The organism is Streptomyces sp. NBC_00503, from assembly GCF_036346895.1.
In the GTDB taxonomy this organism is placed as follows: Bacteria; Actinomycetota; Actinomycetes; order Streptomycetales; family Streptomycetaceae; genus Streptomyces.
On the sequence record NZ_CP107856.1, the window covers coordinates 57,672 to 115,342 of the forward strand.

Genomic DNA, 57,671 nt, shown 5'->3' on the forward strand with positions numbered 1-57,671 from the left:
CAACTGCTCCTTGACCGCCTGCAACGCCCGGCTCAGGTCCACACCCGGGCCCGCGTCCAGGCGGACCGGGAACATGCTGGTGAACCAGCCCACCGTCCGGGAAACGTCCACCCCGTCGACCACGGCCTCACGGCCGTGGCCCTCCAGATCCACCAGGACCTCGGTGGACGGGCCCTCACGCCAGGCGGAGACCGCCAGCGCAAAACCGGTCAGCAGGACGTCATTGACCGTGGCCCGGTACTTCGCCGCCACCTCGGTCAGCAGCGGAGCCGTCACCTCGGACGGAAGCGACAACGACAGGTGGCGGACGGTCTCGGCGGTGTCGGTGGCCGGGTCGAGGGAACGGGCGCCCAGCTGGGGCGTGGTGCCGGCCAACTGTCGCTGCCAGATCGGGAGTTCGGCGGATCGGTCGAGGGCGGTCAGCTGCTCCGCCCACCGACGGAACGACGTACCGACGGGCTCCGGATCGGAGCCGGCGTAAGCCTGGGCCAGATCGGGCAGCAGCACACGCCACGAGACACCGTCCACGACGAGGTGGTGGCCCATCAGCAGCAGCCGGCCCGCCTCCTTGAACCAGACGGCCTGCACCATCACACCCGCGTCGGGAGCAAGCCGCAGCCGGGCCGCACGCGCCTCCACGGCGGTCTCCCCCTCGGCCACGCGCAGGATGTCCGCGGCCCGGACCGCACCCGGCTCGGGCACCTCCAGGTTCCACGACGACCCACCCCGCACCAGACGCGCCCGCAGCACGTCGTGGTGGTCCAACAGGGTCTGAAGGGCAGCCTCCAGCCTCTCAAAGGACGCGTCCGCAGGGGTCTGCACCAGCATCGCCTGGTTGAACCCGTCCACCGGGCCGCCCAGCTCACGCAGCCACCCCACGATCGGAGTCTGCGCCACCGTGCCCAGACCCGCCTTCGGATCCTCCACCCGCGCACCCGACACCGACTGCGCCACCGCAGCCAACGCCTCCGGCGTACGGTGCTGGAACACCTCACGCGCCGAGAACACCAGACCCGCCTTCCGCGCCCGGCTCACCAACTGGATCGACACGATGCTGTCGCCACCCAGCTCGAAGAAACTGTCCTCCACCGAGACGGTGTCGAGACCCAGCAACTCGGCGTAGATGCCGCAGAGGATCTCCTCACGCTCGGTACGGGGCTCGCGGCCCTGACCGGCCCCGGCGTAGTCGGGCGCCGGGAGCCGCTTGCGGTCCAGCTTGCCGTTGACCGTCAGCGGCAGCGCCTCCAGCTCGACGAATGCGGCCGGGACCATGTAGTCCGGGAGTGCCGCGCCGATGTGGGCGCGCAGGGCTTCCGCGTTGAGGGTGGTGCCTTCGGCCGGGACCACGTAGGCGGCGAGGCGCTTGATGCCGGGGGTGTCCTCGCGGACGATCACGGCGTTCTGCGCGACCGAGGCGTGCGTGGCCAGGACCGTCTCGATCTCGCCGAGCTCGATGCGGAAGCCGCGCACCTTGACCTGGTCGTCGGACCGCCCGAGGTAGTCGAGCTGCCCGTCCCGGGTCCAGCGGGCCACGTCACCCGTGCGGTACATCCGGGTGCCGGCGGGCCCGTACGGGTCGGCGACGAACCGCTCGGCCGTCAGATCCGGTCGGCCCAGGTAGCCGCGCGCCAGACCGGCACCCGCGAGATAGAGCTCTCCCGCGACACCGGGGACGACGGGGCGCAGGGCCGCGTCGAGGACGTACGTACGGGTTCCCGGGATCGGCGTACCCATCGAGGGCACCCCGGTGTCGGCGGTGAGGGGGGCCGATGTGGTCGCGACGACGGTGGACTCGGTGGGGCCGTAGGCGTTGACCATGCGACGGCCGGGAGCCCAGCGGTCGACCAGCTCCGCGGAGGTGGCGTCACCACCCACGATCAGGGACCGGAAGTGGGGGAACTCGGCAGCCGGAACACTGGCCAGCGCGGCCGGCGGGATCAGCGCGTGGGTGACCCGCTCGGCCGTCAGGACCTCGGCCAGCACCTCGCCGGCCAGCGGACCCGCCGGCGGCACCACCAGCGTGGCGCCCGCCGCGAAGGTCATGACCAGCTCCAGCACCGAAGCGTCGAAACTCGGCGACGCGAACTGCAGCACACGGCTCTCGGCATCCACGGCGAACCGCTCGACCTCCGCCGCGGCAAAACTCGCCACACCCGCATGCGACACCACCACACCCTTGGGGTGGCCCGTCGAACCCGACGTGTAGATCACATACGCCGGACTCGCCGGCATCACGGAGATCCCGGGGCGGGGGACGGACTCCTCCCCCGGAGCGGGCAGTTCTCGCAGGACCAGCGCCGGGCGGGCGTCGTCGAGCATGTACGCGATCCGGTCCGCCGGGTACTCCGGGTCCACCGGGAGGTACGCGGCGCCCGACTTCAGCACCGCCAGCTGCGCGATGACGATGTCCACCGAACGCGGCATGACCAGTGCCACCACCCGCTCCGGACCCACGCCCTGACCGGTGAGCCAGTGCGCCAGGCGGTTGGCACGGGACTCCACCTCCGCGTACGACAGCACCAGGTCACCCGAGACCACCGCCGGCGCGTCCGGCGTCGCATCCACCGCGGCCTCGAACAGCCCGTGGAAGGTGACCGGAGCCGAGCTGTCACCTGAACCGGCCCACTCCCCCAGCACCTGCGCACGCTCCGCGTCGCTGAGCACGTCGACCGCCCCGACCCGGACCTCCGGATCGGCCGCGACCGCATCCAGCACCGCCACCAGACGCCCCGCCAACTCCTCCGCCGTCACCCGGTCGAACAGATCGACCGCGTACTCGACACTGCCCTCCAGACCCGACCCGGCCTCCGCCAGGGTGAAGGAGAGGTCGAACTTGGCGGTGTCCAGCCGGACCGGCTGGCGGCCCACCTCGACGCCGGGCAGGGCCAGCTGGTCGGAGGGGATGTTCTGGAGCTGGAAGGAGACCTGGAAGAGGGGGTGGCGGGCCATGGACCGCTCGGGGTTGAGGACCTCCACCAGCCGCTCGAAGGGCACGTCCTGGTTCGCGTACGCCGCCAGATCCGTCTCCCGGACCCGGTCCAGCAGCTCACGGAAGGTGGGGTCGCCGGCAAGGTCGGTCCGCAGGACCAGGGTGTTGATGAAGAAGCCCACGAGGTCGTCGAGGGACTCGTCGGTACGGCCCGCGATCGGCGAGCCGAGGGGAATGTCGGTACCGGCGCCGAGACGGTGCAGCAGGGTCGCCAGGGCCGCCTGAACCACCATGAACAGGCTCGTGCCCGTGGTACGGGCCAGCTCGTCCAGACGGGCGCGGAGCGCGGCCGGGACGGTGAAGCCGATGGTGTCGCCGCGGTAGCTCAGCTCGGCCGGGCGCGGGCGGTCCGTGGGGAGCACCAGCTCCTCCGGGAGACCGGCGAGCGCGCCGCTCCAGTACGCCACCTGGCGGGACAGCTCGCTCGCCGGGTCGTCCTCGTCGCCGAGGATCTCGCGCTGCCACAGCGTGTAGTCGGCGTACTGGACCGGCAGCGGGGTGAACTCCGGGGCGGCGCCGCCCAGTCGGGCGGCGTAGGCGCTGCCCAGGTCGCGGGCGAGCGGGGCCAGGGACCAGCCGTCGCCGGCGATGTGGTGGACGACGACGAGGAGGACGTGGTCGTCGTCGGCGAGGGTGAGCAGGTGCGCCCGGACCGGGATCTCGCGGGTGACGTCGAAGCCTTCGGCGGCGGCCCGGGCGAGTGCCTCGTCCAGGGTTTCGGGGGTGACGGCGCCGCGGTGCAGCAGCGGCCGGGAGGCGGGTTCGGCCGGGTCCAGGACGAGCTGGCGCGGGCGGCCGTCGGTGTCGGGGAAGACCGTGCGCAGCGCCTCGTGGCGGTCGGTGACGTCGGCCAGTGCCGCGTCGAGGGCGGCCGCGTCGACTCGGCCGCGCAGGCGCAGCGACAGGCCCAGGTTGTAGGTGCCGCTGGGGCCGTCGAAGTGGCCCAGGAACCACAGTCGGCGCTGGGCGTACGAGAGCGGGATCTCCTCTGGTCGGACCTGGGGCAGGAGGGCCTGGCGGGCGTCGGCGGCGCCGTCGAGGGCAGCGGCGAGCGCGGCGACGGTGGGGGTCTCGAAGAGGGCGCGGACGGTGAGTTCGGCGCCGAGCAGGGTGCGGATGCGGCTGATGACGCGGGTGGCGAGGAGGGAGTGACCGCCGAGGTCGAAGAAGCTGTCGTCGATCGAGACGGTGTCGAGTTCGAGGACCTCGGCGAACACTCCGGCGAGAAGGGTCTCGCGGGCGGTGCGGGGCGCACGGCCGGCGGACAGGCCCGCGAAGTCGGGGGCGGGCAGGGCGCGCCGGTCCAGCTTGCCGTTGGCGGTGACGGGGAAGGCCTCGAGGACCAGGACGGCGGCGGGGACCATGTGGTCGGGCAGGGCGGCTGCAACGTGGGCGCGCAGCCCGGCCGGGTCGGTGTCGGCCGCGGTGTCGGCGAGGACGACGTAGCCGACCAGCCGCTTGTCGCCGGGGCGGTCCTCGCGGACGAGTACGGCGCTCTGCGCCACGGTCGGGTGGGCCAGCAGGGCCGCCTCGATCTCGCCGGGCTCGATCCGGAAGCCGCGGATCTTGACCTGGTCGTCAGCGCGGCCGAGGTAGTCGAGTTCACCGTCGGCGGTCCAGCGCACGAGGTCGCCCGTGCGGTACATGCGGGCGCCGGGCGCGCCGTACGGATCGGCCACGAAGCGCTCGGCGGTCAGGGCGGGGCGGCCGTGGTAGCCGCGGGCCAGGCCGGAGCCGGTGAGGTAGAGCTCGCCGGGGACACCGGCCGGGACGGGGTTCAGATGCGCGTCGAGGACGTAGACACGGGTGTTGGTGATCGGGCGACCGATGGTGGGGGCACCGGCGCCCGGGCTGAGGGGGCTGGACATGGTGGCGCAGACGGTGGACTCGGTCGGGCCGTAGGCGTTGACCATGCGCCGGCCGTCGGCCCAGCGGGCGACGAGCTCGGCGGAACAGGCCTCGCCGGCGGTGACCAGGGTCATGCCCTCGGGCAGCCGGGCTTCGCCCATGGCGGCGAGCACCACCGGCGGGAGCGTGGCGTGGGTGACGCGCTGCTCGGCCAGGAGCGCGGCGAGCGGCTCACCCGCGGCCAGCCGCTCGGCGGGCGCGAGGACCAGCGCCGATCCGGTGGACAGGGTGGTGAGCATCTCCCAGACGGAGGCGTCGAAGCTGGGCGAGGAGAACTGCAGCACCCGGTGTCCGGGGCCGCCGCCGAACCACGCGAGGTGGGCGGCGGCCATGGAGGCGACACCGGTGTGGGTGACGACCACTCCCTTGGGACGGCCGGTGGAGCCGGAGGTGTAGATGACGTACGCCGCGTCCTGCGGGGTGGTCTCGGCGTCGGCGAGGGTCCCGGCGGGCAGCTCGGCGGTGTCGAGGAGCAGCCGCGGGGTGCCGTCGGCGGGCAGGGAGCCCTGGAGGGCGGTGGTGGTGACGACGAGGGCGGGGCGGGCGTCGTCCAGGATGTACGCGATGCGCTCGGCCGGGTAGGCCGGGTCGACGGGCACGTAGGCGGCGCCGGTCCTCATCGCGGCGAGCAGGCTGACGACGGTGTCGGTGCTGCGGCCCAGCGCCACCGCGACGGAGCGGCCGCGGCCGGCCCCGTACCGGGCGAACAGGGCGGCCAGGCGGCCGGAGCGGTCCTGGAGTTCGCGGTAGGTGAGGGTGGTGTCCTCGAAGACGAGGGCGGGCGCGTCGGGGGTACGGGCGGCCTGTGCGGCGACGAGCTCGGGCGTGGTCGCGTACGGGACGTCGACGGCGGTGTCGTTCCACTCGGTCAGCAGCCGGGTGCGCTCGGCCGCGTCGAGCAGGTCGAGGGAGCCGACGCGGGCCGTGGGGTCGGCGGTGGCGGCCTCGACCAGGCGCAGGAAGCGGTCGCCGAGGTCACGGACGGTGGCGTCGTCGAAGAGGTCGCGGGCGAACTCGATGCTGCCTTCGACCCCGGCGGGGCGGCCGTCGGCGTCGAAGCGCTCGCCGAGCCGGAAGGACAGGTCGAACTTGGCCGTATCGGTCTGGAGGTGGCGGACCGTCGCGGTCAGGCCGGGCAGTTCCAGGAGGGGCGCCGCGTTGTCGTCCAGGGCGAGGGTGACCTGGGCCAGCGGGTGGCGGGCCAGGGAGCGGACCGGGTTGAGGATCTCCACGAGCCGCTCGAAGGGCACGTCCTGGTTGGCGTACGCGGTGAGGTCGTACTCGCGGACCCGCTCGACCAGTTCGCGGAAGGTGGGGTCGCCGGAGACGTCGGTGCGCAGGACCAGGGTGTTGACGAAGAAGCCGACCAGGTCGCCGAGGGCCTCGTCGGTGCGGCCTGCGATGACGGTGCCGACGGGGATGTCCTCGCCTGCGCCGACGCGGTGCAGCAGGGCGGCCAGCGCGGCCTGCGCCACCATGAAGACGCTGGCCCCGGTGTCCTGGGCGAGGGCGAGGAGGCGTTGGTGGACCTCGCCTTCGAGGTGGAAGCCGATCCGGCCGCCTCGGTGGCCGGCCACGGCCGGGCGGGGGCGGTCGGTGGGCAGCGCGAGTTCCTCGGGCAGCGCCGCGAGGGTGTCCTTCCAGTGGGCGATCTGCCGGGCGTGGAGGCTGCCGGGGTCGTTCTCGTCGCCGAGCAGTTCCTGCTGCCACAGGGTGTAGTCGGCGTACTGGACGGGCAGCGGCTCGTACTGCGGCGCGGCGCCGCGCATGCGGGCGGCGTACGCGCGGCTGAGGTCGCGGGTGAAGGGGGCCACCGACCAGCCGTCGCCGGCGATGTGGTGCACGACGAGCAGCAGGACGTGGCGTTCGGCGGTGAGGGTGAACAGGTGGGCGCGGACCGGGATCTCGGTGGCGAGGTCGAAGCCGCGGGCGGCGGCGCGGGTGAGTCGCTCCTCCAGCTCGCGCTCGTCGGCGACCTCGGTGACGAGGAGTTCGGGGCGGGCGTCGGCGGCGGCGAGGACGTGCTGGTGGGGGGCGCCATCGGTGACCGGGAAGACGGTGCGCAGGCTCTCGTGGCGGGCGACGACGTCGGCGAGCGCGGCGCGCAGGGCGTCGGTGTCGGGGCGGCCGGACAGCTCGGCCGTGAGGCCGTCGTTGTAGGCGGCCTTTCCGCTGTCGTTCTCCATCTGGTTGAGGAACCACAGGCGGTTCTGGGCGGCCGAGAGCGGCATCCGGGCGGGGCGCGGGCGCGTCGTCAGGGCCTGGCGGGCGTCGGTGCCGGCGGCGAGGCCGAGGGCCTGGGCGAGGGTGGCGACGGTGGCGTTCTCGAAGACCGTACGGAGCGTCAGCTCGGCGCCCAGCTCCTTGCGGATGCGTCCGACCAGGCGGGTGACCTGGAGGGAGCTGCCGCCGAGGAGGAAGAAGTTGTCGTCCACGGAGACGACCTGCTCGCCGAGCACCTCGGTGAACAGCCGGCACAGGGCCTCTTCCGCGGCGGTGCGCGGGGCGCGGGAGGAGGCCGGGGCGGCGGTTGGCGCGGTGGTGGCCGCGGTGCGGGCGGCGGCGGTGCGGGCGTGCTCGGGCAGGCCGGAGGTGTCCAGTTCGAGGGAGTCGACGCTGTCGTCGAGCGAGGCGCTGCCCAGGCGGCGCAGGAAGTCGAGGAAGGCGAGCAGGTAGGCGCGCAGGTCCTCGTCGGCGTACAGGTCGGGGTTGGCGTCGAAGTCGATCTGGAGCCCGGAGGAGGTGCCGCGGTCGTAGACGATGAAGGAGATGTCGTCGGCCGGGCCGATGGAGAGGTTGTGGGGGCGTGCGGTGTGGCCGGCGAACCGCAGGTCGTAGTCGAACATCATGATGTTGACGTGCGGGCCGACCAGGCGGCGGTCGTCCGCGAGCATGCCGAGGTCGCGGCGCAGGTCCTCGAACTGGTAGCGCTGGTGCTTCATCGCTGCGCGCATCTCGGCGGAGACCTGGTGGAGCAGTTCTTCGACGGTGGTGCCCGGCTTGATGGCCACGCGCAGCGGCAGCACGTTGGAGACCATGCCGGGCACGCTGCGGGCGTTCTTGCCGAGCCGGGTGGATACGGGCAGGCCCAGGACCACCTCGGGGGCACCGGACAGGCGCTGGAGCCACAGGGCGATGGCGGCGACCAGCGTGGGCGGCCAGGTGACGGCGGCGTCGGAGCCCAGGGTGCGCAACCGCTCGGTCTGGGTGCGGCCCACGCGTGCGGTGCGGCGGGCCAGGGAGCGGGCCAGGCTCGGCTGTTCGCCGGAGAGGCTGATCGGCTCGGGGCACTCCTTGAGCCGGTCGATCCAGTAGGCGCGGTCGGTGCCGAAGCGCTCGGAGTCGCGGTAGGCGGCCTTCTCGTCAAGGAGCTGGGCGAGGGGGGCGAAGGGGGTGGCGGGTACGGGTTCGCCGGCAACGAGCGCGGAGTACACGGCGGCGGTGCGCTGGGCGACCATGTTGACGGTGAAGCCGTCGACCAGCAGGTGGTGGTAGCGGTGCAGCCACAGGTGGCGGTTCTCGGAGACCTTGAAGAGGGCGAAGAGGAAGAGCTCGTCGTGCTCGGTGTCCAGGGGCCGGGCGAAGTCCTCGGCCATCCAGGCGCGGGCCGCCACAAACGGGTTGGGGGTGTCGCTGACGTCGACCACGTGCAGGGACCAGTCGAGCTCTTCCGTGGGCACGATCCGGGCGACGGGGCCGCTGTCGCCCTCGTGGAAGCGCAGGCGCAACGTCTCGGCCTCCGCGACGACCTGGCGCAGGGCCTGCTGGAGGAGCGGCGCGTCCACCGGTCCTTCGATTTCCAGGAATTCACCGGTGTTGAAGATCGTGTTCTGTGGATTCAGCTGCTGCGCATACCAGACGCCCGACTGGGCGGCGGTCAGCGGCAGCAGGACACCCCGAAGGTCGGACACGGCCACTCACCCTCAATACGTTGGCGGAAATCGCGGATCAGATCCCCTGTTTAACAGCGGACTTTCGGCCGGGACAACGGCGGTTGCAGAAAGCTGCCAAGCCCTGGGGAGAAGTCGGCCGCATGCTAGCGTCGACGCATGAGCGAGAAGAAGGATGCGGAACGTACGATCGTCGACCGCTACATGCCCGAATGGCATTTTCGGGAGCGGCATTGGATAGCCGTGAAGGCTCCGCGCGAAGAGGTGATGCGGGCGGCCCGCGAGATGACCTGGCGGGAGGCGCCGGTGGCCCGGTTCCTGTTCCGGTTCACCAAGAGCAGGCTGGCGGCGGACGGCCGGGTGCTGGACGACTTCGCCAAGGACGGTGACACCGTACTGGAGTTGTCCGACGATGAGTTGGTGTACGGGGGCATCGGTTCGCAGGCCGGCCCGGTGACGCCGGACCGGCCGATGGCCGAGGTGTTCACGCAGTACGCGGAGCCGGGCTGCACGAAGGCCGTCTTCACGATGCGGTACGCGGACGGAATTCTGTCCACGGAGACCAGGATCCTGGCCACGGACGAGGCGACCCGGCGCAGCTTCGGGCGGTACTGGAAAGTGATCCGGATTCCAAGTGGAATCGTCCGTCTCTCTTTTCTGTCCGCCGTCAAGCGCCGGGTCGACATTCCCGCGTCGCGGTAACGGATTTACCGCTGGGCATCCCGTACCAGTTCGATGAACCGGCCTGCCGTCGAGTTGCGGTAGAAGTCCTGGGTGGTGACCTTCGGCAGACCGTGGTCACGCATTTCCCGGAGTACCCGGATGACCAGCAGGGAATTGCCGCCGAGTTCGAAGAAGTTGTCATCCGGGGTGACGTCGTAATTCAGTGCGTGGCCCCAGAGCTTGAGGATCTGCTCGGTCAGCGGGTCGTGCTCCGGGCCCGTCCCCGGCGCCGCTTCGGCCGGAAGGTCGAGGTGTGCGACGGCGGCCGGGGCCGGCAGCGCGGCCGTGTCGACCTTGCCGTTGATGGTCAGCGGGATCGCGGCCACCTCGGTCAGGGACGCGGGGACCATGTAGAGGGGCAGCACCCCGCGAGCGTGCGCGAGGATCTCGGCGGTGGCCGCCGGGTTGCGCAGGGCGACGTATGCGTCGATGCGGGCGGTGGCCGCGTCTCCCGGGGTGTCGTGGTTGAGGACGGTGGCGGCGCCGGCGACGTCGGGGTGGCTGAGCAGCACGTTGCGGATCTCGTCCAGCTCGATGCGGTGGCCGCGCACCTTGACCTGGCTGTCGAGCCGCCCGAGGTGCTCCAGGCTGCCGTCGGGGCGCAGCCGGCCCCGGTCTCCGCTGCGGTAGATCCGCCCGCTCCCGTAGGGGTCGGTGACGAAGCGCTCGGCGGTCAGTTCCGGCTGTCCCAGGTACCGGTCGGCGACGCCGGCGCCGCCGACGCAGATCTCGCCCGCCGCGCCGGGCGGCAGCAACCGGCCCCGCGGGTCGCGCACCGACAGGGTCCAGCCGGGCAGCGCGGGGCCGACCTTGCGGCCGGCGGCGAGGACGTCGGCCGGGGTGACGGTGTGGGCGGTGACGTGCACGGTGGTCTCGGTGATGCCGAACATGTTCACCAGCCGGCACGCGGTGTGGGAGTGCCGGGCGAACCAGGGGGCGAGCATCCGGACGTCGAGCGGCTCGCCGCCGAAGACCACCAGGCGTACGGCGAGCGCGTCGGCGGGGGCCTGCCGGTCGGACTCGACCACCTGGGCGAAGGCCGAGGGGGTCTGGTTGAGGACGGTGACGCCTTCGCGGACCAGCAGGGTGTGGAAGAGCTCGGTGTCGCGGGTGGTCCAGTAGTCGACCACGACCAGGCGGCCACCGGTCAGCAGGCAACCCCAGATCTCCCAGACGGAGAAGTCGAAGGCGCTGGAGTGGAAGAGGGTCCACACGTCGTCGGCGCCGAGCCGGAAGTCCTCGCGGGTCGCCTCGATCAGGGCGGCGACGTTGTGGTGCGGGACGACGACACCCTTGGGGCGGCCGGTGGAGCCGGACGTGTAGATGACGTAGGCGGGCGACGAGCCGTCCTCGGCGCGGGCTTCCAGGACCGTCCCGTCGGCCAGGGCGCGCAGCGCGTCCGGGGTGACGACGCGTACGCCGGCCTGCTCGGGGAAGCCGTCGGCCGTGCCGACGACCACGGTGACGCCGGCGTTCTCGACGGTGTAGCGCAGCCGCTCGGCCGGGTAGCGCAGGTCCATGGGGACGTAGGCGCAGCCCGCCTTGAGGACGCCCAGCAGGGTGACCACGAGGTCGGCGTCGCGCTCCAGGGCGACGCCGACCATGGCGCCGGGGGCCACGCCCAGGGCGCGCAGGCCCGTGGCCGTGCGCTCGGCGCGGACGTCGAGTTCGGCGTAGCTGAGGCTGGTGTTTCCGGCAGTCAGGGCGATGGCGTCGGGTCGGGCGCGTACGACGTCGGCGAAGAGGCCGTCGATGGTCCGGGCGGCGGCCTCGGGGCTGCCGGTGGTGGGGGTGACCCCAAGGGCCATCACATGGGCGGTCTCGTCGGCGGTGAGCAGCTCGACGGAGCTCAGCGGGCGCCCGGGCGCGGCCGTCAACTGGGCTGCGACATGGGCGACATGGGCGGCGAACCGCTCGGCGACAGCCGGGTCGAGGTCGCCGAGGTCATGGCGCAGGACACCGGAGGCGGTGCCGTCGGGGTGCCGGGTCAGGTGCAGGACGCCGGGCAGGACGGGGGCGAGGGACGGCAGGCGGCGCAGGCCCGGCCGGTACTCCTCGACCAGGACACCGATCCCCGCGAGGTCGAGCAGGCTGCCGTCGTACGAAGCCCAGCGGGCCGTGAACGCGGCCGCGTCCTGGGTCTCGTCCACCGCCTCCCACGCGCCGTAGCGGGCCAGTACCAGGGCGGTGGCGGCGGCGAGCAGCGCCGGGTCGCCGGGCAGCACGTCGGGGACGGCCGCCTCGGCGGTGCGTCCGGCCCGCGCCGGGTCGCCCAGGCCCCACTCCAGGGTCGGCCGCCGGCCGGCCGGGGGCGCGGCGGGGGCGGGCGTGACGGCCAGGGTGGCGGCGTCGAGGGAGAGCGTACGGCGGGCGACGAGGACGAGGTCGGCGTCGCCGTCGCGGTAGCTCAGCAGGACCGCGCGCAGCGGCCGGCCCGTGGTGCGCAGCGGGCGTTCGGCCTCCCGCCGCAGGCGCTCGGTGGCGGCCGGATCGGCGGCGGCGTACGGCAGCCGCTCCTGCCACAGGCGCAGTTCTCCGGGGGCGCTCCAGACGACGGCCGCGCCGGCGCGCAGGCGCCGTTCGAGCTCCCCGGCATCGACAGGGCCCGGCATCCGGACCACCAGGCTGTGGCAGGACTCGGCCTGACTTCTCGACATGGTCGGACTCCTGTACGTACGGGAAGGGGAAGGCGGGACGGGGGTCAGCGGGCGCTGAAGCCCCCGTCGACGGTGAGCGTGGTCCCGGTGACCTGGCGCGAGTCGTCACCGGCCAGCCAGAGGGCGGCGCCGGCGATGTCCTGCGGCTCGATGAGGGCGTTCATCGGCTGGGACTGGACGAAGATCTCCTCGTGCTCGGCGACGTCGACGTCGAGGGAGCGGGCGATCTCGGCGAGCATGCGGCCCTCGTGCAGCGGGTCGTCGCGCACCGAGCCGGGACACAGGGCATTGACCCGGACCCGGAAGGGCGCGTAGTCGAGGGCCGCGGCCTTGGTGAGGCCGATGAGGCCGTGCTTGGCGGCGACGTAGCCGGCGAAGTGCCGGTAGCCGACGAGGCCGGCGGTGGAGGCGACGTTGATGACGCTGCCGGAGCGCTGCTCGACCATGGCGGGGACGACGGCCTTCATCATGCGCCAGGCGCCGGTGAGGTCGGTGCCGACCATCAGCTCCCACTCGTCCTCGGCGATCTCGTGCACGGCCTTGCCGGAGGGGGCGGCGATCCCGGCGTTGTTGAGCAGGACGTCGATCGTGCCGAAGCGGTCCAGTGCCTGGTCGGCGACGGCCCCGACGGCGTCGGGGTCGCGGACGTCGGCGGCGGCGGTGTGCACGTGGACGCCGTATGCCCGGCAGAGCTGGGCGGTGTGTTCCAGCTGGCTCCGCGAGCCCAGCGGGTAGGGCACCCCTGCCACGTCGCCCGCCACGTCGACGAGGACGAGGTCGGCGCCCTCGGCGGCGAAGCGGACGGCGCAGGAACGGCCGAGGCCCCTGGCTGCTCCGGTGACGACGGCGGTCTTGCCCGTGAGCCGGCCGGCGGCGGTGGCCGCGTGCGCGGTGGGGGCGGTGGCCGCGGTCATGAGGCGGGCACCGAGGCGATCGCGTCGATCAGCGGCAGCGGCGACTCGGTGAGGTACATGTGACCGCCGGCCGGCTCCACCAGGCGGAAGGCCCCGGTGGTGGCCTGCCGCCACTCCTCGGCCTCGGCACGCGTCACCAGGGCGTCCTCGGTGCCGCGCAGCGAGGTGATCGGGGTGTGCAACGGCTCGTCGGAGTCGGGACGGTAGGTCTCGTGCATCTCGACGTCCGCCCGCAGGATCGGCAGCAGTAGTTCCCGCATGTCGGGGTCGGCCAGCGCGTCGTGCTCGTACCCGGCGAATTCCCGCACTCGGGCGAGGAACGCGTCGTCGTCCAGGCCCGTCGCCCGCCGGGAGCGGCCGGTCCAGGGGCCGGGCGAGCCGCTCACGTACAGGTGGGTGAAGTCCACGGCCGGGTTCCGCTCCAGGCGGCGGGCGACCTCGTAGGCGAGGACCGCGCCCAGGCTGTGCCCGAAGAGCGCCACGGGCTCGCTCCCGGCGCGTTCGGCGACGCGCCGGGCGAGGACCTCGGCGGCCGCGATCGCGTCGCGGAACGGTTCGTCGAGGAAGAGCTCCTCACGGCCGGGCAGCTGGATCGGGACGATCCGCGGGGCGTGGGCGGGCAGGTCTTTCCAGGCGCGGTAGAAACCGGCGCCGCCCCCCGCGAACGGAAGGCACATCAGGGAGTGGGTCATGAGCGGCATCGCTTTCTGGGAAGCTGCGTGAGCGCCACGCTGTCATCGGCTCCGGACGTGGGCAACGGGCGTTGCAGATTGCTGCCAACGCCCGCTGCCAGACCGCCCGGCGGGGGATGTCAGGCGGCGTCCATGGCGTCGGCCAGCGACTTCGGCCGCATGTCCGTCCAGTTCTCGTTGATGTGGTCCAGGGAGGCCTGGCGGCTGTCCTCACCGCGGGCGACGGTCCAGCCGGCCGGGACCTCGGCGAAGGCGGGCCAGAGGGAGTGCTGGTTCTCCTCGTTGACGAGGACCAGGTAGCGGGCGTCGTCGTTCTCGAACGGGTTGGTGGTCATGGCCGGTTCTTCCTCCGGTGCGATTGCGCGAATGGGTACGGACGGGGTACGGGTACGGACGGGGTACGGGTACGCGGTCAGGCGGCCCGTGAGGACAGCTGCTCGACGAAGGCGGGGAGCCGGTCGACCCCCCAGTACTTGTCGAAGCCGCTGATGAAGAAGGGAACGCCGAACACCCCGTCGCGATGCAGGGAGTTGAGTGCATTGAGCCCCAACTCGCGGATCTCGGGGTCCTCGTGGGCCCCGGCGAGCACCGCGGGGTCCAGGCCCAGGCTCTCGCCGATCTTGCGCATGGTGTCGGGGTCGGAGATGTTCTCGCCGAGCTCCCAGCGGGCGCGGTAGGTCTCGGCGATGAACTCCGGGCCCGCGCCGAGCCGCGCGGCGGCCAGGTACGCCAGGTGGGAGACCTCCCAGTGGGGGGCGGGGTCCACCGGCCACACCATGTCCAGGCCGCGGGCCCGGGCCAGGCGCCGGACGTCCTGGAGGATGTACAGGTGCTTCTCCTTGGACATGGGGACGTAGGGCAGCGTGATGTTGCTGCGCTCCAGCTCGTCCAGGGCCGGCTCGTCCGGCTCCCAGAAGGGGAGCCATTCGATCGCCGCGGCCACGTTCGCGTGGTGGTCCACCAGGTCCCGGTAGGCCATCCATGAGTAGGGACTGCGGAAGGAGAAGTACCAGCGTGGTCCGCGTCGTGCCATCGCCGCCTCCAGCGGTTCGTCTGCGGGTCGTACGGGGGTTCAGATGGTGATGCCGCCGTCGATCTGCAGCACGGCACCGGTGATGTAGGCGGCCTTCTCCGAGACCAGGTAGGCGACCAGGTCGGCGACCTCCTCCGCGGTGCCCATGCGGCGCAGCGGGATGGACGAGAGCGCGTCCTTGCGGGCCTTGTCGTTCATCTCGGCGACCATGTCGGTCTCGATGAAGCCGGGGGCGACGGCGTTGACGCGGATGCCGGCGCGGCCGGTCTCCTTGGCCAGGGCGCGGGTGAAGCCGATGATCCCGGCCTTGGAGGCCGAGTAGTTGGTCTGGGTGCCGTTGCCGTAGACCCCGGCGACCGAGGAGATGTTGACGATGGCGCCTCCGCGGCGCTTCATCATGCCGAAGACCACCGCGCGGCAGGCGTGGTAGACGCCGTTCAGGTTGGTGTCGATCACCTGGCGCCACTGCTCGTCCTCCATGAGGACCAGCGGGTTGTCGCGGGTGATGCCGGCGGCGGTGACGGCCGCGTCGATCGGGCCCAGCTGCTCCTCGGTGGCCTCGATCCAGGCCCGCACCGCGGCTCCGTCCGCGACGTCGACCCGGGTGCCGACGATCCGGACGCCGTGTTCCTGGCCCGTCTTCTCCAGGGTGCGCGCCGCGTCGTCGTCCGAGCGGTAGCAGAAGGCGACGTCGAATCCGTCGCGGGCCAGCGCCCGGACCGTGGCCCGGCCGATGCCCCGGGATCCGCCGGTGACCAGGGCGACCCGGCTCGTGCTGTCTGACATGGTCTTCTTCTCCTCGGGCGGGCGGGTCAGGCGGTTGCGGGCGCCGGGCGCAGGGCCGCGGCGGGGCGGAAGGCCATGACGATGCGGCCGACGGTCATCACCGTCTCGCCGGCGGAGCGGGTCTCGCCCTCGAACAGCAGGGTGTCGTCGACCTTGCGGTCCAGGCGGACCCGGTGCTCCAGGACCTCGCCGGGCAGCACCGGGCGGTGGAACTCGACGCCGGTCATGCCGCCGAAGAGCATCACCTGCCCGTCGAGCACGTCCGGGTTGGGGTCGTCCCAGGTGGCGAGGACCCCGGCGGACTGGCACCAGGACTCCACGAGCAGCGCCGCCGGGTAGGCGAAGTCCTCCTCCCGCGTGTCCGGGCCGAGCTTCTCGTACCAGGGCTCGTTGCAGGTGACCGCCTTGAGCGCGATGAGGCGCTCGCCGGGGACCACGTCGACGAGGCGGTCGACGAGCAGCATCGGGAAGCGATGCGGCAGCCGGGCCCTGATGTCGCGCTGGCCGGTCATGCGGCGGCCGCCTCGCCGGCCGGGTGGGCGAAGCGCAGCCGGACGCTGGCCGCGGGGCCGCGCCGGGTGCTGAGCTTGGCCCGGCACTGCCAGTCGCCGGCCGGGGTCCGCTTCCACACCAGGTCGATGTCGACCTGGTCGCCGGGGAAGACCGGCCCGGTGAACCGGGTGGACTCCACGGCGGCCAGAGCGGCGCCCTTGGCCTCGCCGGGCAGGGTGGCCTCGGCGCTCAGCCGGGCGCACTCCACCAGGCAGACGCCGGGGAAGATGGGGAAGCCCGGGTAGTGGCCGGGCAGCACGGTCTCGGTGTCCGCGACGGTGAACCGGGCCGCGCCCGTCAGTTCGCCGTCGGCGGGCAGGATCTCGACCGCGCCGCTCAATGGGCTGGCGCCGGCCATCATGCCGCCTGCGCCGTGGCGAGCCTTGTGACGAGCAGGTCGTAGGCGCTCTGCAGGGTGACGATCTGCTTGAGTTCGGACTCCGGCAGCTTCACGCCGTACTTCTTCTCCAGGACGACGACGATCTCCAGCGCCATGAGCGAGTCGACCTCGAGGTCGTCGACGAACCGCACGTCGTCGGTCACCTCGTCGACGTCGACATCGAGCACCTGGGCCACGACGGCGCGCAGTTCTTCCTTCTCCAGCACGGTTCTTCGGTCCTTTCGGTCGGGGCGGGGGATCAGCGCAGGGCCAGCAGGGCGCAGCCGACGGTTCCGGTGCGGTCCACGGAGGTGATCACGCCGATCCGGCCGGCCGCCTCGGCGGGCCGGTCCTCGGCGTACGAGAGCAGGGCGGCGGCCTGGAAGGCGGCCGCGGCGGCCCCGGTGTCGCCGATCAGGTGGGTCGGCGTGAGGTCGGCGTACTCGGCCGTCCCGAACACCTCCCGTACCGCCTCGGCCTCGCCCAGGCCCTCGCGGCCGGGTGCGCCGCAGCGGGCGACGGCGGCCACCTGGGCGGGGTCGACTCCGGCCCGGCGCAGCGCCGAGCGCAGTGTGGAGACCAGAGCGGGGCGGGGGTCCGCGTCGAGCACGACGCCGAGCTCCACGGCGAGGAGTTCGGCGAGCACGGGCTGGCCGGGGTCCTCGGGGTCGTGCGGTTCCACGAGGAGCATCGCGCAGCCCTCGCCGAGGGCCGGGGCCGGGTCGGCGCCCTGGTCTCCGCTGTGGTGCTCCAGCCAGGCGCGGGCCTGGCTGAACTCCTCGGCGGCCCCGCACAGCACGGTGCGGGCGCGGCCCGCGCCGAGCAGGCGGCGGGAGTAGTTCAGGGCGTGCAGGCCGGCGGTACGGCCGCCCGCGATGGTGGCGTTGGGGCCCTTGAGCTGGTACCAGATGGCGCTCTGGCCGGCCGCGCAGTTCATGACGGTGTTGGGGAACCGCGCCGGGTCGACGAAGAACGGCTGCTCCCCGGTGAGGGAGTCGCGGGTGAAGTCCATCATCGACTGGGCGCTGCCGGTGGTGGTGCCGAGCGCGAACGCCGCGCCCTCGCCGGTGCCGACCGCGCGGTTGCGCTCCCCGTCGTCGAGCAGGGAGCCGACGGCGGTGACGGCGAGGCCGGTGACCCGGTCCATGGAGCGGGTGCCCTTCTTGCCGAGCACCTCGCGCACGGAGAAGCCGGGCACGACGTGGCCGACGCCGCCGGGGGTGGTGCCGTGCTCGGGGCCGAGTTCGGTGACGGTGTAGCGCCGTTCCCGCAGCCCCTCGGTGAACGCCGCCCTGCCGATGCCGTACGGCGACACGGCAGACCAGGCGGTGATCACCGGGCGTCCGGCGCCCGTGGTGAGGGTGGTCATGACCGTCACGTGTTCCTTCCGTTCGGGGTGGTCACAGGAAGAGGACCATCCGGTAGTCGCTCCAGCGCTCGGCCGTCTCGCCCGCGCGGACCAGGGCGATGCCCTCGATCAGCGGGTGCGTGGAGTGCAGCGCCGCGATGTCGGGTTCCTCCACGAAGACGCGGACTCCCACGCCGAGCAGGGTGCGCAGTCCCTTGTGGGGGTCGGTGAGGGTGTCCACCGTCCGGGTACCTATGCGCAGGGCGGGCGCGGGGCCCGCGTCCAGGGCGTACGGCACGGCGGAGCCGCGCAGCAGGATGTCGAGGCCGCCGAGCTGCCGGTGCAGCTCGGTGGCCAGGTAGAGCTCGTCGAAGAACTGCTTCTCCAGCGCGCCCCGGTAGCCTCGTTCGATGACGGCCAGCACCCGACGGTCCATCAGATCCCCCCCAGGTGCAGGGTCTTGTCGGCGGCCGCGACGTTGGCGGCGTACCCGGCGGGCGGGCGGAGCACCACCTGGGGCAGGTGGTCCACCGCCCCTCGGTCGTCGCTGCAGAACCGGCAGCCGTACCAGTGGAGCCGGCCCTCGTAGGTCGTCAGCAGGTCCTCGATCAGGGCCGACGTGGAGGGGTACTCCTGGTTCCAGTCGGCCAGGTTGCGCGGCTTCTGGGGGCCGAGCGAACGCTGGGTGAGCAAGGTGGCGTACCCGCAGGTCCACACCTGCACGGTGGCGCCGCGGTCCAGCAGGGCCTGGGTCAGCCGCAGTGCGGTGGTGACCTGGTCAGACGTGTGAGGGGAGCCCATGAGGGTGATGAGCACGTCCGTGTGGGGGATCTGCCTGGCCACTTAGTGCCACACCACCCTGACGGCTGGATCGAGGATCCAGCCGGCCACCACGTCCATGCCGACGACGCACAGTTCGGGCCGCAGGGCGGCTGTGTCCAGGCCTCGCTGGGCGAGAGAGAAGCTGTCTGCGGCGAGCACCCCGCCCTCCTTCTGGAACCGGTCCAGGTCGCTGTCGCTGCCGGGGACGGCGAGCACGACGCCGTCCTGGACCAGGAAGAGAAGCGCCGACTGCCCGGTGAGCACCTGGGTGACCGCGTCGCGCCGGAAGCCGGCGTCCTGCGCGATGCGGCCCTGGCTCTCGATGAGCAGCAGGCGTGGGGTGCCGCTCTCCCAGATCTCGCTCACGCCGCCGGTGCTCCGTTGATCGCGTCGAGCACGTGCTGGTCGAAGTTGACCAGGCTCCAGTCGCGGCGGTTCTCGATGACGGCGTAGCCGTGCACGATGCGGCCGGTGGCGGTCTTGACGAGGTTGCCGTCGCGCAGCACGTAGAAGTCCATGCGCGAGGTGTAGGTGAAGTCCTTGAAGACCTCCTCGACGGTGTAGACCGTGTAGAGGTCCTCCTCCATCAGCGCCTCGTCGAGGATGCGGATGTCGGAGCGGGGCACGACCGGGATCCAGCGGCGGTCGTCGAGCAGGGTCTTGATGGAGATGCCGCGGTCGGCGACGAAGCGGTCCTTGCCCTCCTCCATCAGGCGCAGGTAGCCCGACATCTGGATGCGCTCGGTGAAGTGGCAGTACGGGTACGGGATGTTCCACTTCCAGGCGTAGGCGTTCTGCCCGGCGGTCAGGGAGGCGAGGATCTCCTCCTCCGCGGGGGTGCCCGGCTCGCGCTGGAGGTCGTCGCCGAGGGTGGCGACGGCGAAGCGGGCAAGCTGCTCCGGTACCTCGCCGGCCGCCTCCAGGTAGGTGTCGATGCGCAGGGAGACGCGGACCTTGGAGGTGACCGCCTTGTGGATCTCGCCGTTGCGCTCGAACTGGATGGTGACCTTGAAGCCGATGGTCCCGTCGTCGTCCTTCGTCCAGGGCACGACCTCGGCATCGGCGGTGTCGTCCATGTGGAAGGCGTGCAGGATGCGGCTGTCGATGGAGACCAGGTCCAGGCCCAGCCCGTGCTCCTCGTAGAGCGCGCGGGCGGGCAGTCCGGCCTGGCGGAAGTGGTCCAGTACGGCTTCCTCGACCAGGTAGTTGACGTGCTTGAAGCCGATCCACGTGCAGATGTTGGACCCCTCGTAGCGGGGGCGCACCGTGGTGGTGGTGGCGGTGGTCAGCAGCGCCTTGACGGCGGTGTCCGTGACGAGGGTCATCGCTGGAGCTCCAGGGCGTCGGTGAGGGCCTTCGCGCGCTGCGCGGCCGGGCCCAGTGTGATGTGGACGAACTCGCTCACCGCGGCGGCGAAGACGTCCGCCGCGTCGAGCATGGGGAAGTGGCCGGTGCCGGGCAGGACGCGGGCGACCGCGTTCGGGAGGGCTTCGGCGAGGGCGGTGCTCTCCTCCGGGCGGGCGGCGAAGTCGGTCTCGCCGCCGAGTACCAGGGTCGGAACGGTGATCCGCCCGGTGTCCAGGGAAGGCGTGCGCAGGTACAGGTCGAAGAAGCGGAACCAGCCGTAGGGGCCGACCCGGTCGCGGACCCGCTCCCCCATGGCGTGCTGGATGTCGGCGGGCACCCGGCCGCCCGAATGGGCCCGGATCCCCTCTTCCATGATCAGGTGGAAGTCGTTGAGGTAGTACGAGATGGTGTCCCAGTCGAACTGCTCGGTGCGGGCCCGGTAGAAGGGTGACACCAGGACCAGGGCCCGGATGCCGAACTGACGCAGCCCGTCGGACCCGCCGCGGTTCTTCTGGTCGAGCAGGTCGAGCAGCACGTTGGCCGCCATGGAGTGGGCGACGACCACCTCCGCCCCGCCCGGGACCGCCTCCAGCGCCTTGGCCAGCCAGCCGCGCAGGTTGGGCTGCTCGCTCCAGTCGGCGATGGTCTCGGTCCTCCAGGGCAGCCGGGCGGTCCACAGCTGGTAGTCCGTGGGCAGCTCGGGCAGCACGCGCTCCCAGACGCTGTCGTTGGCGGCCAGGCCGTGCAGCAACAGGACGCGCGGCCCGCCCCGGCCCTCGGTGCGCCGCTCGACGGCGACCGGGCGCAGGTCCACATGGGTGTTCACCACGGCTGTCTCCTCCTTCGTCGTGGCGCTCACGCTGCTCGCGGGGCGAGCAACAGGAGATCCGCGCGGGCGTCGCCGGCCCTGCTGCCGGTCACCGCCTGTACGGGGCCCGGTTCGCCGGCGTCGAAGAGGCCGACCGCGGCGGCGACCTGGAGCAGGCCGTGCGCGCCGGAGGCCGTGCCGAGGTGCTCGGGCAGCTCCCAGCGGCGGCCGCCCTCGACGCTCTCACCGGCGCCCCTGCGATAGGCGCCGAGCACGGCGCGTACGGTCGCCGAGCGGTCGTCGGCCGCGGCGCCGGACTCCAGTACCAGGGCAGCGCCCCCGTCGACGGCGTGTCCGCCGCCCAGCAGCCGGCGTACGACCTCGTTGTCCGGCTCCACACCGAGGACCAGGACCCGCTCGGTGCGGCCGGCCGCGATCATCGTGGCGGCCCAGTGGACGGCGTCCAGGCCCGAGGTCTCACCGTTGCAGACCATCAGGTTGGGGCCGCGCAGCCCGTAGCGGATGGCCGCCGAGGAGGCGATGACGTTGCTGGAGGCATTGGGCAGGTCCATCGGGGAGGTGGCCGTGACGGTCTCCTCCCGGATGGTGTCCAGGGCCCGGGTGACGGTGTCGAGGTTGCCGAAGTTGGAGCTGGCGACCACGCCGACGCTGGTGGCGGGCACGCTGAGGCCGTCCTTCTCGTCCGCGCCGAGCAGGCCGGCGTCGCGCAGGGCGGCGGCGGTCAGGGCGTAGCCGAGCTGGGTGGCGCGGTCCTTGTAGCGCAGCCCCTTCTTGCCGACGTGGGCGGCCGGTTCGACGGGGGCGCCGCCGACGGCCGGGCCCTCGGCCAGGGCGCGTACGGTGTCGGCGCCCGGCAGCAGGACGGCGGCGCCGGTGACCACCACGGTGGTGTCGAGGCTCTGGGCGGTCATCGGATCCCCTCCACAATGGCGACGGCGTTGATGCCGCCGAATCCGAAGGCGTTGAGCTGCGCCACCTTCAGCTGCCGGTCCACGGCCGGCTGCCCGGTGACGAAGCGGAACGGTGCGGCCTCCTCGACCGGCTCGTCCAGGCCCACGGTCGGCGGTACCCGCCCCTCGTTCAGGGCCTTGACGCCCACGATCAGGTTGATGAGGCCGGACGCGCCGGAGGTGTGCCCGGTCATGGACTTCACGGCGGTCATCAGCGGCACCGAGGCGTCGCCGCCGAGTACGTCGGCCAGCGCGGTGGCCTCGGCCTCGTCGTTGAGCAGGGTGCCGGTGCCGTGCAGCATCACCAGGTCCACGTCGGACGGCTTGACGCCGGCCAGCTTGTGGGCGGTGCGCATGGCCTCGGCGATGCCCTCCGGGGAGGGCGCGGTGACGTGGTACGCGTCGCAGTTGACGGCGACTGCGCGCAAGTGGCCGTAGACCCGGGGGGCGCCCGCGTCGGTGCGGCGCAGCACGATCGCGGCGGCGCCGTCGCCCATGAGGACGCCGGTGCGGTTGCGGTCGAAGGGCCGCACACGGTCCGGCGGGGTCGGGTGGACGCGCTCCAGGAGCCCGTACATGGATTCGGTGAGGACGTCCACGCCGGCCACGATGACGGTGTCGGGGGCGTCCTCGCCCTCCTGGCTGAGCAGGTCGCTGCCGAGCGCGAGGGCGTAGAGGGATGCCGAGCAGGCGTTGGAGAAGGTGTGGGTGACATCGGCGTTGAACCGCTCGCGCAGCCCTGTGCCGAAGTGCAGCCCGGAGTCGGCGAAGGGCGACCCGTCACGCCACCACAGCTCCAGCGAGCGCAGTTCGCGCAGGCCGGTGCCGACCAGGATCGGGATGCCGGAGAGGTCCTCTCCGAGGCCCGCGTCGGCGGCGGCCTGGGCGATGGCCTCGTGCAGCAGGCGGCTCGCGCGGCCGGGTATGTCCTCGCCGACGGCTGGTCGGTCGTCGACCTCGTAGGCGTGCTGCGCCCGGAACCTGGTGCGATCGAAGCCGCGCAGCTCGGCGCGGCCGCTGACGCCCGCGCACAGGTTCTCGAAGAGTTCACCGACACCGGAGCCGGTGGCGGCCACGGCGCCCATCCCGATGATGGGGCGGCTCGTCATGACGCCTCCTTGATCGCGTCGTACCGGCCCAGCAGTACCGCCGCGTTGTTGCCGCCGAACGCCAGACCGTTGTTCTGGACGATCCGCAGGTCGGCCTCGACCGCCTGGTTCGGTACGCAGTCGACGTCGCACTCGGGGTCGGTGGTGACATGGTTGATGGTGGGGGGGATGAAACGGTTCTGGATGGCCAGGGCGCAGCCGATCGCGCCGAGGGCACTGGCGGCGCCCATGCTGTGGCCGAGCATCGACTTCATGGAGACGGTGCGGGGAGGCGTGTCTCCGAAGACCTGGCGGATGGCGCCCGCCTCGGTGATGTCGTTGGCCTTGGTGCCGGTGCCGTGCGCCGAGATGAGGTCCACCTCGTGCGGCTTGACGCCGGCGTTGTCCAGCGCGAGGCGCATCAGTTCGGCGACGCTGTCCCGGTCAGGGGCGACCTGGTGGTGGGCGTCGCAGTTGAGCCCGTAGCCGAGCACCTCGGCGTAGATGGTCGCGCCGCGTGCCAGGGCGGAGTCCAGGCGCTCCAGGACCAGCACGCCCGCGCCCTCGCCGGTGAGGATGCCCTTGCGGTCGACGTCGAAGGGCTGGCAGCGGTCCGGGGCGATGGTGCCCAGGCGGTAGAAGCCCGTGAAGGTCTTGCGGCACATCGCGTCCGCCCCGCCGCAGAAGGCGAACTCCGCCTCACCGGAGCTGACGGCGTCGAAGCCGTAGCCGATGGCGTAGTTGCCCGCCGAGCAGGCGGTCGGGATGGTCAGTGCCTCCACGTCGGTCAGGCCGAGTTCCTGTGCGATGGCGACCGACAGTCGCCCGGCCGGTATGCGCCGGGCGGCCGCGGGGTCGAAGGCTCCCGTGCCGTCGGCCAGTTCGCTCTCCACCAGCTGGTCGAGGTCGTAGCTCTCGCCATCCGTGGTGCCGATGGAGATCAGCCCGCGGCGGGTGCGCAGTTGCGCCAGATCGAGTCCCGAGTCCTCCAGGGCCATCCGGGCAGCCGCGGCCGAGAACTGCGCGGCCCTGCCGAGCTGTTCCACGTCCAGCGTGCTGATCCAGTCCTGCGGGTCGAAATCCGCGATCTCGCACCCGTTCGCGTGGGCGAAACCCTCCGTGTCGAACACCGAGATGGGCCGGGCACCACTGCGGCCTTCACGCAGTCCCTGAAGGAACTCCTTCGCGCCGAGTCCGATGCTCGACACCACTCCTAGTCCGGTGAGAACCACCCGGTGCCGCTCCGGCCGGGTATGGCCGGTGCCGCGCTCTGCCGCCGTCATGGCAACCTTCCCATCCTCCGCAGCGGGATCGACTACCAGTTGGCCGGCTCCGACACAACCTCGTAGACACCCTTGAGGTTCACCATCCGGGGCAGCTCGCTCTGGTTGATGACGACGCGGAATTCCTTCTCGAGGGCCGCGAGAATCTCGATGGCGCGGAGCGAGTCGGCATTGTGGTCCTCCTTGAAAAGGCTGACCTCGCTGACCTCGTCCTCCTCGATCTCGAGAATGTCGCAGACGATTTCCTTGATGGTTTCGAGACGCTCGTCGCGCGTAGCAGTCGTCACTCTTTTTTCCTCTTTTCGGATTCGCCGCTCAAATCGCGGCAGAGTTACTCGCACTGGAAAGGATGCTGTCGTGGCCGATTCCTCACAACGACGGCTGCAACAACCTGCCACCGTCGCCGGTCCATTCAGCTTCCGACCCGGCCTGCCGGGGAAAGCTCTCCGGTACCTCGCAGCAATGCGTCATTCAAGGACGCGGCGGCGTCCGCAGCAGCGCGGCTCAGTTGCCGGTCGGGGGCCTCGGGCATCCGGGCACCCGAGCCGGTCAGCACCAAGGCCTCGGCCACGGCGCCGGACGCGGCGCGCACCGGTACGGCGTAGGAGACGGCGCGGGGCGCGATCGGATCGGGTCCGTACGCCCAGCACCGGCGACGTACGACGGCCAGTTGGGCCGGCGTGAACCGGGCGTGCCGCAGCCCCTCGTACAGTTCCTCGGGCTCCGCCCAGGCGTAGAGCACCTGGGCACCGGGCCCCGCCGAGGCCGGGCGGGCGGTGCCGACGGCGGCCGGGTCGCAGCCCGCGGCATCGATGCCGTCGAAGGCGTCGACGGAGGAGCCGACGCAGATCTGCAGGGCTCTGCGCCGGCGGTAGAGCCGCGCGGCCAGGCCGGTACGGGCGGCCAGCTCGGCCAGGACGGGGCCGGCCACCTCGGCGAGGCGGTCGTGCCGGACCTCGACGGCCAGCATGCCGAGACGGGGGCCGAGCATGAAGCGGCCCTGGACATCGCGGGTGAGCAGGCCGAGCCGCTCCATGGCGACGGCGATCCGGTGGGTGGTGGGGCGGGACATCCCGCTGTACGCGACCAGCTCTACCAGGCTGGCCGGGCCGCTCTCGAGGATCTCCAAGAGGACCGCCGCCTTGTCCAGGACGCCCACGCCGCACCTCGGCCGCGGCCGCACGGTGGTGGTACTCACCGCTGCGCGGCCAGCCGTGCGCGGATGTCCCCGACAAGTTCGGCCTGCCGGTCCAGGAGGTAGAAGTGGCCGCCGGGCAGGACCCGCAGTGCGAAGCCGCGGGGGGCGAGTTGCGCCCAGGCGGCGACAGCGGGCACGGCGACGTCGGGGTCGCTGTCGCCGACGTACCCGACGACCGGGCAGGGCAGCGGGACGCCGGGGCGCGCCGTGTAGGTGGAGACGGCGGCGAAGTCGGCTCGGAGCGCGGGGAGCACCAGCTCGCGCAGGTCCTCGTCGTCGAGCAGCGCGGAGTCGGTACCGCCGAGCCGCTTGACCTCCTCGACGAGGTCGGCCTCGCTGCCGAAGGCGGCGGTCCGGGGGGTGAGCAGGTGCGGGGGCTTGCGGCCGGAGAGCATCAGCAGCGCGGGAGCCGTGCCGTGCCGCTCCGCCAGGCGCAGGGCGATCTCGTAGCCGATGCTGGCTCCCATGCTGTGGCCGAAGACGGCCAGGGGAACGTCCAGGTACGGCTCGAGCTCGCCGGTGATGGCGGCGGCGAGGTCCTCCAGCACGGTCAGGGGCTCCTCGCCGATCCGCTCCTGGCGGCCCGGGTAGCGTACGGCGAGCACTTCGACGTCGTCGCCGAAGGCGTGCCCCCAGCTGTGGAAGAAGCTGGCCGAACCGCCGGCGTGCGGCAGGCAGAGCAGCCGCAGCCGCGGCGCCTGCGCGCTGGGGTACCTGCGCAGCCAGATGCTGTCGGTGCCAAGTGGCATGGTGGATGGTCTCCTTGTAGGCGTGGCGTGCGGTTCTCAGGCGCCGACGGCAGCCAGGGCCGCCGGGCTGTCCAGGGACACGACCTCGGTGTCGGCGGCGATCCGTCGGATCAGCCCGGCGAGGGTGCGGCCGGGGCCGATCTCGACCAGGCTTCGACAGCCCAGGCGGCCTACGAGGGTGCGCACTGCGGGTTCCCAGAGCACCGGCGAGGTGAGCTGGCGGGTCGCGAGCCCGGGCCAGTCGCAGTCGCCCGTGTGGGACTCGGCGTCGGCGTTGGCGACCACCGGAAGGTGCTCGGGTGCGAAGGCGGTGTCCTTCAGGGCAGCGCGCAGGCTGTCCGCGGCGGGAGCCATGTAGGGGCTGTGGAAGGCGCCGCCCACCTTCAGGCGGATCATCTTGGCGCCGATGGAGGGGGCGTCGGCCTCGATGCGGTCGATGCCCTCGGGGGAGCCGGAGACCACGGTCTGGCCGGGCGCGTTGACATTGGCCACCCAGACGTCGAAGCCGTCCGCGCGTACCCGCTCGGCAAGGCCGCCGACCTCGTCGAGGGGGGCCGCGACCAGGACTCCCATGGTGCCGGGGCGTTCTTCGGCGGCCTGCCGCATGGCCCGGCCCCGGGCGGCCACCAGCGCGGCGGCCGCGCTCAGGGACAGCGCGCCGGCCGCGGTCAGGGCGGCGTACTCGCCGAGGCTGTGTCCGGCGCAGGCGACCACGTCGCCGAGGGCGGCCAGCGTGCCGCGGCGCACCGCTTCGGCGTGGGCGACGGCCGCGACCGTGAACACGGTCAGCTGGGCCAGATCTGTACGCCTGAGGTGCTCGTCGGGTGTGTCGAGCAGCAGTACGGCGAGGTCCTCTCCGGTGACGTCGGAGATTTCCTCTGTGAGTTTCCATGACGGGGTGTCCCGCCACGGTGTGCCCATTCCTTCCCGCTGCGTTCCCTGTCCCGGGAACACCAGACCAATCGGCATTCGATCCATGGATCCGCCTTCCGCGCCGTATTCACCGGGGGCACGGGGATCCGTGGCCGCCGCCTTTCCGCGACGTACGGATCCCCGCGCGCCGGTGGCATGCAGTTCGGGGGGGTCTCCATGCCACCAGGAAGGAGCTCAAGGGCTCGCCGGGAGCCCGAATCCCCTTCCTGGCGTCATACAACTGCGGGCACCTGACGGGCGGCAACCCAGGTTTCAGGAAGCTGCCAGAGGCGTGCGCGGAACGGGCTGTCAGCTGCGCGTTCCGCCAGCCGCGTCGGTCGTCGCGGCCGCGGGCAGCAGTCCCAGTTCGGCTGCGCGTACACCTGCCTGGAAGCGGGACTGGGCGCCGAGCAGGGCCATGATCTCCGCGACGTGACGCCGGTAGGTGCGCACCGAGACGGTCAGTTCGCGGGCGGCCACCTCGTCGGTGACGCCGGCGCGCAGCGCGCCGAGGATCTGCCGGGCCAGCGCCGCGCGGTCCCGGTCGCCGAATACGATGCGTTCGCCGGCGGGCACGGCGTTGCGCCAGATGCTCTCGTAGAGGGTGCCGAGGGTGTGCAGGACTTCCGGCACCCGGATCACCGAGGCCCGCACGCCGGCCGCCGATTCGGCCACCACCAGCGCGGCGGTGCCGTCGACCAGCAGTGCCTGCAGCGGCGGGACCCGGGCCACCCTGATCGCCACCGGGCGCTCCAGCGCCAGCTGTTCCCGGATGAACTCCTCGTCGACCAGGCCCGGCCTGGCCAGCAGGCGGACCGAGACGCCTTCGGCGGCCGAGTAGATCAGGTTCCGTTCGGCCCGGTCGCTGCGCGCGGGCTCTTCCTCGCCGCCCGGTCCGGGCGCCCGGGCGTCCACGATGTCGATCGTCCGCACCGCGCCCCGGATCAGGGTGCCCGCGGCCCGCAGGACCGGCAGGTAGCCGCCGTCGACCGTGGCTATCTGCTGCGACCGGGCACTCCGGTCGCGGTGGATGGCCATCGTCGATTCGATCAGGGCCCGTACTTCCAAGAGTGCCTGTTCCAGTTCGTCTTCAGGCGCGTTGGACACGTCCTTCTCACCATTTCCCCGTTGGTGTTCAAACTGCTGCGCGGTCCGCGTCGAGCCCGGACCGCGCTGCTCCCCGTTCACACTGCCGCATCACTCCGAAAGCAACCCCAGTTCCACCGCCCGCACGCCCGCCTGGAAGCGGGAGTCGGCGCCGAGCTCGCGCATGATCTCGGCGACGTGGCGCCGGTAGGTTCGCAGGGACACGTTGAGATCGCGGGAGGCGGCGTCGTCGGTGTAGCCGTCGCGCAGCCGCTCCAGGATCCGGCCGGTGAGCTCGCCGCGCAGCTTGGGGCTCAGCGCCAGGTGGTCGTCCAGCTTGCGGCCCCGGGACCAGGCTCCGGCGAACAGGAGCTCCAGGGCGCGTACCGCGGCGGGGTCGTTGACCTGCGTCGCGTGACCCTTCGCGTTGCCGGCGGCCGCCTGTACCAGCGCCGCCGCACCGTCGACCACGACCATGTCGCGCAGCTCGCCCTCGGACACCCGGATTTCGAACCGGGCGCCGGGCACCCGGGTGAGGACGGCGAGCGTGCCGTCGGCCACCTGGGGCGCGCACAGCAGCCGTACGACGAGCCCGGATTCCAGTGCGGCCAGGGCCTTGCGGGCGACCTGGTGGAACGCGTCGTTGCCGGTCATCGCGACACAGACCGAGTGGCGGGCTCCGCGCACGAGGTCCTCGAGGGCCTCGCCGAGCACGGCGACGTCCGTGTGCGGAGCGGCGGACCCCTGGGCTGGTCTCTGCTGATAGAAGGAGACGGTGGATTCGATGAGCTCCCGGGCCCTGAGAAGGGTCTGCTCCACATGCGTCGCATGGTCTACGGATGTCTTGTCCTCGACCCCTTCCACGTCGCGTGGATCAATCGCGGCACCGGTCACTGCGTCCCCCTTGACTGACCAGAATCTGCTTGCATCGAAAGTCGGCCGTCCAGCACTTTTCAAGTATTCAACAAATAAACTCTCCGGCGCCATTCGAGCAGATCTCCGAGCTCAGACAGTAGTTTGCTGGCAAAGGCCAGTCAACAAGATCCGAGCGGGCGCAAGACGGTACCCGCATATGTCAACCCGCAATTTTTTCCCGCCATTTCGGGCGATCTTTCCGGCCACTCTGGCAGCAAGCTGCCCCCACACCCCGGAACAAAAACCGCCACTTCCGCTTGCGTCACCGGGTGCGCAGCCGCTCTCACCGTCCGTGTCATCGCTGTCCGGTTCCGGCCAACCCTGCGCCACTCGAGCCCCTCTCCAGCAGCCCTCGAGCCTACGGTGAGTCACGTGACAACAAGCCACACGGGGACCAGCGAACGCACGAGCGCCACACTCTTCGAATCCACCGACGCCGCTGTCTGGTGGTGGACGGTACCGACCGGGCGGTATCGCAGCAGCGACCTGCAAATGCTCGACGACGGCGAACTGACTCGTATTCAGAAAATGAAATCGACGCAGGCGCGGGCGGAGTTCATCACGTGCCGCGCAGCGGTGAAGCGGGTGCTTTCGGGAGTACTGGACGTACCCGCCGCCGAGGTCGCTCTGGGGCGAAACCCCTGCCCCGGCTGCGGCAGTGCGGAGCACGGCCCTCCGGCCGTGCTCCTTCCGGCCACTCCGTGGCGGATCAGCATCGCGCACACCCACGGACTGGGCATGCTCGCCCTCTCGCCCTTCCGGGTGGGCATCGACGTGGAGCAGGTCCGCCCGCTCGACGTCGGTCAGGTGGACGCGCCCGTCCTCACCCGGGCCGAGCGAGAGGCCGTGACGGCCCAGCCCGAAGGCCTCGCCCGCGCCACCGCGTTCCTGCGCTGCTGGACCCGGAAGGAGGCCGTGCTCAAGGCCCTCGGGATCGGCATCACCATCGATCTGACCACGCTGGAGTCCCGGGCCTGGGCCGAAGGCCCTGCCCAAGTCACCACGTCGGCGCTCGGCTCCCCGAGCACCTGGCGGATGGCGACCGTACCGAGCCCGGCGGGCTGGGTGGCCGCCCTCGCGCTGCCCGCCGGCGCGGACCGGCCGCCGTCGGTTCGCCCGCTCTGAGCGCCGACGTCGCTGCGGCCCGCCCGACGCGGGCCTTTGTGACGGGACCACGTCCCGTCCCTGCCCCCCCACCTTGTCCCTCCCCCGGCGTGCACCAAGGCGCGCCCTTCGAGGCCAGGAGACAGAGACCGTGAACCCCTCGAACAACCTGTCCGACCTACTGCTGACCGCCGCCGAGCGGTACCCCGAGTCGGGTCTGCGCCACTGCACGGGCGCGGCCGACGCCGGCGTCCTCGACCAGAGCCACCCCGAACTCCTGGACCGGGCCCGTCGGGTCCTCACGGGGCTGCGGGCCCGGGGGCTGCGACCACAGGACAACATCGTATTGGTCCTGGAGGACTCGAACGAGTTCCTGACCACGTTCTGGGCGGCCGTGCTCGGCGGCTTCGTGCCCTGCCCGGTGGCGCCGCCGGGCGGCGACCTCGAGCGCTGGGCCGACCTGCTCCGCCATGTCCACGGCCTGCTCGGCCGGCCGCTCGTCGTCACCGGCGCCGCCCTCGCCGGGCGCCTCCCCGAGGTCGAGGGCCTGCGGGTGGCGCCGCTGGAGGAGCTGTACGCCGAGCCCGCCGCCGAACTGCACCGGGCGGCCCCCGAGGACACAGCCCTGCTGATGCTGACCTCGGGGTCCACCAGCAGTTCGAAGGCCGTCATGCTGAGCCACGCCAACCTGCTCGCCTCCATGGCCGCCAAGAACGGCCACCACCGGCTGGGCCCCGCCGACACCACGCTGAACTGGGTCTCCTTCGACCATGTGGCGGCGCTCCTGGAGTGCCATCTGCTGCCGCTGTCCACGGGCAGTCGGCAGGTCCACGTCCCGGCGTCGGTGGTGCTCGGCGATCCGCTGGAGTTCCTGCGGCTGATCTCCCGGCACGGCGTGACGATGACGTTCACGCCCAACTTCCTGCTGGGGCTGGTCAACGCGGCCGCGGAGCGGTTCGCCGGATCCGCGGAACCGCTCGACCTCAGCGGCCTGCGGCACATCATCAGCGGTGGCGAAGCCGTGGTGGTGGCCACTGGAGAAACGTTTCTGAAGCGCTGGGCGCCGTACGGCCTGGCCCCGGACGCGCTGTGGCCGGCCTTCGGGATGACCGAGACCTGCGCCGGCAGCGTCTACTCCCGCAAGGCCTTCCCCGAAGCCGACCGCAGCCGCGAGTTCGCGAACCTCGGCACCCCCGTCGAGGGGCTGCGGATGCGCGTCGTGGACGGTGAGGACCGGCCGCTGCCCGACGGGGAGGTCGGCGAGCTGCAGTTGGCCGGTCCCATGGTCACCCCGGGCTACTACGGCGACGCCCGGGCCACCGCCGACGCCTTCACCGCCGACGGCTGGTTCCGCAGCGGCGACCTCGGCCGCATCGACGACGGACGGCTGAGCCTGGCCGGGCGCAGCAAGGACAGTGTCATCGTCAACGGCGTCAACTACTTCAGCCACGACATCGAGGCCACGCTCGAACAGCTCGACGGCGTCTCCCGCAGCTTCGTCGCGGCCTTCCCGACCCGGTCGGCCGGCAGCGACACCGAGCAGCTGGTGATCGCGTTCCGCCCCGAGGTGCCCGATGGCGACGAGGCCGGGCTGTACCGGGTGCTGAACGCCGTCCGCAGCACCGTGGTGATGCACTGGGGCTTCCGTCCCGCCCTGGTGCTGCCGCTGCCCGCCGAGGCCTTCCCGAAGACCAGCCTCGGCAAGATCCAGCGCGCCACGATGCGCGGCCGGTTGGAGGCGGGCGGGTACGAGGCACAGGTGCGGGCCACCGCCGACCTGACGCTGCGCATGCTCGGCGGCTACACCACACCCGAGGGCCCCACCGAGCGGGCGCTCGCGGAGATCTACGGCGAGCTGTTCGACGTCGATCCCGCCACGATCAGCGCCACCGCCAGCTTCTTCGACCTGGGCGGCACCTCGCTCGACATCCTGCGGCTGCGCGGCAACGTGGCGCAGCGCCTGGGCATCTCGGGCCTGGAGGTCGTCACCGTGCTGACCGCGCCGACGGTGCGCGCGCTGGCCGCCCGGCTGACCGATGGCGGCGGGCAGGGCGCCCGCCGGTACGACCCGCTGGTGCCCATGCAGACGGGCGGCTCCAAGACCCCGCTGTTCTGCGTGCACCCCGGCGTCGGCGAGGTCCTCGTCTTCGTCGGCCTCGCCAAGTACTTCGTCGGCGACCGGCCGTTCTACGCGCTGCGGGCCCGTGGCTTCAACACCGGTGAGAAGCCCTTCGTCTCCTTCGAGCAGATGGTCGACTCCTACGTCGAGGCCATCCGGGCCCGGCAGCCGCACGGCCCGTACGCGGTGGCCGGCTATTCGTACGGCGCCGCCGTGGCGTTCGAGATCGCAAAGATCCTGGAATCCGAGGGCGAGCGCGTCGACTTCGTCGGCAGCTTCAACCTGCCGCCGCACATCAAGTACCGCATGGACGAGCTGGACTTCGTGGACACCGCGGCGAACCTGGCGTTCTTCCTGGACCTGATCGACAAGCAGCAGTCGATCGAGCTGCCGGACGCCCTGCGCCACCTGTCGCGGGAGGCGCAGGTGGCCCATTTCATCGAGATCGCCCCCCGGGAGCGGCTCGACGAGCTCGACCTGGACGCCGCGAAGTTCGGCGCGTGGGCCGAACTCGCCGACACGCTGACTGACATGGGGCGCGGCTACGAGCCGAGCGGCACGGTGCGGTCGATGAGCGTCTTCCACGCGGTCCCGCTGCGCGGCACCAAGGAGGAGTGGCTCGAGAACGAGCTGCGCCGCTGGGACGAGCACACCACCGAGCCCAACCGGTACCTGGAGGTGCCGGGCGAGCACTACACCATGATGGGCTCCCGCCACGTGGCGGCGTTCCAGGCGATTCTTCGACGGGAGCTGGACCGCTCGCTGGCCGAGGCCGACGCGACAGCGGCCCGGGGATAAGACGGAAATGACGGGGGACTACACCATGCGGGGAAAGAAGATCCTGATAACCGGCGGGACCGGGCAGGTCGCCCGGCCGGTCGCCGAGGCGCTGGCCGAGCACAACGAGGTCTGGTGCATCGGCCGCTTCGGTACGCCGGGCGTGGAGCGCGAGCTGACCGAACGGGGCATCACCACACGGCAGTGGGACATGAGCGACCCCTCGGAGAACGCGCTGAAGGGCATTCCCGAGGACTTCACCCACGTACTGCACTGCGCGGTGCACCGGGGCGAGGACGGCGACTTCAACGCCACTGCCGAGATCAACTCGGTGGCCACCGGCCGCCTGATGGTCCACGCCCGGACCGCCGAGGCCTTCCTGTTCGTCTCGACGGGCGCTCTGTACACACGCCAGACCCTGGATCACGCGTACACCGAGGACGACCCGGTCGACGCCTGCGCCGCGTGGCTGCCGGCCTACCCGATGGGCAAGCTCGCGACCGAGGGAGCGGTGCGCGCCTTCGCCCGGGTGCTGGGCCTGCCCACGACCATCGCGCGCCTCAACATCGCCTACGGGCCGGGGAGTTACGGCGGCGTGCCCATGCTCTACTTCGAGCGGATGCTGGCCGGGAGTCCGATCCCGGTACCGCTCGAGGGGCAGAACTGGTGTTCGCTCCTGCACACCGAAGACCTGGTCGCGCAGGTCCCGCCGCTGTGGCGGGCCGCGTCGGTACCGGCGACGCTGGTCAACTGGGGCGGTGACCAGTCGGTCGGCATCAGCGACTGCATCCGCCACATCGAGGCGCTGACGGGCGTGGAGGCCGTGCTCGTACCGCAGGAGGTCACCCGGGAGACGTACCGGTTCGACCCCGCGCTGCGCCGCCGGCTGACCGGCCCGTGCCGGGTCGACTGGCGGGACGGAATCGAAAGCACCCTGCGTGCCCTGTACCCGCAGCACATGAGCCGCCGGGAAGGGACGCAGACGACATGACGACCGGCGTCGACGACAATCTGGCCCTGGTCCAGCGCGCCTACCGCGCCTTCCACGAACGCGATGTGGCGGGTCTGCTCGATACGCTGGATCCGCAGGTGGAGTGGGTGCACCCCGACGGCATGGCCGACTACGGCCTGGGCGGCACCAAGCACGGCCACGACGGCGTCAGGGAGTTCCTGTCGCGCGTACCGACCGTCCTGGGCGGGATGCGCCTGGAGCCGCAGGAGTTCGTGGCCGCCGACGACCGGATCGTCGTCTTCGGCGTCCGTCAGGTGACCTCGGTCCGCGGCACAACGGAGACCCTTCCCTTCATCCACTCCTGGACCCTGCGGGACGGGATCGCCGTCCGGATGGAGGACATCTTCGACACGGTGGTCTTTCAGCGGCTGATCGAGAGCTGACGCCCGGGGCGCGGTGCCGGGATCTCTCCCGGCCCGTTTCCCCGGACTTCTCGCCGAACCCGCCGTGCGCCGCGCAGCAGGCGCCTTCCTTTCCCCCTGCGTGCGTACACAGCGTTCTGGCCCCGCGTGGGCGCACGCGGGGCCAGAGCCGGGGTTTTCAGTGGTGTTCTAGCGGGGGAGGGTGCCGAGGAACGTCGTGGCCGAGGTGAGGAAGGTGTTGGACTTCGGGGCGGCGAAGAGGATGTCCAGGTGGGTCATCGATTCGTCGGTGGCGACGTCCACGCGGGGAAAGCGCTCCGGGGAGACGATTTCCCGCACCCCGGATCTGCTTGACGTGTGCTCACCCTGCCCGAACACCTCCTGTCCGACGGCACGCCGCGCGGCGGTGTCTCCCCCGCAGCCCGGTTCGCCGCCGAGGAAGCACTCCCAAAGGCGGCCGCGGTTGCGCAGACCCGGCACGGCGGCCGAACAGGCAGCCGCGCGAGGAGTGCCGACGTGGCACCTTCCGCCCAGCCACGACGCCCGGACCGCCTCCACGGCGGTCATGGCGGAGTCCTGGCTCCGGGGACGCGCTGGCAGTTTGCTGACTCGGGCCTGCGGCAAGGTGGCAGCGGAATCTCCAGTTCAGCGCCCTCGTCGATGAAAGGTTCATCTCGGCCGGGAACAACCGGCCAACCGACGCGAGCACAGGTCGATGACGGTCGCGAGACAGAGGTGCTTCGAGCCGCTGACCGGCAGGTATGTGATGTCGCCGACGTACTTCGTGTTCACCGCGGCCGCGGTGAAGTCACGGCCGATCAGATCCGACGCCTTCGACGCCGACTGGTCCGCGACCGATGGTCCGCATGATCCTGGCGACCTGCTTGTGGTTGGCTACCTGGCCGCCCTCGTCACGGCGCTCGGCGGTGATCCTGGACCATCGAGATCCAAGTGTCTCCGGTGTCCAAAGTCCGGGGTCAAGGCCCGGTCGCGGGACTGTTCAGGCCTGGCCGGTCTCGAAGCGGCGCACGTGGCCGTCGGGTGTGACGTCGAATCGCCATGCGGTGCGCATCTCGCCCCAGGTGTCGTTGCGGAAGTCGACCACCAGCGAACGCCCACCGTCGACCTCGGAATCGACCGCCATGTGACCGCCGGCGGAGAAGATCTCCCTCTCCGTCCACTCAGTGACGTCACGGTCCGAGCCGTCGTCGGACATGGTCACGTCCGGGGTGAGGACATCCCGGAACGCCGTCGGGTCACCAGCGTTGACGGCGGTGACGAAGGCGCGGACAGCGGGGTCGGACAGCTGAGCCGGATCGATCACGACGGCCTCCTGACAGAACATACGGACACGGGCACGGCCGCCAGTACCAGGGCTCCGAATTCGGTTTGTGTCTTCATGTGGAGGACAACGGAGCAATGGATCATGGGATACGCCTGCGAATGACCGGTAGACCGGATGCAGCACACACCCGCCAGCCGGAAACCGCACCACAACACCCGGACACCGTCCCGACAGGCCGAGTCCGCCAGCACTGTCAGCCACCCGCTCGACGAATGAATACGCGGGCTGCCGATTGCGGGTGGCGAGCCCAGCGAGCCGACGGCTCCGCCGAGGAGGCCGTCGAGGCCGGGTCAGGCAGCTGGTCGGTGTCCTCGATGTCGTCGGTAGGGGCTCGTCATGGGGCATCCAGCGGGAACCGCCGTGTCCCACCGCCTGCGCAGCGCACCAGCGGTGTGGCCGCCGCCGCCCCGGTCCACGGAGGGGCGGACCGCCTCCAGGAGTGAGATGTCCCGGGCGTCGCGGCGATCCTGGGGAGAGCCGGTGGTGGGGAGGGCTGAGGCGCGCTCGAGGCCGGCCGTGGAGGTGGTGGCTCCGCGGCCGGCCTTGCGTGGCGCTCAGCTCACCACAGTGGGCGCAGGGGTGGTAGGTCTCCGTCCGTCATGGCCCTGATGAGGGCGGCGAGTTCGGCGCGCGGGACCCTGCGGTTCTGGGCTCCCAGGCGTTCGTCGAGCTCGCTCTCCATGTCGAACAGGACCCGACCGGCGACCGCGAGGTGCTCCAGGGCCTTGTCGGTGAGTACGACGAGCCTGCGGCGCCCGCCCGCCGGGTGGGGGCGCCGCTCCACGTAGCCGCGGGCGGACAGGTCGTCGACGATCTGTCCGGCCGCCTGCTTGGTGACGCCGAGCTGTTCCGCCAGTTCGCTGCTGGTGGCGCCTTCGCCGTAGAGGCTCTGGAACACCAGTCCGTGCACCGGCCGCAGATCGTCGTACCCGGCCGCGTCGAGGCGGGAGACGAAATCGGACAGGACGAGCTGGAAGGACATGCCGAGCAGATAGGTCAGCTCGGCCCTGGCCAGCGGGTCCCCGGTCTGGCGGGGTTCCGCTCCGGGGCTTCCGGTCTCTGCTGTGGACTCCATCCAGCCATGCTCGCACACCTTGGAAAGACGCTTTACTCCCATGATCCACCCCTCGCTCGAGCCGGACTCCAGCGGCGGTCCGCCGCCCGCGGGGACACTCGCGGGGCGGTCCTCTTTCCCGCTTGACACTCGTGACTAAAGCAGCTTTACTTCCGAAGCAAGCAAAGTAAAGCTTCTTTACACAGGAGGTCGCAATGAACGTGGTCAGCGAGAGCGAGCAGCGGACTACCCGTACCCCTTCGGGTGCGATGTTCGGCCTCGCCGCCCCCAGCCAGGGCAGCACGGAGATCAGCACCTGGCGGGTGGAGCTCGGCGCGGACTCTTCGACGCCGGTCCACATCATCGATCGCGAGCAGGTCTGGATGCCGCTGTCGGGCGGGTTCACCGTGACCGTCGACGGCGAGGACGGACAGGTCAAGGCCGGCGAGGCGCTGGCGATCCCCGCGGGCGCGGTTCGTCAGCTCACCGCGGTCGGCGACACCCAGGCGCTCGTCGCCATGGCCGTCGGCGGCAAGGCCAGTGTTCCGGGCAACGAGGGCAACAAGCTGCCGCTCCCCTGGGCCGAGTAGTTCCGACCGGCCCGGCGAGCTGAACCAGGTCCGCGCGCCGCGTCACGGCGCGCGGACCTCGGCAGCGGCCATCAGAAGAAAACTCAACGAAGGACAGGCAATGAATCCCGAAGTCAGCAGCGGGCGCCGCCGGGCGATCCTGGCTCTGCTCGCATCCACGGTGCTGGTCGTGGTCATGGACCTCACGATCATCAACGTCGCGCTCAATCCCATCCAGCAGAGCCTGGACGCGACCAACGGCGAGCTCCAGTGGGCGCTCGACTCGTACCTGATCACCTTCGCGGCGTTCCTCTTCACCGGCGGCGTCTGCGCCGACCGGTTCGGCCGCAAGAAGACCCTGATCACCGGTCTCGTCCTGTTCGGCGTCAGCTCGGTGCTCGGCGCCTACGCGACCGACATCGTCCAGCTCATCGTCTGGCGCGCCGTCATGGGCGTGGGCGCGGCCGTGGTGCCCACGGTCACCCTCGCCATCCTCATGAACGCCTTCCCGCCGGCCGAGCGCCCCAAGGCCATCGCCGGCTGGGCCGCGGCCGCCGGTGTGGCCATGGCGGTCGGTCCGGTACTCGGCGGCGTGCTCCTCGAGTACTTCTGGTGGGGTTCGGTCTTCCTCATCAACGCCCCGATCATCGCCGTCGCCGTCGCCTTGATGATCGCGCTGGTGCCCGAGTCGAAGAACCCGGTCCGCACCGCGTTCGACCCGCTCGGAGTGCTGCTCTCCATCGTCTCCGTCGGCCTGCTGGTCTACGGCATCGTCCTCGCCGGCGAGGACGGCTGGACGAGCGGCGGCGCGCTGGGCGCCATCGCGGGCGGTGTGGTCCTGCTCATCGCGCTGGTCCTCTTCGAGAAGCGGATCGCCGCTCCCTCGCTCGACGTCAGCCTCCTGAAGAACTCGCGCTTCGCGGCGGGCACCGGCGCCATCGCCCTGTGCTTCTTCGCCCTGATCAGCGCGATCTTCATCTCGCAGTTCTACTTCCAGGCCGTCCTCGGCTTCACGCCGATGGAGTCCGGCCTGCTCGTCCTGCCCATGGGCATCGGTTCCGTGGTCGTCTCGGCCCGATGTCCCAAGCTCGTGATGAAGTTCGGCCCCCGCGCCGTGGTCGCCGCCGGCTCCACGGCCATCGCCCTGTACGCCGCGTGCGCGGCCTTCTTCGACGCCGGTACGCCGACCTGGCTGCTGATCGTCGCCCAGTTGCTCCTGGGCATCGGCTGGGGCTCCATCATGGCTCCCGCCACCGCCTCGCTGATGTCCGTTGTTCCCCCGGTCAAGGCGGGCGCGGGCCAGGCGGTCTCGCAGACCGCACGCCAGGTCGCCGGCGCCCTCGGCGTCGCGATCATCGGAAGCCTGCTGGGATCCAGCTACCGCTCCTCGATCGGTGACGCGGTCAACGTCCTGCCGGAGGCCCTGCGCGACGAGGCCGCCGGATCCATTGGCGGCACCGTGCGCGCCGTGCACGCCGCCAAGCTGGGGGACCAGGCCCCGGCCCTGCTGGCCAAGGCCTCCGACGCCTACGTCAGCGGTATGCAGCTGACGCTGTTCGTGGTCGCCGGCGTCGCCCTCGCGGCGGCCCTCGTGGCCCTGCGCTGGCTGCCCAAGACCCCGCCGGCCCCGCCCGGACCCCCGCCGGGCGCGGCCGCGCCGGGTGCCCAGGCACCGGGTGCCCAGGCGCCCGGTGCCCCCGCGGCCGTGCCCGCCCCGGCGAAGGACGAGCCGAGCCTCCGCTCCTGACCCTGCGCGCGCCACGCCGTCACCAGTGCCCGCCGACCCTTCGGGGTCGGCGGGCACTGTCCGTTTCCGCCTCCCACAACCGGAATCCAACTCCCCAAGCGGAATCCAACTCTCCTTCTTTCAAGGCCTGTTGATCACATCCAGGGCATCCGGGACAAGCCGCCCCACCTCCCCTTCCGTGTCGAAGTCAGATCCATCGGCGCTCAAGTGTTTCAACGTTATGTACAAGCGGAGGGGGTTCACATGCAGATGGGCAAGGGTTCTGAGCTCGTCGACGCGTCGTCCCGTATGGACACCGTCGAGGCCGTGTCGCACTGGTTGCGGAGCAAGATCGCCGTACGGTCGGGGCGCGCGCCCGAAGAGATCCGCGACGACGATCTCTTCTCGGCCGTCGGCATCGACTCGATGCGCGCCGTCGCCATCATGGCCGAGCTCTCGGAGGTGACCGGCACCCGGCTCTCCCCGGCGCTCATGTGGTCGCACCCCAGCATCGCGGCGCTCGCCGCCCGCGTCGTCGCGGGCGAGTCCGAAGCGCCCGCCGAGCTGCCGGACACCTTCCGGTCCGCGCCCCGCACCCACGAGCCGATCGCCATCACGGGCATGTCGTGCCGCCTGCCCGGGGCCGATGGCCTCGAGGAGTTCTGGCAGCTGCTGCGCTCGGGCACCGACGCGGTGAGCGAGGTGCCGGCCGAGCGCTGGGACGCCGCCGCCTACCTGGACACCAACCCGGCCGCTGCCGGCAAGATGGTGACCTCCCAGGCGGGCTTCCTGCGCGGCCCGGTGGACACCTTCGACCCGCTCTTCTTCGGCATCTCCCCGCGCGAGGCCCAGGAGATGGACCCGCAGCAGCGGCTCTTCCTGGAGGTCGCCTGGGAGGCCCTGGAGGACGCGGGCCTGTCCGACGGCCGGCTGTCCGGCACCGCGACCGGTGTCTTCGCCGGGGCGATCTGGCACGACTACGCCGACCTCGGCGCGGCCGACCCGGCCGGCGCCTCCCTGCACTCGGCCACCGGCCGGGCCCTGAACATGGTGGCCAACCGCCTCAGTTACGTACTCGGGCTCGCCGGCCCCAGCATCGTCCTGGACTCGGCGTGCTCCTCCTCCCTGCTCGCCGTCCACCTGGCCTGCCAGAGCATCTGGGCCGGCGAGTCCGAGACCGCCGTCGCGGGCGGGGTGAACCTGCTGCTCAGCCCCGAGACGATGGTCTCGCTCAGCAAGTTCGGCGGCCTTTCCCCGGACGGCCGCTGCAAGGCCTTCGACGCCCGGGGCGACGGCTTCGGCCGCGGCGAGGGCGCCGCGGCCATCGTCCTCAAGCCGCTGTCCAAGGCACTGGCCGACGGCGACGACATCTGGTGCACGATCCGGGGCACGGCCACCAACAACGACGGCTTGAGCAACGGACTCACCGCCCCCAACCCGCTGGCCCAGGAAGCCGTCCTGCGCACCGCGTGCCGCCAGGCCGGCGTCTCCCCCGCCGAGGTCCAGTACGTGGAGACCCACGGCACGGGCACCGCCCTCGGCGACCCGGTCGAGGCCACCGCCCTCGGCGCGGTCTACGGCCGCGGCCGCGGCGAGGACGCGGCCCTGCGCATCGGGTCGGTCAAGAGCAACATCGGCCACCTGGAGGCGGCCGCCGGCATTGCCGGTGTGGTCAAGACCGCCCTCGCGCTGCGCCACCGGGTCATTCCGCCCAGCATCCACTTCGAGACGCCCAACCCGCACATCCCCTTCGAGGAGCTCGGTCTGCGGGTCGCGGCCGCCGAGGAGCCGTGGCCCGCGTCCGGGCAGGGGCCCGCCCGGGCCGGGGTGAGCGCCTTCGGCTGGGGCGGCACCAACGTGCACGTCGTGCTCGAGGCCGTCACGGCGCCCGCGCCGCTGACCCTGGCCGAGGTACCCGGCACCGGCACCTCCGGCCGCCCGCAGGTGGCCTTCGTGTGCTCCCCGTACGGCCAGCAGTGGATCGGCATGGCCCGCACGATGCTCCGTACCGAGCCGGTCTTCCGCTCCGTACTGGAGGAGTGCGACCGCGAACTCGCGCGGTACACCGGGTGGTCGCTGCTGGAGGAGCTGTACACCGACGAGCCCGCGGCCCCCGCCGACCCGGCCCGCAGCGGTGACGTCGGGGTCGTGCAGCCGCTGCTGTTCGCCATCCAGGTCGGCATCGCCGCCTGGCTCGAGGCCGCCGGCGTGCGACCGGACGCCGTCGTCGGCCACAGCCTGGGCGAGGTCGCCGCCGCCGTCATCGCCGGCATCCTCGACCTGCCGGACGCGGTACGCCTCATCCACCACTACAGCGACCAGCAGCGCCGGGTCGCCGGATCCGGCAGCGGCATGGCCGTGGTCGAGCTCTCCGCGGCCGACCTCCAGCGGCGGATCGACGACCGGGACGGGGGCGGCGACATCTCGGTCGCCACCCAGAACGGCCCGCGCGCCACCGGGCTCGCGGGCTCGCGCGCCGCACTGGAGGCGCTGGTCGCCGAGCTGAAGGCCGAAGGCGTGCTGTGCAGCATGATCCGCGTCGACCTGCCGGCCCACAGCGCCGGTATCGACCCGATCACCGCCGACCTCGAAGCGGCCATCGGCACGCTCACCCCGCGGCCCGGCCGCATCCCGATGATCTCCTCCGTGACGGGCGAGCCGCTCGACTGGCGGGAGGCGGACGCCTCGTACTTCGTCCGCAACCTGCGCCGGCCCGTGCTGCTGGCCCCGGCCGTCGCCCATCTGCTGGCCCACGGGACCGGCGTCCTCGTGGAGATCAGCGCCAACCCCGTACTGGCCCCCGCGCTGCGCCAGTCCGCCGAGGAGCACGGCGGGGGTGCGGCCGTACTGACCACCATGAGCCGCGAGGGCGACGACGACCGAGCCGGGCTGGTGGACACGCTCGGGGCGCTCGCCGGGCTCGGCCTCGATGTGCGTCTTCCGGGCGAAGCCCCCGTTCGCGCCGAGCTGTTCACCCTCTCCGCGCGCACCCCGCAGGCCCTGCGGGACCTCGCCGTCTCCGTCGCCGCCGCCCTCTCGGACGGCGCGCCGGGTGCGGACCGGCTGGCGTCCCTGGCCCGCGCGGGCCTGGAGCGGGCCCACCACCCGTACCGCCTCTCGCTCGTCGCCCACGACACGGCCGAGCTTGCCGCGGCGCTGATCGCCCACGCCGACGGCGAGCGCCCGCCGCAGCTGTACGAGGGCGCGAAGCCCGCCGAGACCCGGCCCCGGACCGCGTTCGTCTTCCCCGGCCAGGGCTCCCAGTGGCTCGGGATGGGCCGCGAACTGCTGCGCACGGAACCGGCGTTCGCCGCGTCCATCCGTACCACCGACGCCGCCGCCCGGGCCTGGATCGACTGGTCCGTCGAGGCCGAGCTGTGCGCCGACGAGGAGGACTCGCAGCTGACCCGCATCGACGTGGTCCAGCCCGTGCTGTTCGCCGTCGAGGTCGCGCTCGCCGCGCTGTGGCGCTCGTGGGGCATCGAGCCCGACGCGGTCGTCGGGCACAGCATGGGCGAGGTCGCCGCCGCGCACGTCAGCGGCGCGCTGAGCGTCGAGGACGCGACCAGGATCATCTGCCGCCGCAGCCTGCTGCTGCGCCGCGCCGCCGGCCAGGGCGCCATGCTCGCGTGCGAACTGACGATGGCCCAGGCCCGCGAGCTCCTCGTCGGCCAGGAGCACCTGGTGTCGGTCGGCGTGAACAACAGCCCCCGCTCCACCGTGCTCTCCGGCGACCGCGACGTGCTCACCGCGATAGCCGCGCGGCTGGAGGCCGACCAGGTCTTCTGCCGCTGGGTCAAGGTGGACGTGGCCTCGCACAGCCCGCAGATGGACCCGCTGCGCGAGGACCTGCTGTCCGCGCTGGACGGCATCGACCCGCGGGCCGGAACGGTCCCCGTCTACTCGACCGTGACCGGCTCCTTGGCCTCCGGCGCCGAGATGGACATCCACTACTGGGCCGACAACCTGCGCGAGCCCGTGCTCTTCGCCGACCAGGTGGCCCGCCTCGTCGAGGACGGCGTGAGCGTCTTCATCGAGATGAGCCCGCACCCGATCCTGCTCCCCGCCGTGGAGCAGGTCGCCTCGGAGAGCGGTACGGCCGTGGCCGCGCTGCCCTCCCTGCGCCGCCGCGAGGAGGAACGCGACACCCTGCTCGGCTCGCTGGGCCGGCTGCACGTGCTGGGCGCACCGGCCCGCGTGGACCGCGCGCTGACCCCGGCCCCCGCCGGGCAGAAGCTGCCCCACTACCCGTGGCAGCGGGAGCGGTTCTGGATCGACGCCCCCGGCCCGGGCGGCGCCGCTGCGCTCGGCCGGGCCCTGCGCGGCGGTCTGCTCGGCGAGCGCTTCGACTCCCCGGTCACCCCGGGGACGCACTACTGGCAGATGGACCTCGACTCCTCGGCCGCCACCGCCTCGGACCACCGCATCGGCGGGGCCGCGGTCCTGCCGGGCGCCGCGTTCGTCGAGATGGCCCTCGCGATGTGCGAACAGGTCCGGCCCGGCGAACAGCCCGTACTGGAGGAGTTCGCGTTCCGGGAGCCGCTGATCCTGCCCACGCGGGGCGTGCGCCGGGTGCAGGCCGTACTGGAGGGCTCGGACGCCGGGCGGGCGCAGATCCGCTTCTTCGTCCGCGAGGACGACGGCCCGCTGTGCACGGCCGAGACCCGGGTGGTCTTCGGCGCCGCCGCCGATCCGGGCGAGCCCCGCGACCCGGCCGCGCTGGCCGGGCCGCTGACCGAGACCGTCGAGGGACCGGCCTACTACCGGGCGCTCGCCGCCTGCGGCCTGGGATACGGTCCCGCCTTCCAGGGGATCACCACCGTCTCGCGCGGCGGGGGCGCCGCCCTGGCCCGGATCGCACCGGATCCGGCGGCCCTGCCCTCCGACCCCGGCTACCGGGTGCACCCCTCGCTGCTCGACTCCGCCCTGCAGAGCGCCGTGGCCCCGCTGCTCGGCGCCGCGTGGGGCGAGGGCACCACCCAGTGCTTCGTCAGCGAGTCCATCGGCCGGCTGACCGTGTACGGAGTCCTCACCGGCGAGTTGTGGGCGTACGCGCAGTGCGAGCGGACCGACGACGACCGGCACTGGCGGGCCCGCGTGCGGATCCTGTCCGGCGACGGCACCCTGCTGGCCGACGCCGAGGACCTGAGCGTGATCAGGCTGGACTCCGTACCCGTCCTCGCCGCGGACGAGGACGATCCGCTGGGCAAGCCGGCACGCGGGGCGGTCGCCGCCGGGCTGGCCGAACTGCCCGTGGCGGAGCGGCGGGCCGCGTTCGAGACCGCCGTACGGGAGATCACCGCGCAGGTGGTCAGGCTCCCCGCCCGCCGAATCGACCCCGACACCCCGCTGCGCTCGCTCGGCATCGACTCGCTGATGTCGCTGGAACTGCGCAACCGGCTGGAGGCGGCCTTCGGCGTGGAGCTGTCGGCCACGCTCATCTGGAACTACCCGACCGTGCGGGACGTCGCGCCGTTCCTGGCCGGCAGGACGGGCATCGCCCTCGACGGCGACGAGGTCCACGAGCGGGGCCACGAGCAGGGCCGCGCGGCCGAAGCCCCCGTCCTGCCCCTGGCGATGGACGAAGAAACAGACCCGGAGAGCCTCGAGGCCCTCCTCGGACGTGAACTCGCGGAACTGAGCGAGCGGATGGAGACCTTCTAGATGAGCAGCACCGCCGCCGAAGCCGCCCCGGTCGAAGACCGCTCCGGGACCGCCCTCGTCAAGGCGTTGTCCGCCGTCCGCATGCTGCGGGGCCGGCTGGACGCGCTGGAGCAGAAGCGCCACGAGCCCGTAGCCATCGTCGGCATGGGGTGTCGACTGCCGGGAGGGGTCCGCTCCCCCGGCGAGTTCTGGCAGATGATCAGTTCCGGCACCGACGCGATCACCGGTGTGCCCGGCGACCGCTGGGACGCCGAGGCCTACTACGACCCCGACCCGGCCGCTCCGGGCCGCACCACCATGCGCTTCGGCGGGTTCATCGACGGGGTCGACCGCTTCGACCCGTACTTCTTCGGCATCTCCCCGCGCGAGGCCGCGCGCATGGACCCCCAGCAGCGGCACTTCCTCGAGGTGGCCTGGGAGGCCCTGGAGGACGCGGGCCTGCCCCGGGAGAAGCTCCAGGGCAGCGCGACGGGCGTGTTCGTCGGCGCCAACTCCAGCGACTACCTCCAGATGCAGCTGGAGGACCCGGCCGGCGTCGACCCGTACACCGTGGTCGGCGGCACCAACTGCATCATCTCCAACCGGCTGTCGTACCAGCTTGACCTGCGCGGCCCGAGCATGACCGTCGACACGGCCTGCTCGTCCTCGCTGGTGGCCGTGCACCTGGCCTGCCAGTCCCTGCGCACCCAGGAGTGCTCCACCGCGGTCGCCGCCGGGATGAACCTGATCCTGTCGCCGACGATGACGGTCGCCCACTCCAAGGGCCTGCCGCTCGCCCCCGACGGCCGCTGCAAGACCTTCGACGCGAAGGCCGACGGCTACACCCGCGGCGAGGGCGTCGGCGTGCTCGTCCTGAAGCGGCTCTCGGACGCCGTCGCGGACGGCGACCGGATCTGGGCCGTCATCCGCGGCTCCGCCGTCAACCAGGACGGCCTGACCAACGGCCTGACCGCGCCCAGCGGCCTGTCCCAGCGCGATGTCATCAGGGCGGCGCTGCGCTCCGCCCGGCTGGAGCCCTCGCAGGTCACCCTGCTGGAGGCGCACGGCACCGGCACCAGCCTCGGCGACCCCATCGAGGTCGAGGCACTGCAGGAGGTGTACGGGACCGCGGACGCGGCCGGCGGGAGCTGCGCGCTCGGGTCGGTGAAGACCAACATCGGGCACCTGGAGGCGGGCGCCGGACTGGCCGGCCTGATCAAGGTGGCGCTGAGCATCCACCACCGGGCCATCGCGCCCCACCTCCACCTGGAGGAGCTCAACCCGCACATCTCGCTCGCCGGCGGACGGCTGCGGATACCGACCTCGGCGGCGGGCTGGGACGAGCCCGCCGAGCGGCGCAACGGTGCCGTCAGCTCCTTCGGCGCGGGCGGCACCAACGCCCACGTGGTCCTCGGCCCGGCGCCCGAGGACGACGGCGTCCAGGAGGCCGAGGCCCCCGAGGTGCCGCAGGCCGCGCAGGGCCCCTGGCTGCTGCCGGTCTACGCGGGCACCGCCGAGGCTCTGGTCCCGATGGCCCGCGCCTGGCGCGACCACCTGCAGACCCGTCAGGCGCGGCAGGATCCGTTCCCCGCGCTGGTGCACGGCGCCGCCACCCGGCGTACCAAGCATCCGCACCGGCTCGCGGTCGCCGCGAGCACGCACGCCGAGGCCGCCGAGCGGCTGGACATGTGGCTGACGGACAAGTCCCCGGCCTCCGTGATCACCGGCCGGACCGGGCACGACATCGCCGACAAGATCGTCTTCGTCTTCCCCGGCCAGGGCGCCCAGCGGGCCGGGATGGGCCGCGAACTGATGCGCGTCTGCCCGGTGTTCAGGGCCACCGTGACCGAGTGCGACGAGGCCTTCAAGCGCTGGACCGACGGCGGCTTCTCCGTCATCGACACGATCATGGGTCTGGAGGACGGGGCACCGCTGGAACGCATCGACATCATCCAGCCGGCCCTGTTCGCCATCGCGGTCGGACTCGCCGCCCGCGCCAAGGCCTTCGGCGTGGAGCCCGACGCGGTGGTCGGCCACAGCATGGGCGAGGTCGCCGCCGCGTACGTGGCCGGTGTCCTGAGCCTGGACGACGCGGCCCGCATCATCTGCCGCCGCAGCTTCCTGCTGCGCCGCATCAGCGGGCAGGGCGCGATGCTGGTGGTGGGCCTGCCCTTCGACCAGGCCGCCGAGTTCGTCGCGGACCACAGCGACCGGGTCTCGGTCGCGGTCAGCAACAGCCCCACCTCCACGGTGCTCTCCGGCGACCCGGAGGTGCTGGACGAGCTCGCCCGGACCCTCGAGGCCCGCAAGGTCTTCTCCCGCCACGTCAAGGTGGACGTGGCCTCGCACAGCCCCCAGGTCGACGCGCTGCGCGCGGACCTGCTGGCCGAGCTGGAGGGCATCGAGCCCCGCGCGGGGCGGGTGCCGGTCCTGTCCACCGTCAACGGCGAACTGTGCGACGGTTCCGGTTTCGACGCCGAGTACTGGGCGGGCAACCTGCGCGAGCCGGTGCTCTTCTGGGACGCCGTGGGCACGCTGATCGAGAGCGACCACGGGGTGTTCGTCGAGATGAGCCCCCATCCGACGCTGCTGTCCGCCGTGGAACAGGCCTTCGAGCACACCGGCCGCGAGGGGCTGGCCGTGCCGTCCATGCGGCGCGACGAGCCGGAGGCGAACGGCCTGCTGGAGGTCCTGGCCTCCCTGCACACGCACGGCCTGCCCGCCCGGCTGAGCGAACTGCTCCCGGCGGCGCCGGCGCGTCCCGTACCGCTGCCCTCGTACGCCTGGCAGCACGAGAGCTTCTGGTTCCGTGCCTCGGGCACCACCGGCCCGGTGGCCCTGGGCGCCCCGGCCGGTGGCGCGGTGCCCGAGCCGGACGTGGCCGAGGTGCCCGGGCAGCTGCCTGGGCTGGTGGCGGCCGTGGCCGGCGCCGAGCCCGGCGCCGCCCGCTCCGAGGCCGTCCGCTCCGAGGTCGCCGCGGTGGTGGCCACGACCCTGGAACTCAGCCCCGACCGGGTCGACCGGACCGCCGGCTTCTTCCAGATGGGCATGGACTCCACGCTCGCCCGCTGCGCGCGGGTCCGGCTGGAGACCCTGCTCGGCCGCCGCATCCCGGCGACCGTGATGTTCGAACACCCTTCGGTGGAGGCGCTGTCCGCGTACCTGCTGCCGCTGGCGGAGCGGGCGGCGGCCGCCGGCCCGCAGGCCTCCGCGCCCGTACCCGTACCCGCGCCCGCGCCCGCCGCCGCCTCCGCACCACAGGCGCCTTCGGACCTTTCCGGGTCCGAGGACGACGAGTCCCTCGACGAACTTCCCGAAGCCGAACTCCTCGCCCTGCTGGCCGCGGAGTCCGGTTCCCCGACGCACGCAGCCGGAGGAGCCCGATGACCGACAAGGACCGCGAGCGGCAGAACGTGCTCGCCCAGAGCGTGCGGGAGATCCGCCGCCTGCGCGAGGAGCTCGACGCCGTCGAGCGCGCCCGCAGCGAGCCGATCGCCATCGTCGGCCTCGCCTGCCGGATGCCCGGCGGCGCCGAGACGCCCGAGGAGTTCTGGGAGTTCCTGAGCTCGGGCCGCGACGGCATCCGCGAGGTGCCCGAGGACCGCTGGGACACCTCCAGGCACGGCAGCCGCCTCGGCGGCTTCCTCGACCGGGTCGACGGGTTCGACGCCCCGTTCTTCGGGATCTCGCCGCGCGAGGCCGCCACCTTGGACCCGCAGCAGCGCCTGCTGCTCGAGGTGGGCTGGGAGGCGCTGGAGCACGCGGGCATCTCGCCGGCCGGCCTGACCGGCACGGACACCGGGGTGTACTTCGGCGTCACCACGTACGACTACGTGCAGAGCCAGATGCAGCAGATCGACCCGGCCGACCTGGAGGCGTACAGCCTCACCAGCAACGCCTCCACCTTCGCGGCCGGCCGGTTCTCGTACTGGCTGGGCCTGCAGGGCCCCAGCCTCTCCGTCGACACCGCGTGTTCGTCCTCGCTGGTCGGCGTGCACCTGGCGTGTCAGAGCCTGCGCTCCGGCGAGACCGGCATGGCGCTGGCGGGCGGCGTCAACGTCCTGCTGTCGCCCGAGTGGTTCAGCATCGCCGACAAGGCGAACATGCTGGCACCGGACGGCCACTGTAAGACCTTCGACTCCCGCGCCGACGGCTACGTACGCAGCGAGGGATGCGGAGTCGTCGTCCTCAAGCGCCTCTCCGACGCGCAGGCCGCCGGTGACCGCGTCCTCGGCGTCATCCGCGGCTCCGCCGTCAACCAGGACGGCCGCAGCGGCGGCATCACCGTCCCGAACGCCGCCGCCCAGCAGGACGTCATCCGCGCCGCGCTGGCCTCGGCCCGTGTGGAACCCGCGGAGATCGGCTACGTGGAGGCGCACGGCACCGGCACCCCGCTGGGCGACCCGCTGGAACTGCGCGCCCTGGACGCCGTACTGGGCGGGCGCGCGCCGGGCGAGGAACTGGTCGTCGGCTCGGTCAAGAGCACCATCGGGCACCTGGAGCCCGCGGCCGGCGTCGCCGGTCTGATCAAGGTCGTGCTCTCGCTGCAGAACGAGGAGATCCCGGCGCAGCTGAACCTGGAGGAGGTGAACCCGGAGATCGGCATCGAGGACCTCTCGATCACCTTCCCGCGCACCGCCCTGGCCTGGCCGCGCGGCGACAAGCCCCGTATCGCGGGCGTCAGTTCCTTCGGCGCGAGCGGCACCAACGCCCACGTCGTCGTCGAGGAGGCACCCGCCGACCCGGCCCCCGCGCCCACCACGGGCGGCGAGGTCGGGGGCGAGCGCACCGCGCAGCTGCTGGCCCTGTCCGCCAAGAGCCCGGCCGCGCTCGCCGACGTGGCCGCGCGCCACGCCGCGTACCTGGGCGGGCCGGACGCCGCGCCGCTCGCCGACGTCTGCCACACCGCCGCCACCGGCCGCGCCCCGCTGGCGCACCGGCTGACCGTGGTCGCCGGCTCCGCCGAGGAGATGCGCGAGAAACTGGCCGCGTACGCGCCCGGCACGCTCCCGCCCGCGGGCGCCCGCACGGGCCACGTGCCCGGCGGCGCGCGGCCGAAGGTCGCCTTCCTCTTCACCGGCCAGGGCTCGCAGTACGCCGGCATGGGCGCGGGCCTCTACGCGAGCGAGCCGGTCTTCCGGGACGCGATCGACCGGTGCGATGCCGTCGTCTCGGAGCTGACGGACCGCTCGCTGCTCTCCGTGCTCCACCCGGAGCCCGACGACACCGCGCTGGTGGACGAGACCCGCTGGACCCAGCCCGCCCTGTTCGCCGTCGAATACGCGCTCGCGGAACTCTGGCGCTCCTGGGGCATCGAACCGGGCGCCGTGCTCGGCCACAGCATCGGCGAGATCGTCGCGGCCTGCGTGGCGGGCGTGCTGTCCCTCGAGGACGCCCTGACCCTCGCGGTGCGGCGTGGCGGCCTGATGCAGGAACTGTCGGTGGAGGGCGCCATGGCGGCGGTCTTCACCACCGCGGAGCGGCTCGCCGAGGCGCTGGCGCCGTACGAGGGCGAGCTGTCGGTGGCCGCGGTCAACGGCCCCGAGTCCCTGGTCGTCTCCGGCGGCGCCAGGGCGCTGGACGCGCTGCTGGCCGAGCTCGCCGCGGCGGGCGTCAAGTCCAAGCGGCTCACGGTCACCCGGGGCTTCCACTCGCCGCTGATGGACCCGGTGCTGGACGAGTTCGAGCGCACGGCGGCCGCCCTGACCTACGCGGCCCCCCGCATCCCGGTCGTCTCGAACGTCACCGGCGAGCCGCTGACCGGCCCGCAGGCCTTCTCCGCGGGCTATCTGCGCGAGCACGTCCGCCGTCCCGTGGACTTCCTGCGGGGCATGACCGCCCTCCACGGGCTGGGCTTCCGCATCTTCGTGGAGACCGGCCCGCAGCCCGCGCTCTCGGGCATGGCCAAACGTTTCGTCCCCGGTGCGGGCGACGGCGAACAGGCCCCGGTCTTCCTGCCGTCGCTGCGCAAGGGCCACGACGACGGACGGGTGGCGCTGGACAGCCTGGGCGCCCTGTACGCGCTGGGGGCGCCGGTCGACTGGGCCGCGTACGACGCGGGCCGCGGCCGGCGGCGCGCCGCGCTGCCGACGTACCCCTTCCAGCGCACCCGCCACTGGTTCACGCCGAGCGCCCGCCCGGTGTCGGCCGGGCCCGTCGCGGGCGAGAGCGGCTCGGCGCGCCTGCTGGGCGAGCTGGTGCCCTCGCCGCTGGACTCGACGCAGTACTCGGCGGTGCTCGACACCACCGGCCACCCCTGTCTGGGCGACTGCGTGATGGACGGGCTCCCCGTCGTCAACATCGGCGTCTACCTGGAGTCCGCCCTGGAGGCGGCCCGGGCCGACGGCGGCGGCGCGGGCGCGCTGATCGAGGAGTGCCTGGTCCTCCAGAGCATGATCCTCGACGAGGACCAGCGGGCCCGGGTGCAGCTCGTGCTGGACCCGGCGCCCGGCGGCCGCACCGCGTACCGCTTCTACTCCGCCCGCCGGGACGGCGCCGGCTGGCTGCTGCACTCGCAGGGCAAGCTCGCCCCGCTGCCCGCGGGCGCACCGGCCGCGACCGATCTGGACGCGCTGCGCGCCCCGCTCGCCGAGGAGACCACCGGCGAGGAGTTCTACCGCCGGATGTGGCGCCGCAAGCTGTACCTCGGCCCCACCGCCCAGTGGATCGAGCACGTGTGGAGCGGCGAGGGCGAGGCCGTCGCGAGGATGCGCGCCCCGCGTCCGGGCGAGGCCGACGGCTACCGGCTGCACCCCGGCCAGACCGACGCGCTGTTCCAGTCCCTGTTCGCCTGCCTGCCCGAGGGCACCCCCGAGGACGCCACCTTCATGCTGGTGGGCATCGACCGCTTCGCCTTCCACGGGTTCTCCGGCGCGCAGGGCGAGACGTACTGCCGGGTGCGGCTGCTGCCGTCGCCCGACCCGCAGGGGATGCTGCTCGCCGAGGCCGCGCTCTACGACGAGCGGGGACGCACGGTGGTCGAGGCCACCGGTGTGTGCCTGCGCCGCGCCGCGAAGGACCAGCTGCTGCGCACGGAAGGCAGCACCCCCGTACTGCCCGTCGCGGCCCCGCTCGCCCCGGCCGCCGTCCCCGCCTCCCTGGACGCCGCGGGCGTACGGGAGCTGCTGACGGCGACCGTCGCCCGCGCGCTGGGCACCTCCCCGGACGCGGTGGACCAGGACGAGCCGCTGCAGAACCTCGGCCTGGACTCGCTGATGGCCCTGGAGGTCAAGGACGCGCTGTCCGTCGCGCTCGGGGTCTCGCTGCCCCTGGTGGCCTTCTTGGAGGGCCGCAGCGTCAGCACGCTCGGCGACCAGGTCCTGGAGACCCTCGGCACCCCCGAGGAGGCCCCGGCCGGTGCGGGCCCCGAGGGCGCGGCCCCGCGGCCGGCGCTCACCGCGGGCGGCGACCGGCTGCCGGAGCTGGTCCGCGACGAGGCGGCCCGCTACGAGCCGTTCCCGCTGACCGACCTCCAGCAGGCGTATCTGGTGGGCCGCTCCAGCGCCTTCGAACTCGGCAACGTCTCCACGTACTTCTTCATCGAGGTCGACCTCGACGGGGTGGACGTGGACCGGCTGCAGGACTCCCTGCGCCTGATGATCGACCGCCACGACATGCTGCGCGCCGTGATGACCGAGGACGGCTACCAGAGGGTGCTGCCCGAGGTCGCCCCGTACGAGATCCGCACGACCGATCTGCGCGGCTGCGCCGAGGAGGAGCGCGGCGCGCGGCTGGCCGAACTCCACGACGAGGTCGCCGGACAGGTCTTCGACACCGGCGTGTGGCCGCTGTTCGACATCCGCGCCACGCGGGTGACCGAGGGCCGCACCCGCCTGCACATCGGGCTCGACGCGCTGATCATCGACGCGTGGAGCACCTCGACGCTGTTCCGGGAGTGGGCCGCCGCCTACCGCGGCGAGGCCGGAGCGCTGCCCGAGATCCCGCTCACCTACCGGGAATACGTGGTGACGGCCAAGGCCGTCGAGGAGACCGACCTGTACGCGACCTCGCTCGCCTACTGGCGCGAGCGGATCGACACCCTGCCGCCGGCCCCCGAACTGACGCTGGCCACGGACCCGGGCGCGCTGGAGCACCCGGCGTTCACCCACCGCTCCAGCCGGATCGGGGCCGAGGACTGGTCGCGCTTCAAGGCGTACGCCTCCGCGGCCGGTGTCACCCCGTCGGCCGCGCTGTGCACGGCGTACTCGCAGGTGCTGGCCTCCTGGAGCAAGTCCAGCCGGTTCACGCTGAACGTGCTCTTCTTCAACCGGCTGCCGTTGCACGAGCAGGTCGGCAGCGTGCTCGGCAACTTCAGTGCCACCACCCTGCTGGAGATCGACTCCACCGCCTCGACCGCCTTCGGCGAGCGGGCCGGGCGCATCCAGCGCCAGTTGTGGACCGACCTGGAGCACAGCCATGTCAGTGGTGTCGCCGTACTGCGCGAGCTCAACCGGGCCCGCGGGGGCAATGCCCGCGCCAACATGCCGGTCGTCTTCGCCAGCACCGTCAACTTCGCGGCCAAGGAGGACTCCGCGGCCTCCGTGGGCCTGGCCCAGCACCTCACCTCCATCGGCGAGGGCGGCCAGGAGGTCTCCAGCTCGATCCGCACCCCGCAGGTGTGGCTCGACCACCAGGTGGTCGAGGACGCCGGTGCGCTGATCGTGAACTGGGACGTCATCGAGGAGCTCTTCCCCGCCGGGATGATCGACGCGATGTTCGACGCGTACCTCGACGTGCTGCGCGGCCTGTGCCACGAGGAGGACGCCTGGCGCCGCCCGGCGCACGCCCTGGCCCCGGCCGCCGAGCTCGACGTGCGACGGTCGGCCAACGCGACGGCCGGGCCGCTGCCCACGGGCCTGCTGCACGAGCCGTTCGCCGCGCAGGCCGCCGCCCACCCCGAACGGGTCGCGGTGATCGCCCCCGGCCGCGAGCTCACGTACGGGGAACTGGACGGGCACACCGACCGGCTGGGCCGCTGGCTCCTGGAGGCGGGCGCCGGTCCCGGCACGTTCGTCGGCATCGTGATGGAAAAGGGCTGGGAGCAGGTCGCCGCCACCATCGGCGTGCTGAAGTCGGGCGCCGCGTACGTGCCCATCGACGCCAATGTGCCCGCCGAGCGGCTGCGGCTGCTCCTGGAGAAGTCCGGCATCCGCCTGGTCCTGACGCAGAGCCGTGTCGAGGCCGACACCTCGTGGCCGGAGGGGACCGTCCGGCTGAGCGTGGACGGCCCCGGGGCGCTGGCCGTGCCGGCGGGCGCCCTGCCCGCCTCGGCCGCGCGCCCGGACGACCTCGCGTACGTCATCTTCACCTCCGGCTCCACGGGCCAGCCCAAGGGCGTGATGATCGAGCACACGGGCGCCCTGAACACCTGTCTCGACATCAACGAGCGGTTCGGCATCACGCACGAGGACCGGGTCCTGGCCCTGTCCGCGCTCAACTTCGACCTGTCGGTGTACGACGTGTTCGGCGTCCTCGCCGCCGGCGGCGCGATCGTCCTGCCGGCCCCGGACGCCCACCGCGAGCCCGGCCGCTGGGCCGAGCTGGTGACCGCGCACGGGGTGACCGTCTGGAACAGCGTGCCGACGCTGATGGAGATGTTCACCGAGCACGCGCTGAGCGCCGGGATGACCGGCACCCTGCCGCTGCGCACGGTGATGATGAGCGGCGACTGGATCCCGCTGACCCTCCCGGAGCGCATCGCCACGCTGGCGCCCGAGGCGGCCGTGTGGAGCCTGGGCGGGGCGACCGAGGCGTCGATCTGGTCGATCGCGCACCGGGTGACCGGCCCCGCCGACCCCGCGCTGACCTCGGTCCCGTACGGAAAGCCCCTGCTCAACCAGCAGTTCCACGTACTGAACGAGGCCATGCAGCCCAGCCCGGTGTGGGTGCCCGGCCAGCTCTACATCTCCGGAGCGGGCCTGGCCCGCGGCTACCTCGGCGACGAGGCGAAGACCCGGGCGGCCTTCCTGCGCCACCCGGCCACCGGCGAGCGGCTGTACCGCACCGGCGACCTGGGCCGGTACCTGCCGGACGGGAACATCGAGTTCCTGGGCCGGGAGGACTTCCAGGTCAAGATCCAGGGCTACCGGATCGAGCTCGGCGAGATCGAGTGCGCGCTGCTGGCCTGCGACTCGGTGCGCGCCGCGGTGGTCTCGGCGGTCGGCGAACGCCAGGGCTCCAAGCGGCTGGTGGCCTACGTCGTCCTCGACAAGGACAACGGCTGCGAGGTCACGCCCGAACTGCTCGCCAAGACGATCGCCACGACCCTGCCCTCGTACATGGTCCCGCAGTACATCCTGATCCTCGACGAGCTGCCGTTGACCGCCAACGGCAAGGTCGACCGCTCCTCGCTGCCGGTGCCCGGGGCCGAGGCCGCCGACGGCGACGCCGCACAGGCTCCCCGGGACCTGACCGAGAGCGAACTCGCCTCGATCTGGGCGGAGTTCTTCCCGGACGCCGGGTTCGGCGTGCACACCGACTTCTTCGCCCTGGGCGGCAACTCGCTGCTCGCGGTCCGGCTGATGTCCGAAATCCGGGTCCGGCTCGACTGTTGGCTGCCGCTGTCCACACTGTTCGCCCGGCCGACGATCGCCCTGCTCGCCACGGCGATCCGGGAGGCCGGCGGTTCGGTGCGCCGCACCGCGCTGGTACCCATCCGCACCGGGGGTACGCAGACCCCGCTGTTCTTCGTCCACCCAGTCGGCGGAGACGTTCTCTGCTACGGCGAACTGGCCTCGCTGCTCGGTGAGGACCAGCCGTTCTACGCCCTCCAGGTGCCGGACGGCGAACCCCTCGAGACCGTGCCCGAACTGGCGGCGCACTACGCCGCCGCCCTCACCGCCGCGGTGCCGCAGGGACCGTACCGGCTCGGGGGCTGGTCCATGGGCGGCGTCATCGCCCTGGAGACGGCCCGGCAGCTGACCGCCGCCGGGCACGAGGTCGAACACCTCGCGCTGATCGACCTGCTCGAGGCCCCGGGCCCGTCGCCCCGGCTGGCGGAGATCGACGACGCCGTCCTGCTCTCGTGGTTCGGCCGGGACCTCGCGGGCCTGGCCGGGACCTCGTGGGAGCCGGACCCGGAGCTGTTCCGCGCGGCGGACTGCCCCGAAAAGGCGTTCGAGATCCTGTACAGCGAGGCGGCCGGGCTGGGCGTCCTCCCGGCGGGCATCGGTCTCGAGATGTTCAGCGAGATCTACACCCGCTTCGCCCGCAACTTCCGGGCCCTGCTGGCCTACGCGCCGCAGCCGTACGCGGGAGAGACCGCGTTCCTGCGCGCCGAGGACGGTTCCACCGACGAGGCGGTCGCCGCCTGGTCGCACCTGTTCCCCTCCGGCTTCCACTACGTCGCACTGCCCGGCGACCACTACTCGGTCATGCGGTCGCCGCTCCTGCGGCAGTTGGCCGACCAGCTGTCCCTCTGGCTCGCCGGAACGGCGGCCCGACCCCTCGAAGGAATACAGTCATGACGCTGAAGTTCGGTGCCTTCATCCCTCCGTTCCACTCCCTGGGCGAGGACCCCACGACCTCCTTCTGGCGGGACCTGGACCTCATCAGCTGGCTCGACGAGCTGGGTCTGGACGAGGCCTGGGTGGGCGAGCACCACTCGGGCGGCTGGTCGACGGTCAGTTCCCCCGAGGTCTTCCTCGCCGCCGCGGCCGAGCGCACCCGCCGCATCAAGCTCGGCACCGGAGTGGTGAGCCTCCCGTACCACCACCCGCTGACCGCGGCCAACCGCATCGTGCAGCTGGACCACCAGAGCGGCGGGCGCGCCATGTTCGGCATGGGCGCCGGGGTCTCGCCGGCCGACGCGCACATGATGGGCATCTCGGCCGGTGACCAGCGCCGCATGATGGCCGAGTCGCTGGAGGCGCTGGTCCGCCTGTTCGAGAGCACCGAGCCGGTCACCATGAAGACCGACTGGTTCGAGCTGCGCGACGCCCAGCTGCACCTGCGCCCGTACACCAAGCCGCGCTTCGACATGGCCGTCGCGAGCGCCGGCACCGAGCGCGGCATGCGCCTGGCGGGCCAGTACGGCCTGGAGGCGCTGACCTTCGCGGGCCGCCCGGGCATGTCGGAGCCCCCGCTGGCACAGCTGTGGGCCGCGGGTGAGGAGGAGGCCGCCAAGTACGGCCAGACCGTGGACCGCTCCAAGTGGCGCGTGGCGATCTGTCTGCACGTCGCGGAGACCCGCGAGGAGGCCCTGGACCAGGTCCGCGCCGGAATGAGCCACTGGTTCCGCGAGTACGTGCGCGACACGATCGGCGCCTCCGCGAAGCTGCCCGAGGGCCGCGAGGCCGAGGTGGCCGTCGAGACCCACACCGCGATCATCGGCTCCGTCGAGGACGTCATCGAGGGCATCGAGCGCATGCAGCGTGAGAGCGGCGGCTTCGGAACCCTGCTGGTCAACACCCAGGACTGGGCCACCCGCGAGCAGACCAAGCGCAGTTACGAGCTGCTCGCCCGCTACGTGGCACCGCACTTCACCGGTGCGCTCGACAGCCGTCGCGCGTCCCAGAAGTGGGTCTCGGAGAACAAGGGCGGCTTCGCCGCACAGGCCCGGGAGGCCGCGGCACAGACCACGGCCCCCCGCTGACCCCCACCACGGACGGAGCCGTCATGCCGACCAGACTGCAAGAGAAGTGGCCCGCCGTCGACGGGGCGACCTTCAAGGAAGCCATGTCCCTGCTGGCGGCGCCGCTGACCGTGGTCACCACACGTGACGCGCAGGGGCAGCCCTGGGGGTTCACCGCCAGCGCGGTGACCTCGGTGTCGCTGGAGCCGCCCCTCGTTCTGGTCGGCATCTCGCAGACCTCCAGCTGCCACGGGGCGCTGACACGGGTCCCCGAGTTCGTGATCAACGTGCTCGGGGACGAGCACCGCGAACTCGCGGGCCGCTTCGCGACCAGCGGGG

At 72.3% G+C, this 57,671-nt stretch carries 40 protein-coding genes and 1 pseudogene (2 of these 41 cut by a window edge); 12 read left to right on the forward strand and 29 right to left on the reverse strand.

Annotated elements, in window-relative coordinates; genetic code table 11:
* Positions 1 to 8,808, reverse strand: partial view of a non-ribosomal peptide synthase/polyketide synthase gene (locus OG490_RS37575; RefSeq protein ID WP_330301226.1) — the 5' end (the start) only. 16,032 nt of this gene lie to the left of the window's left edge; only the first 8,808 of its 24,840 coding nucleotides appear in the window; it begins with the start codon at positions 8,806 to 8,808; its stop codon lies off the left edge, out of view.
* A 138-nt stretch (positions 8,809 to 8,946) separates the two neighbouring features.
* Here OG490_RS37575 and OG490_RS37580 point away from each other — a divergent pair, with 138 nt between their 5' ends.
* Positions 8,947 to 9,489: a hypothetical protein gene (locus OG490_RS37580; RefSeq protein WP_330301227.1), complete on the forward strand. Its 543-nt coding sequence runs from the start codon at positions 8,947 to 8,949 to the stop codon at positions 9,487 to 9,489.
* A gap of 5 nt (positions 9,490 to 9,494) precedes the next feature.
* Here the strand turns inward: OG490_RS37580 and OG490_RS37585 are convergent, their stop codons facing one another.
* The 24 genes from OG490_RS37585 to OG490_RS37700 all read right to left on the reverse strand — a co-directional run bounded on the left by OG490_RS37585 (position 9,495) and on the right by OG490_RS37700 (position 28,954).
* Positions 9,495 to 12,167, reverse strand: a complete 2,673-nt coding sequence (locus OG490_RS37585; protein WP_330301228.1) for an amino acid adenylation domain-containing protein — start codon at positions 12,165 to 12,167, stop codon at positions 9,495 to 9,497.
* A 44-nt stretch (positions 12,168 to 12,211) separates the two neighbouring features.
* Positions 12,212 to 13,081 (reverse strand): mycofactocin-coupled SDR family oxidoreductase, encoded by an 870-nt coding sequence (locus tag OG490_RS37590; protein WP_330301229.1) that lies wholly within the window; start codon positions 13,079 to 13,081, stop codon positions 12,212 to 12,214.
* On the reverse strand, positions 13,078 to 13,773 hold the full coding sequence (locus OG490_RS37595; protein ID WP_330301230.1) for a thioesterase II family protein: 696 nt from the start codon (positions 13,771 to 13,773) through the stop codon (positions 13,078 to 13,080). Before OG490_RS37595 ends, OG490_RS37590 begins: the two co-directional genes overlap by 4 nt.
* A 119-nt stretch (positions 13,774 to 13,892) precedes the next feature.
* Positions 13,893 to 14,108 (reverse strand): MbtH family protein, encoded by a 216-nt coding sequence (locus OG490_RS37600; RefSeq protein WP_330301231.1) that lies wholly within the window; start codon positions 14,106 to 14,108, stop codon positions 13,893 to 13,895.
* Positions 14,109 to 14,185: 77 nt separating this feature from the next.
* Positions 14,186 to 14,806 carry a 2-hydroxychromene-2-carboxylate isomerase gene (locus OG490_RS37605; RefSeq protein ID WP_330301232.1) on the reverse strand — a complete coding sequence of 207 codons (621 nt, stop codon included), beginning with the start codon at positions 14,804 to 14,806 and terminating at the stop codon, positions 14,186 to 14,188.
* 39 nt (positions 14,807 to 14,845) lie between these two features.
* Positions 14,846 to 15,592 (reverse strand): 3-oxoacyl-[acyl-carrier-protein] reductase, encoded by a 747-nt coding sequence (gene fabG / locus OG490_RS37610; RefSeq protein WP_330301233.1) that lies wholly within the window; start codon positions 15,590 to 15,592, stop codon positions 14,846 to 14,848.
* A 26-nt stretch (positions 15,593 to 15,618) separates the two neighbouring features.
* A complete protein-coding gene (locus OG490_RS37615; RefSeq protein ID WP_330301234.1) occupies positions 15,619 to 16,104 on the reverse strand; it encodes a 3-hydroxyacyl-ACP dehydratase FabZ family protein in 486 nt (161 codons plus the stop codon).
* Positions 16,101 to 16,505, reverse strand: a complete 405-nt coding sequence (locus OG490_RS37620; protein ID WP_330301235.1) for a 3-hydroxyacyl-ACP dehydratase FabZ family protein — start codon at positions 16,503 to 16,505, stop codon at positions 16,101 to 16,103. The genes OG490_RS37615 and OG490_RS37620 overlap by 4 nt, the downstream gene beginning before the upstream one ends.
* Positions 16,502 to 16,750, reverse strand: a complete 249-nt coding sequence (locus OG490_RS37625; protein ID WP_330301236.1) for an acyl carrier protein — start codon at positions 16,748 to 16,750, stop codon at positions 16,502 to 16,504. The genes OG490_RS37620 and OG490_RS37625 overlap by 4 nt, the downstream gene beginning before the upstream one ends.
* A 32-nt stretch (positions 16,751 to 16,782) precedes the next feature.
* Positions 16,783 to 17,892, reverse strand: a complete 1,110-nt coding sequence (locus OG490_RS37630) for a beta-ketoacyl synthase N-terminal-like domain-containing protein (RefSeq protein WP_330301237.1) — start codon at positions 17,890 to 17,892, stop codon at positions 16,783 to 16,785.
* Positions 17,893 to 17,923: 31 nt separating this feature from the next.
* Positions 17,924 to 18,307: a hypothetical protein gene (locus OG490_RS37635; RefSeq protein ID WP_330301238.1), complete on the reverse strand. Its 384-nt coding sequence runs from the start codon at positions 18,305 to 18,307 to the stop codon at positions 17,924 to 17,926.
* Entirely contained in the window at positions 18,307 to 18,714 is a 408-nt protein-coding gene (locus tag OG490_RS37640; protein ID WP_330301239.1) for a hypothetical protein, read from the reverse strand. The genes OG490_RS37635 and OG490_RS37640 overlap by 1 nt, the downstream gene beginning before the upstream one ends.
* Positions 18,715 to 19,059: a hypothetical protein gene (locus OG490_RS37645; RefSeq protein ID WP_330301240.1), complete on the reverse strand. Its 345-nt coding sequence runs from the start codon at positions 19,057 to 19,059 to the stop codon at positions 18,715 to 18,717. It abuts the gene before it with no gap.
* Positions 19,056 to 20,018 (reverse strand): hypothetical protein, encoded by a 963-nt coding sequence (locus OG490_RS37650; RefSeq protein ID WP_330301241.1) that lies wholly within the window; start codon positions 20,016 to 20,018, stop codon positions 19,056 to 19,058. Before OG490_RS37650 ends, OG490_RS37645 begins: the two co-directional genes overlap by 4 nt.
* A complete protein-coding gene (locus OG490_RS37655; protein WP_330301242.1) occupies positions 20,015 to 20,869 on the reverse strand; it encodes an alpha/beta fold hydrolase in 855 nt (284 codons plus the stop codon). The genes OG490_RS37650 and OG490_RS37655 overlap by 4 nt, the downstream gene beginning before the upstream one ends.
* 26 nt (positions 20,870 to 20,895) lie before the next feature.
* A complete protein-coding gene (locus OG490_RS37660) occupies positions 20,896 to 21,780 on the reverse strand; it encodes a beta-ketoacyl synthase N-terminal-like domain-containing protein (protein WP_330301243.1) in 885 nt (294 codons plus the stop codon).
* Positions 21,777 to 22,928: a beta-ketoacyl-[acyl-carrier-protein] synthase family protein gene (locus OG490_RS37665; protein ID WP_330301244.1), complete on the reverse strand. Its 1,152-nt coding sequence runs from the start codon at positions 22,926 to 22,928 to the stop codon at positions 21,777 to 21,779. The genes OG490_RS37660 and OG490_RS37665 overlap by 4 nt, the downstream gene beginning before the upstream one ends.
* Positions 22,925 to 24,190, reverse strand: coding sequence for a beta-ketoacyl-[acyl-carrier-protein] synthase family protein (locus tag OG490_RS37670; RefSeq protein ID WP_330301245.1), 1,266 nt, complete (start codon positions 24,188 to 24,190; stop codon positions 22,925 to 22,927). The genes OG490_RS37665 and OG490_RS37670 overlap by 4 nt, the downstream gene beginning before the upstream one ends.
* A 32-nt stretch (positions 24,191 to 24,222) precedes the next feature.
* The gene (locus tag OG490_RS37675) at positions 24,223 to 24,477 is read right to left on the reverse strand and encodes an acyl carrier protein (RefSeq protein ID WP_330301246.1); all 255 of its coding nucleotides are present in this window, start codon (positions 24,475 to 24,477) and stop codon (positions 24,223 to 24,225) included.
* 125 nt (positions 24,478 to 24,602) lie between these two features.
* Positions 24,603 to 25,349 carry a helix-turn-helix domain-containing protein gene (locus OG490_RS37680; protein ID WP_330301247.1) on the reverse strand — a complete coding sequence of 249 codons (747 nt, stop codon included), beginning with the start codon at positions 25,347 to 25,349 and terminating at the stop codon, positions 24,603 to 24,605.
* Positions 25,350 to 25,384: 35 nt separating this feature from the next.
* Positions 25,385 to 26,137: a thioesterase II family protein gene (locus tag OG490_RS37685; RefSeq protein WP_330301248.1), complete on the reverse strand. Its 753-nt coding sequence runs from the start codon at positions 26,135 to 26,137 to the stop codon at positions 25,385 to 25,387.
* A gap of 36 nt (positions 26,138 to 26,173) precedes the next feature.
* The gene (locus tag OG490_RS37690) at positions 26,174 to 27,115 is read right to left on the reverse strand and encodes an ACP S-malonyltransferase (RefSeq protein WP_330301249.1); all 942 of its coding nucleotides are present in this window, start codon (positions 27,113 to 27,115) and stop codon (positions 26,174 to 26,176) included.
* Between the two features lie 243 nt (positions 27,116 to 27,358).
* Positions 27,359 to 28,156, reverse strand: a complete 798-nt coding sequence (locus OG490_RS37695) for a LuxR family transcriptional regulator (protein WP_330301250.1) — start codon at positions 28,154 to 28,156, stop codon at positions 27,359 to 27,361.
* 90 nt (positions 28,157 to 28,246) lie between these two features.
* Complete coding sequence (locus OG490_RS37700; protein ID WP_330301251.1) at positions 28,247 to 28,954, reverse strand: helix-turn-helix transcriptional regulator; 708 nt, start codon at positions 28,952 to 28,954, stop codon at positions 28,247 to 28,249.
* A 624-nt stretch (positions 28,955 to 29,578) separates the two neighbouring features.
* Between OG490_RS37700 and OG490_RS37705 the strand changes: the two genes are divergently transcribed.
* From OG490_RS37705 to OG490_RS37720, 4 genes are all read left to right on the forward strand, one after another.
* A complete protein-coding gene (locus tag OG490_RS37705; RefSeq protein ID WP_330301252.1) occupies positions 29,579 to 30,175 on the forward strand; it encodes a 4'-phosphopantetheinyl transferase family protein in 597 nt (198 codons plus the stop codon).
* A gap of 73 nt (positions 30,176 to 30,248) precedes the next feature.
* Entirely contained in the window at positions 30,249 to 33,071 is a 2,823-nt protein-coding gene (locus OG490_RS37710; RefSeq protein WP_443066018.1) for an AMP-binding protein, read from the forward strand.
* Between the two features lie 25 nt (positions 33,072 to 33,096).
* A complete protein-coding gene (locus OG490_RS37715; RefSeq protein ID WP_443066024.1) occupies positions 33,097 to 34,041 on the forward strand; it encodes an NAD-dependent epimerase/dehydratase family protein in 945 nt (314 codons plus the stop codon).
* Entirely contained in the window at positions 34,038 to 34,445 is a 408-nt protein-coding gene (locus OG490_RS37720; RefSeq protein ID WP_330301255.1) for a nuclear transport factor 2 family protein, read from the forward strand. Before OG490_RS37715 ends, OG490_RS37720 begins: the two co-directional genes overlap by 4 nt.
* A gap of 168 nt (positions 34,446 to 34,613) precedes the next feature.
* On the opposite strand, the gene OG490_RS37725 is transcribed toward OG490_RS37720, so the two are convergent.
* The 4 genes and pseudogenes from OG490_RS37725 to OG490_RS37740 all read right to left on the reverse strand — a co-directional run bounded on the left by OG490_RS37725 (position 34,614) and on the right by OG490_RS37740 (position 36,751).
* Positions 34,614 to 34,991, reverse strand: coding sequence for a hypothetical protein (locus OG490_RS37725; RefSeq protein WP_330301256.1), 378 nt, complete (start codon positions 34,989 to 34,991; stop codon positions 34,614 to 34,616).
* A gap of 114 nt (positions 34,992 to 35,105) precedes the next feature.
* A pseudogene (locus tag OG490_RS37730) lies at positions 35,106 to 35,358 on the reverse strand (IS3-like element ISRhosp5 family transposase); the annotation flags it as partial.
* A gap of 66 nt (positions 35,359 to 35,424) precedes the next feature.
* Positions 35,425 to 35,769 carry a nuclear transport factor 2 family protein gene (locus tag OG490_RS37735; RefSeq protein WP_330301257.1) on the reverse strand — a complete coding sequence of 115 codons (345 nt, stop codon included), beginning with the start codon at positions 35,767 to 35,769 and terminating at the stop codon, positions 35,425 to 35,427.
* Positions 35,770 to 36,328: 559 nt separating this feature from the next.
* The gene (locus OG490_RS37740; RefSeq protein WP_330301502.1) at positions 36,329 to 36,751 is read right to left on the reverse strand and encodes a MarR family winged helix-turn-helix transcriptional regulator; all 423 of its coding nucleotides are present in this window, start codon (positions 36,749 to 36,751) and stop codon (positions 36,329 to 36,331) included.
* Positions 36,752 to 37,038: 287 nt separating this feature from the next.
* Here OG490_RS37740 and OG490_RS37745 point away from each other — a divergent pair, with 287 nt between their 5' ends.
* From OG490_RS37745 to OG490_RS37775, 7 genes are all read left to right on the forward strand, one after another.
* Positions 37,039 to 37,413, forward strand: coding sequence for a cupin domain-containing protein (locus OG490_RS37745; RefSeq protein ID WP_330301258.1), 375 nt, complete (start codon positions 37,039 to 37,041; stop codon positions 37,411 to 37,413).
* Between the two features lie 100 nt (positions 37,414 to 37,513).
* The gene (locus tag OG490_RS37750; protein WP_330301259.1) at positions 37,514 to 39,139 is read left to right on the forward strand and encodes an MFS transporter; all 1,626 of its coding nucleotides are present in this window, start codon (positions 37,514 to 37,516) and stop codon (positions 39,137 to 39,139) included.
* Between the two features lie 243 nt (positions 39,140 to 39,382).
* Positions 39,383 to 44,782, forward strand: coding sequence for an acyltransferase domain-containing protein (locus OG490_RS37755; protein ID WP_330301260.1), 5,400 nt, complete (start codon positions 39,383 to 39,385; stop codon positions 44,780 to 44,782).
* Positions 44,783 to 48,148 carry a type I polyketide synthase gene (locus OG490_RS37760; protein ID WP_330301261.1) on the forward strand — a complete coding sequence of 1,122 codons (3,366 nt, stop codon included), beginning with the start codon at positions 44,783 to 44,785 and terminating at the stop codon, positions 48,146 to 48,148. It begins immediately after the preceding gene.
* On the forward strand, positions 48,145 to 56,226 hold the full coding sequence (locus tag OG490_RS37765; RefSeq protein ID WP_330301262.1) for a non-ribosomal peptide synthetase/type I polyketide synthase: 8,082 nt from the start codon (positions 48,145 to 48,147) through the stop codon (positions 56,224 to 56,226). The genes OG490_RS37760 and OG490_RS37765 overlap by 4 nt, the downstream gene beginning before the upstream one ends.
* On the forward strand, positions 56,223 to 57,353 hold the full coding sequence (locus OG490_RS37770) for an LLM class flavin-dependent oxidoreductase (protein ID WP_330301263.1): 1,131 nt from the start codon (positions 56,223 to 56,225) through the stop codon (positions 57,351 to 57,353). Before OG490_RS37765 ends, OG490_RS37770 begins: the two co-directional genes overlap by 4 nt.
* A gap of 23 nt (positions 57,354 to 57,376) precedes the next feature.
* Positions 57,377 to 57,671: the 5' portion of a flavin reductase family protein gene (locus OG490_RS37775; protein ID WP_330301264.1), read on the forward strand. It continues 212 nt past the right edge of the window; only the first 295 of its 507 coding nucleotides appear in the window; it begins with the start codon at positions 57,377 to 57,379; its stop codon lies beyond the right edge, outside the window.

Coding starts and splice junctions, on each gene's coding strand:
- OG490_RS37765 (WP_330301262.1), top strand. CDS start 48,145: ATGACCGACAAGGACCGCGAGCGGCAGAACGTGCTCGCCCAGAGCGTG.
- OG490_RS37650 (WP_330301241.1), bottom strand. CDS start 20,018: ATGACCCTCGTCACGGACACCGCCGTCAAGGCGCTGCTGACCACCGCC.
- OG490_RS37690 (WP_330301249.1), bottom strand. CDS start 27,115: ATGGATCGAATGCCGATTGGTCTGGTGTTCCCGGGACAGGGAACGCAG.
- OG490_RS37750 (WP_330301259.1), top strand. CDS start 37,514: ATGAATCCCGAAGTCAGCAGCGGGCGCCGCCGGGCGATCCTGGCTCTG.
- OG490_RS37585 (WP_330301228.1), bottom strand. CDS start 12,167: ATGTCGAGAAGTCAGGCCGAGTCCTGCCACAGCCTGGTGGTCCGGATG.
- OG490_RS37740 (WP_330301502.1), bottom strand. CDS start 36,751: ATGTCCTTCCAGCTCGTCCTGTCCGATTTCGTCTCCCGCCTCGACGCG.
- OG490_RS37605 (WP_330301232.1), bottom strand. CDS start 14,806: ATGGCACGACGCGGACCACGCTGGTACTTCTCCTTCCGCAGTCCCTAC.
- OG490_RS37670 (WP_330301245.1), bottom strand. CDS start 24,190: ATGACGGCGGCAGAGCGCGGCACCGGCCATACCCGGCCGGAGCGGCAC.
- OG490_RS37620 (WP_330301235.1), bottom strand. CDS start 16,505: ATGATGGCCGGCGCCAGCCCATTGAGCGGCGCGGTCGAGATCCTGCCC.
- OG490_RS37685 (WP_330301248.1), bottom strand. CDS start 26,137: ATGCCACTTGGCACCGACAGCATCTGGCTGCGCAGGTACCCCAGCGCG.
- OG490_RS37745 (WP_330301258.1), top strand. CDS start 37,039: ATGAACGTGGTCAGCGAGAGCGAGCAGCGGACTACCCGTACCCCTTCG.
- OG490_RS37755 (WP_330301260.1), top strand. CDS start 39,383: ATGCAGATGGGCAAGGGTTCTGAGCTCGTCGACGCGTCGTCCCGTATG.
- OG490_RS37725 (WP_330301256.1), bottom strand. CDS start 34,991: ATGACCGCCGTGGAGGCGGTCCGGGCGTCGTGGCTGGGCGGAAGGTGC.
- OG490_RS37615 (WP_330301234.1), bottom strand. CDS start 16,104: ATGACCGGCCAGCGCGACATCAGGGCCCGGCTGCCGCATCGCTTCCCG.
- OG490_RS37630 (WP_330301237.1), bottom strand. CDS start 17,892: ATGACCACCCTCACCACGGGCGCCGGACGCCCGGTGATCACCGCCTGG.
- OG490_RS37580 (WP_330301227.1), top strand. CDS start 8,947: ATGAGCGAGAAGAAGGATGCGGAACGTACGATCGTCGACCGCTACATG.
- OG490_RS37760 (WP_330301261.1), top strand. CDS start 44,783: ATGAGCAGCACCGCCGCCGAAGCCGCCCCGGTCGAAGACCGCTCCGGG.
- OG490_RS37705 (WP_330301252.1), top strand. CDS start 29,579: ATGAAATCGACGCAGGCGCGGGCGGAGTTCATCACGTGCCGCGCAGCG.
- OG490_RS37600 (WP_330301231.1), bottom strand. CDS start 14,108: ATGACCACCAACCCGTTCGAGAACGACGACGCCCGCTACCTGGTCCTC.
- OG490_RS37770 (WP_330301263.1), top strand. CDS start 56,223: ATGACGCTGAAGTTCGGTGCCTTCATCCCTCCGTTCCACTCCCTGGGC.
- OG490_RS37595 (WP_330301230.1), bottom strand. CDS start 13,773: ATGACCCACTCCCTGATGTGCCTTCCGTTCGCGGGGGGCGGCGCCGGT.
- OG490_RS37665 (WP_330301244.1), bottom strand. CDS start 22,928: ATGACGAGCCGCCCCATCATCGGGATGGGCGCCGTGGCCGCCACCGGC.
- fabG (WP_330301233.1), bottom strand. CDS start 15,592: ATGTCAGACAGCACGAGCCGGGTCGCCCTGGTCACCGGCGGATCCCGG.
- OG490_RS37635 (WP_330301238.1), bottom strand. CDS start 18,307: ATGGACCGTCGGGTGCTGGCCGTCATCGAACGAGGCTACCGGGGCGCG.
- OG490_RS37660 (WP_330301243.1), bottom strand. CDS start 21,780: ATGACCGCCCAGAGCCTCGACACCACCGTGGTGGTCACCGGCGCCGCC.
- OG490_RS37715 (WP_443066024.1), top strand. CDS start 33,097: ATGCGGGGAAAGAAGATCCTGATAACCGGCGGGACCGGGCAGGTCGCC.
- OG490_RS37590 (WP_330301229.1), bottom strand. CDS start 13,081: ATGACCGCGGCCACCGCCCCCACCGCGCACGCGGCCACCGCCGCCGGC.
- OG490_RS37735 (WP_330301257.1), bottom strand. CDS start 35,769: ATGTTCTGTCAGGAGGCCGTCGTGATCGATCCGGCTCAGCTGTCCGAC.
- OG490_RS37720 (WP_330301255.1), top strand. CDS start 34,038: ATGACGACCGGCGTCGACGACAATCTGGCCCTGGTCCAGCGCGCCTAC.